The sequence below is a fragment of the Pseudomonas sp. FSL W5-0203 genome, assembly GCF_001896155.1.
Taxonomy (GTDB): domain Bacteria; phylum Pseudomonadota; class Gammaproteobacteria; order Pseudomonadales; family Pseudomonadaceae; genus Aquipseudomonas; species Aquipseudomonas paracarnis.
In genome coordinates, this window is the sequence record NZ_MPOR01000028.1 from 1 (window position 1) to 57,290 (window position 57,290).

The 57,290-nt window shown below is 60.1% G+C and carries 50 protein-coding genes (1 of these 50 running past the window's edge); 34 read left to right on the top strand and 16 right to left on the bottom strand.

The window, feature by feature from the left end; genetic code table 11:
* Positions 1-136: 136 nt before the first annotated feature.
* A complete protein-coding gene (locus BOP96_RS21250) occupies positions 137-793 on the bottom strand; it encodes a TetR/AcrR family transcriptional regulator (protein ID WP_073453961.1) in 657 nt (218 codons plus the stop codon).
* 93 nt (positions 794-886) lie between these two features.
* Between BOP96_RS21250 and BOP96_RS21255 the strand changes: the two genes are divergently transcribed.
* From BOP96_RS21255 to BOP96_RS21265, 3 genes are all read left to right on the top strand, one after another.
* Entirely contained in the window at positions 887-1,987 is a 1,101-nt protein-coding gene (locus tag BOP96_RS21255) for an efflux RND transporter periplasmic adaptor subunit (RefSeq protein ID WP_019817871.1), read from the top strand.
* Positions 1,988-1,992: 5 nt separating this feature from the next.
* On the top strand, positions 1,993-5,058 hold the full coding sequence (locus BOP96_RS21260; RefSeq protein WP_020300957.1) for an efflux RND transporter permease subunit: 3,066 nt from the start codon (positions 1,993-1,995) through the stop codon (positions 5,056-5,058).
* Positions 5,059-5,200: 142 nt separating this feature from the next.
* Positions 5,201-5,440 (top strand): type III secretion protein, encoded by a 240-nt coding sequence (locus BOP96_RS21265; protein WP_073453963.1) that lies wholly within the window; start codon positions 5,201-5,203, stop codon positions 5,438-5,440.
* Positions 5,441-5,533: 93 nt separating this feature from the next.
* Here the strand turns inward: BOP96_RS21265 and BOP96_RS21270 are convergent, their stop codons facing one another.
* Genes BOP96_RS21270 through plsB form a run of 3 tightly spaced genes read right to left on the bottom strand, consistent with a single transcriptional unit; the run spans position 5,534 to position 9,223 of the window.
* Complete coding sequence (locus BOP96_RS21270) at positions 5,534-6,223, bottom strand: DUF4197 domain-containing protein (RefSeq protein WP_003189124.1); 690 nt, start codon at positions 6,221-6,223, stop codon at positions 5,534-5,536.
* A 27-nt stretch (positions 6,224-6,250) separates the two neighbouring features.
* Positions 6,251-6,652 (bottom strand): YbaY family lipoprotein, encoded by a 402-nt coding sequence (locus BOP96_RS21275; protein WP_014717218.1) that lies wholly within the window; start codon positions 6,650-6,652, stop codon positions 6,251-6,253.
* A gap of 51 nt (positions 6,653-6,703) precedes the next feature.
* Complete coding sequence (plsB, locus tag BOP96_RS21280) at positions 6,704-9,223, bottom strand: glycerol-3-phosphate 1-O-acyltransferase PlsB (protein WP_073453964.1); 2,520 nt, start codon at positions 9,221-9,223, stop codon at positions 6,704-6,706.
* Positions 9,224-9,404: 181 nt separating this feature from the next.
* On the opposite strand from plsB, the gene BOP96_RS21285 reads away from it, so the two are divergent.
* The gene (locus BOP96_RS21285) at positions 9,405-9,614 is read left to right on the top strand and encodes a cold-shock protein (RefSeq protein ID WP_003189131.1); all 210 of its coding nucleotides are present in this window, start codon (positions 9,405-9,407) and stop codon (positions 9,612-9,614) included.
* A gap of 119 nt (positions 9,615-9,733) precedes the next feature.
* Here BOP96_RS21285 and BOP96_RS21290 read toward each other — a convergent pair whose 3' ends face one another.
* The 4 genes from BOP96_RS21290 to BOP96_RS21305 all read right to left on the bottom strand — a co-directional run bounded on the left by BOP96_RS21290 (position 9,734) and on the right by BOP96_RS21305 (position 14,974).
* Positions 9,734-10,111, bottom strand: a complete 378-nt coding sequence (locus BOP96_RS21290) for a hypothetical protein (RefSeq protein ID WP_073453966.1) — start codon at positions 10,109-10,111, stop codon at positions 9,734-9,736.
* 54 nt (positions 10,112-10,165) lie between these two features.
* On the bottom strand, positions 10,166-10,975 hold the full coding sequence (locus BOP96_RS21295; RefSeq protein ID WP_060767067.1) for a putative RNA methyltransferase: 810 nt from the start codon (positions 10,973-10,975) through the stop codon (positions 10,166-10,168).
* A complete protein-coding gene (dapE, locus tag BOP96_RS21300) occupies positions 10,975-12,126 on the bottom strand; it encodes a succinyl-diaminopimelate desuccinylase (protein WP_005785553.1) in 1,152 nt (383 codons plus the stop codon). The genes BOP96_RS21295 and dapE overlap by 1 nt, the downstream gene beginning before the upstream one ends.
* Before the next feature lie 256 nt (positions 12,127-12,382).
* Complete coding sequence (locus tag BOP96_RS21305) at positions 12,383-14,974, bottom strand: glycosyltransferase (protein ID WP_014717222.1); 2,592 nt, start codon at positions 14,972-14,974, stop codon at positions 12,383-12,385.
* Positions 14,975-15,191: 217 nt separating this feature from the next.
* Here BOP96_RS21305 and tcdA point away from each other — a divergent pair, with 217 nt between their 5' ends.
* A complete protein-coding gene (tcdA, locus tag BOP96_RS21310) occupies positions 15,192-16,001 on the top strand; it encodes a tRNA cyclic N6-threonylcarbamoyladenosine(37) synthase TcdA (protein WP_019817865.1) in 810 nt (269 codons plus the stop codon).
* 117 nt (positions 16,002-16,118) lie between these two features.
* Here tcdA and BOP96_RS21315 read toward each other — a convergent pair whose 3' ends face one another.
* The 4 genes from BOP96_RS21315 to BOP96_RS21330 all read right to left on the bottom strand — a co-directional run bounded on the left by BOP96_RS21315 (position 16,119) and on the right by BOP96_RS21330 (position 19,177).
* Positions 16,119-16,532 (bottom strand): SufE family protein, encoded by a 414-nt coding sequence (locus BOP96_RS21315; protein ID WP_058410371.1) that lies wholly within the window; start codon positions 16,530-16,532, stop codon positions 16,119-16,121.
* Complete coding sequence (locus tag BOP96_RS21320) at positions 16,529-17,734, bottom strand: aminotransferase class V-fold PLP-dependent enzyme (RefSeq protein WP_073453968.1); 1,206 nt, start codon at positions 17,732-17,734, stop codon at positions 16,529-16,531. The genes BOP96_RS21315 and BOP96_RS21320 overlap by 4 nt, the downstream gene beginning before the upstream one ends.
* Before the next feature lie 68 nt (positions 17,735-17,802).
* Positions 17,803-18,837 (bottom strand): 2,3,4,5-tetrahydropyridine-2,6-dicarboxylate N-succinyltransferase, encoded by a 1,035-nt coding sequence (dapD, locus tag BOP96_RS21325; RefSeq protein ID WP_014717226.1) that lies wholly within the window; start codon positions 18,835-18,837, stop codon positions 17,803-17,805.
* 31 nt (positions 18,838-18,868) lie between these two features.
* Positions 18,869-19,177, bottom strand: coding sequence for an arsenate reductase (locus tag BOP96_RS21330; protein WP_229999207.1), 309 nt, complete (start codon positions 19,175-19,177; stop codon positions 18,869-18,871).
* 279 nt (positions 19,178-19,456) lie between these two features.
* Here BOP96_RS21330 and BOP96_RS21335 point away from each other — a divergent pair, with 279 nt between their 5' ends.
* Positions 19,457-21,100 carry a Na+/H+ antiporter gene (locus BOP96_RS21335; RefSeq protein WP_014717228.1) on the top strand — a complete coding sequence of 548 codons (1,644 nt, stop codon included), beginning with the start codon at positions 19,457-19,459 and terminating at the stop codon, positions 21,098-21,100.
* An 11-nt stretch (positions 21,101-21,111) separates the two neighbouring features.
* Here the strand turns inward: BOP96_RS21335 and dapC are convergent, their stop codons facing one another.
* The 3 genes from dapC to map form a co-directional block, all read right to left on the bottom strand.
* Complete coding sequence (dapC, locus tag BOP96_RS21340) at positions 21,112-22,311, bottom strand: succinyldiaminopimelate transaminase (protein WP_019817861.1); 1,200 nt, start codon at positions 22,309-22,311, stop codon at positions 21,112-21,114.
* Positions 22,312-22,454: 143 nt separating this feature from the next.
* The gene (locus tag BOP96_RS21345) at positions 22,455-25,157 is read right to left on the bottom strand and encodes a [protein-PII] uridylyltransferase (RefSeq protein ID WP_073453970.1); all 2,703 of its coding nucleotides are present in this window, start codon (positions 25,155-25,157) and stop codon (positions 22,455-22,457) included.
* 64 nt (positions 25,158-25,221) lie between these two features.
* Positions 25,222-26,004 carry a type I methionyl aminopeptidase gene (gene map, locus BOP96_RS21350; protein ID WP_073453972.1) on the bottom strand — a complete coding sequence of 261 codons (783 nt, stop codon included), beginning with the start codon at positions 26,002-26,004 and terminating at the stop codon, positions 25,222-25,224.
* A 388-nt stretch (positions 26,005-26,392) separates the two neighbouring features.
* Here map and rpsB point away from each other — a divergent pair, with 388 nt between their 5' ends.
* From rpsB to ispD, 23 genes are all read left to right on the top strand, one after another.
* Positions 26,393-27,130, top strand: coding sequence for a 30S ribosomal protein S2 (gene rpsB, locus BOP96_RS21355; protein WP_003189158.1), 738 nt, complete (start codon positions 26,393-26,395; stop codon positions 27,128-27,130).
* A 191-nt stretch (positions 27,131-27,321) separates the two neighbouring features.
* A complete protein-coding gene (tsf, locus tag BOP96_RS21360) occupies positions 27,322-28,185 on the top strand; it encodes a translation elongation factor Ts (RefSeq protein WP_003189160.1) in 864 nt (287 codons plus the stop codon).
* A gap of 210 nt (positions 28,186-28,395) precedes the next feature.
* Complete coding sequence (gene pyrH / locus BOP96_RS21365; protein WP_003189161.1) at positions 28,396-29,139, top strand: UMP kinase; 744 nt, start codon at positions 28,396-28,398, stop codon at positions 29,137-29,139.
* A complete protein-coding gene (frr, locus tag BOP96_RS21370) occupies positions 29,136-29,693 on the top strand; it encodes a ribosome recycling factor (protein ID WP_003189163.1) in 558 nt (185 codons plus the stop codon). The genes pyrH and frr overlap by 4 nt, the downstream gene beginning before the upstream one ends.
* 17 nt (positions 29,694-29,710) lie before the next feature.
* The gene (gene uppS, locus BOP96_RS21375) at positions 29,711-30,466 is read left to right on the top strand and encodes a polyprenyl diphosphate synthase (RefSeq protein WP_003189167.1); all 756 of its coding nucleotides are present in this window, start codon (positions 29,711-29,713) and stop codon (positions 30,464-30,466) included.
* The gene (locus tag BOP96_RS21380; RefSeq protein WP_020300964.1) at positions 30,467-31,273 is read left to right on the top strand and encodes a phosphatidate cytidylyltransferase; all 807 of its coding nucleotides are present in this window, start codon (positions 30,467-30,469) and stop codon (positions 31,271-31,273) included.
* Entirely contained in the window at positions 31,270-32,460 is a 1,191-nt protein-coding gene (ispC, locus tag BOP96_RS21385) for a 1-deoxy-D-xylulose-5-phosphate reductoisomerase (RefSeq protein ID WP_019817859.1), read from the top strand. The genes BOP96_RS21380 and ispC overlap by 4 nt, the downstream gene beginning before the upstream one ends.
* 53 nt (positions 32,461-32,513) lie before the next feature.
* Entirely contained in the window at positions 32,514-33,866 is a 1,353-nt protein-coding gene (gene rseP, locus BOP96_RS21390) for a sigma E protease regulator RseP (protein ID WP_014717233.1), read from the top strand.
* A 74-nt stretch (positions 33,867-33,940) separates the two neighbouring features.
* Positions 33,941-36,328: an outer membrane protein assembly factor BamA gene (bamA, locus tag BOP96_RS21395; RefSeq protein ID WP_014717234.1), complete on the top strand. Its 2,388-nt coding sequence runs from the start codon at positions 33,941-33,943 to the stop codon at positions 36,326-36,328.
* 45 nt (positions 36,329-36,373) lie between these two features.
* The gene (locus BOP96_RS21400) at positions 36,374-36,877 is read left to right on the top strand and encodes an OmpH family outer membrane protein (RefSeq protein ID WP_003189173.1); all 504 of its coding nucleotides are present in this window, start codon (positions 36,374-36,376) and stop codon (positions 36,875-36,877) included.
* 3 nt (positions 36,878-36,880) lie between these two features.
* Positions 36,881-37,936: a UDP-3-O-(3-hydroxymyristoyl)glucosamine N-acyltransferase gene (gene lpxD, locus BOP96_RS21405; RefSeq protein ID WP_014717235.1), complete on the top strand. Its 1,056-nt coding sequence runs from the start codon at positions 36,881-36,883 to the stop codon at positions 37,934-37,936.
* Between the two features lie 111 nt (positions 37,937-38,047).
* Complete coding sequence (gene fabZ, locus BOP96_RS21410; RefSeq protein WP_003172281.1) at positions 38,048-38,488, top strand: 3-hydroxyacyl-ACP dehydratase FabZ; 441 nt, start codon at positions 38,048-38,050, stop codon at positions 38,486-38,488.
* On the top strand, positions 38,485-39,261 hold the full coding sequence (lpxA, locus tag BOP96_RS21415; protein WP_014717236.1) for an acyl-ACP--UDP-N-acetylglucosamine O-acyltransferase: 777 nt from the start codon (positions 38,485-38,487) through the stop codon (positions 39,259-39,261). The genes fabZ and lpxA overlap by 4 nt, the downstream gene beginning before the upstream one ends.
* Before the next feature lie 2 nt (positions 39,262-39,263).
* A complete protein-coding gene (gene lpxB / locus BOP96_RS21420; RefSeq protein WP_019817858.1) occupies positions 39,264-40,403 on the top strand; it encodes a lipid-A-disaccharide synthase in 1,140 nt (379 codons plus the stop codon).
* 2 nt (positions 40,404-40,405) lie between these two features.
* Positions 40,406-41,032 (top strand): ribonuclease HII, encoded by a 627-nt coding sequence (rnhB, locus tag BOP96_RS21425; protein WP_161793220.1) that lies wholly within the window; start codon positions 40,406-40,408, stop codon positions 41,030-41,032.
* Between the two features lie 76 nt (positions 41,033-41,108).
* Positions 41,109-44,630: a DNA polymerase III subunit alpha gene (dnaE, locus tag BOP96_RS21430; protein WP_003189180.1), complete on the top strand. Its 3,522-nt coding sequence runs from the start codon at positions 41,109-41,111 to the stop codon at positions 44,628-44,630.
* Positions 44,631-44,759: 129 nt separating this feature from the next.
* Positions 44,760-45,707, top strand: a complete 948-nt coding sequence (locus BOP96_RS21435) for an acetyl-CoA carboxylase carboxyltransferase subunit alpha (RefSeq protein WP_003189182.1) — start codon at positions 44,760-44,762, stop codon at positions 45,705-45,707.
* 174 nt (positions 45,708-45,881) lie between these two features.
* Positions 45,882-47,201 carry a tRNA lysidine(34) synthetase TilS gene (gene tilS, locus BOP96_RS21440; RefSeq protein WP_073453974.1) on the top strand — a complete coding sequence of 440 codons (1,320 nt, stop codon included), beginning with the start codon at positions 45,882-45,884 and terminating at the stop codon, positions 47,199-47,201.
* A gap of 273 nt (positions 47,202-47,474) precedes the next feature.
* Positions 47,475-49,106 carry a CTP synthase gene (locus BOP96_RS21445; RefSeq protein ID WP_003189189.1) on the top strand — a complete coding sequence of 544 codons (1,632 nt, stop codon included), beginning with the start codon at positions 47,475-47,477 and terminating at the stop codon, positions 49,104-49,106.
* Between the two features lie 5 nt (positions 49,107-49,111).
* On the top strand, positions 49,112-49,957 hold the full coding sequence (gene kdsA / locus BOP96_RS21450; protein WP_003189190.1) for a 3-deoxy-8-phosphooctulonate synthase: 846 nt from the start codon (positions 49,112-49,114) through the stop codon (positions 49,955-49,957).
* A gap of 157 nt (positions 49,958-50,114) precedes the next feature.
* A complete protein-coding gene (gene eno / locus BOP96_RS21455) occupies positions 50,115-51,404 on the top strand; it encodes a phosphopyruvate hydratase (protein ID WP_003189193.1) in 1,290 nt (429 codons plus the stop codon).
* Between the two features lie 171 nt (positions 51,405-51,575).
* Entirely contained in the window at positions 51,576-51,854 is a 279-nt protein-coding gene (gene ftsB, locus BOP96_RS21460; protein ID WP_003189195.1) for a cell division protein FtsB, read from the top strand.
* On the top strand, positions 51,851-52,558 hold the full coding sequence (ispD, locus tag BOP96_RS21465) for a 2-C-methyl-D-erythritol 4-phosphate cytidylyltransferase (protein WP_073453976.1): 708 nt from the start codon (positions 51,851-51,853) through the stop codon (positions 52,556-52,558). Before ftsB ends, ispD begins: the two co-directional genes overlap by 4 nt.
* A gap of 129 nt (positions 52,559-52,687) precedes the next feature.
* Here ispD and BOP96_RS21470 read toward each other — a convergent pair whose 3' ends face one another.
* Positions 52,688-53,584, bottom strand: coding sequence for a LysR substrate-binding domain-containing protein (locus BOP96_RS21470; protein ID WP_019817856.1), 897 nt, complete (start codon positions 53,582-53,584; stop codon positions 52,688-52,690).
* Positions 53,585-53,693: 109 nt separating this feature from the next.
* Here BOP96_RS21470 and BOP96_RS21475 point away from each other — a divergent pair, with 109 nt between their 5' ends.
* The 5 genes in view from BOP96_RS21475 to surE are tightly spaced (at most 54 nt apart) and all read left to right on the top strand, a layout consistent with a single transcriptional unit that may run on beyond the window.
* Positions 53,694-54,806: an S-(hydroxymethyl)glutathione dehydrogenase/class III alcohol dehydrogenase gene (locus tag BOP96_RS21475; protein WP_014717243.1), complete on the top strand. Its 1,113-nt coding sequence runs from the start codon at positions 53,694-53,696 to the stop codon at positions 54,804-54,806.
* 8 nt (positions 54,807-54,814) lie between these two features.
* Positions 54,815-55,660, top strand: a complete 846-nt coding sequence (fghA, locus tag BOP96_RS21480; RefSeq protein ID WP_058410376.1) for an S-formylglutathione hydrolase — start codon at positions 54,815-54,817, stop codon at positions 55,658-55,660.
* Positions 55,661-55,714: 54 nt separating this feature from the next.
* Positions 55,715-56,188, top strand: coding sequence for a 2-C-methyl-D-erythritol 2,4-cyclodiphosphate synthase (gene ispF, locus BOP96_RS21485; RefSeq protein ID WP_003189207.1), 474 nt, complete (start codon positions 55,715-55,717; stop codon positions 56,186-56,188).
* Positions 56,185-57,243: a tRNA pseudouridine(13) synthase TruD gene (gene truD, locus BOP96_RS21490; RefSeq protein ID WP_032903247.1), complete on the top strand. Its 1,059-nt coding sequence runs from the start codon at positions 56,185-56,187 to the stop codon at positions 57,241-57,243. Before ispF ends, truD begins: the two co-directional genes overlap by 4 nt.
* Positions 57,231-57,290: the 5' portion of a 5'/3'-nucleotidase SurE gene (gene surE / locus BOP96_RS21495; RefSeq protein ID WP_014717247.1), read on the top strand. It continues 690 nt past the right edge of the window; only the first 60 of its 750 coding nucleotides appear in the window; the start codon lies at positions 57,231-57,233; its stop codon lies off the right edge, out of view. Before truD ends, surE begins: the two co-directional genes overlap by 13 nt.

Here is a 57,290-nt window from a genome sequence, read left to right on the forward strand (position 1 = left end):
CGGTTTACCCCCCAAATCCCTGTCGAATTCCGGCCAGCGTGGTTTGACGGGGCGCTTAAGATCAAAATCAAAAGCAGATCAAGAGCAGATCAAGAGCGACTCGCTTCGCATCGTGGTTACCGTCGGTTGCTACCGCCTATGCGGTGCTGTAGAGCCCCGTGCTGCGATAGGCCCGCATAAACAACTGCACCACGTCCTGCACATGCTCTTCGGCCTCTTGCGCGCTCAATTGTCCGCCGCAGCCATACAACAAGCGAAAGTTCGCCGTGCCCTTGAGCAGGCAAAAGAAGTGTTCCGCGGCTTTGAACGGTGTGTCGATGCTCAAGGCACCGCTCTGGTGAATCTTGCCGAGCAAGCGCTCCATGCCTTGCAGCATGCGCATGGGGCCGGCGTTGAAGAAGATCTGGGAGAGTTTCACGTCCTGATTGCCGGTGGTCATCATCAGGCGATGCAGGTTTACCGACTCCTCGCTGTTGATCAGCCGATGAAAGCCGCGTGCGATGTTGAGCAACACCGTCTCGACGGGCATGCCTTCGGGAAGCTCGAAGTACATCACCGGCAATTGCTCTTCACATTTGGCCACTACCGCCGCGGTGAACAGCGTCTCCTTGTCGGTGAAGTGGCTGTAGACCGTGAGTTTCGATACGCCGGCCGCCAGGGCGACGGCGTCCATGCTGGTGTTTGCATAGCCCTTGTCCAGGAACAGCGATTTTGCCGATTCGAGGATTGCCTGGCGTTTTGCCATGTCCTTGGGGCGGCCGGGGCTTGCGGTGTTCAGAGGATTGTCGGACATTTTCACCTTTAATACTGGACTGGTGAGTTTGGTATTAATAACATACCGGCCAGTATAATTATTCCAAGCTCTATTTGCGAAAGGTCCTTCAGCATGCGCAGCGCTTTCCTGCCCCTTGCTTTGCCTGTCAGCCTGATCTTCCTGTTGGCCGCTTGCGGCCATGAAGAAGCGGCCCAGACCACCGTACGCCCGGCCATGGTGGTGCAACCGCAGCCTTCGGCGCAGGCAATGGACAGCTACCCCGGTGAGGTGCGTGCCCGTTATGAGCCGGACCTGGCCTTTCGCATCGGCGGCAAAGTCAGCAAGCGCCTGGTGGAGGAGGGCGAACGGGTCAAGGCCAACCAGCCGCTGGCCGAACTCGACCCCCAGGACGTGCGCCTGCAACTGGAGGCCACCCGCGCCCAAGTAGCCGCCGCAGAGGCCAATCTGAGCTTGGTGCGTGCGGAGCGGGATCGCTACAAGACCTTGATGGACCGTCAGATGGTCAGTCGGTCGCAGTACGACAATTCCGAAAACCTCTACCGAGCCGGTGAAGCACGCCTGAAGCAGATCAAGGCCGAGTTCGATGTGTCCAGCAATCAGGCGGGCTACGCCGTGCTGCGTGCGCCTCAGGATGGGGTAGTCGCCAAGCGTGCCGTCGAGGTGGGGCAAGTGGTTTCCGCTGGCCAGACGGTGTTCACCCTGGCCACCGATGGCGAGCGTGAAGTCTTGATCAGCCTGCCCGAGCAGGGCTTTGGCCGCTTCAAGATCGGCCAGCCGGTGTCGGTGGAGTTGTGGAGCCAGCCAGAGCAACGCTTCGCCGGGCGCATTCGTGAACTGTCGCCTGCCGCCGACCCCAAGTCTCGCACCTTCGCCGCGCGCGTAGCCTTCATCGGCGGCAAAGTGCCCGCCGAACTGGGCCAAAGCGCACGGGTTTTCATCCAGGTCGACGGTGTCATTCCCCTATCGGTACCGCTGTCTGCCCTGAGTGCCGAGAACGGTGCGTCCTACGTTTGGCGTGTAAAACCGGACAACACCCTTGAACGCACCCCTGTACGCATTGGTGCGTTTGGCGAAAACACCGTGCCGGTACTCGAAGGCTTGGCCGCCACCGATTGGGTGGTGGCCGCAGGCGTGCATGTGCTCCATGAGGGCCAACCCGTGCGCCCGGTGGATCGCTCCAACCGTGTAGTGAATCTGGCGGCCAAGGAGTAGTCCCCATGGGTTTCAATCTTTCCGAATGGGCGTTGCGTAATCGCCAGATCGTACTGTTCCTGATGATCCTGCTGGCCGTGGTTGGCACCTTGTCCTACACCAAGTTGGGACAAAGCGAAGACCCGCCCTTTACCTTCAAGGCCATGGTGATCAAGACCAACTGGCCTGGAGCCACGGCCCAGGAGGTCTCGCGCCAGGTCACTGAGCGAATCGAGAAAAAACTCATGGAGACCGGTGAGTATGAACGCATCGTGTCGTTCTCCCGTCCTGGTGAATCCCAGGTCACCTTTATTGCCCGTGATTCGATGCGTTCGGCGCAGATTCCTGAGTTGTGGTACCAGGTGCGCAAGAAAATCAGCGACATCCGCCACACCTTGCCGCCGGATATCCAGGGGCCGTTTTTCAACGACGAGTTCGGCACCACCTTCGGCAATATCTACGCCCTGACCGGCGACGGCTTTGACTATGCGGTGCTCAAGGACTACGCCGACCGCATCCAGATCCAGCTGCAACGCGTCCCGGATGTGGGCAAGGTCGAGCTGCTCGGCCTGCAGGACGAGAAGATCTGGATCGAGCTGTCCAACCTCAAGCTCGCCACCCTCGGCTTGCCTCTGGCTGCGGTACAACAGGCGTTGCAGGAGCAAAATGCGGTGTCCACCGCCGGCTTCTTTGAAACCCCCACCGAGCGCGTGCAACTGCGCGTTTCGGGCAACTTCAAGACAGTAGAGGAGATCCGCAACTTTCCGATACGCGTGGGGGATCGCACCTTCCGCATCGGTGACGTGGCTGACATCCATCGAGGCTTCAACGACCCACCGGCACCGCGCATGCGCTACATGGGCGCAGATGCCATCGGCCTGGCCGTGGCCATGCGCGACGGTGGCGACATCCTCGTACTGGGCAAGGCCCTTGAAGCGCAATTCGCACGCCTGCAAAAGAACCTTCCGGCAGGGATGGAGCTGCGCAAGGTGTCGGACCAGCCGGCAGCTGTGAAGACCAGCGTCGGAGAATTCGTCCAGGTATTGGCTGAAGCGCTGGCGATTGTTTTGCTGGTGAGCTTTTTCTCCCTCGGCGTGCGCACCGGCATGGTCGTCGCCCTGGCGATTCCGCTGGTACTGGCGATGACCTTTGCCGCCATGTATTACCTGGGCATCGGCCTGCACAAGATTTCCCTGGGCGCCTTGGTCTTGGCCCTGGGCTTGCTGGTGGATGACGCGATCATCGCCGTGGAAATGATGGCGATCAAAATGGAACAGGGCTACGACCGCCTCAAAGCCGCGAGTTTCGCCTGGACCAGCACCGCATTCCCCATGCTCACCGGCACCCTGATCACGGCCGCAGGCTTCTTGCCGATTGCCACCGCGCAATCGAGCACTGGCGAATACACCCGTTCGATCTTCCAGGTGGTGACCATTGCACTGCTGGCCTCCTGGGTGGCGGCCGTGGTGTTTGTGCCCTACCTGGGGGAAAAACTCCTGCCCGACCTGGCGAAGATTCATGCGGCCAAACACGGCACCGACGGCCCGGACCCTTACGGCACACCCTTCTATCAGCGTGTAAGGCGTCTGGTGGAGTGGTGCGTGCAGCGGCGTAAAACCGTGATCGTGCTGACCCTGCTGCTGTTTATCGGCTCGGTTGCACTGTTTCGCTTCGTGCCGCAACAGTTCTTCCCGGCTTCCGGTCGCTTGGAGTTGATGGTCGACCTGAAACTGGCCGAAGGCGCTTCCCTGAGCAACACCGCCGAACAGGTCAAGCGCCTGGAGGCGTTGCTCAAGGAGCATGCCGGCATCAATAACTATGTCGCCTACGCGGGCACCGGTTCGCCACGGTTTTACCTGCCACTGGACCAGCAATTGCCCGCTGCCAGCTTCGCCCAGTTTGTGGTGCTGGCTAACACCATCGAGGAGCGAGAAAGCCTGCGCACCTGGCTGATCGAAACCCTCAACGAGCAATTCCCCGCCCTGCGTTCGCGGGTCACGCGCCTGGAGAACGGCCCGCCCGTAGGCTACCCCGTGCAGTTTCGTGTGACTGGCGAGCACATCGAAGAAGTCCGTTCGCTGGCGCGCAAAGTGGCGGCCAAGGTTCGCGAAAATACCCATGTGGTGAATGTGCATCTGGACTGGGAAGAACCGAGCAAAATCGTATACCTGAATATCGACCAAGACCGTGCCCGTGCCCTGGGTGTGAGCACTGCCAACCTGTCGAAATTCCTGCAGAGTTCCCTGACCGGCGCCAGCGTCAGCCAGTATCGGGAGGACAACGAATTGATCGAGATCCTCCTGCGCGGCACGGTGCATGAGCGTAGCGAGCTGTCGCGCCTGCCAAGCCTGGCCGTGCCCACCGACAATGGTAAAAGCGTGGCGCTGTCGCAAATTGCCACCCTCGAATATGGATTCGAAGAAGGCATCATCTGGCGTCGCAACCGTCTGCCCACAGTGACCGTACGGGCCGATATCTATGGCAAGGAACAGCCGGCGACCCTCGTGCAGCAGATCTTGCCGACGCTCGCCGATGTGCGAGCCGAGCTGCCGGACGGCTATCTGTTGGAGGTGGGCGGTACGGTTGAAGACTCTGCGCGGGGGCAAAACTCGGTGAAGGCCGGCGTGCCGCTGTTTATCGTGGTGGTGCTGACCTTGCTGATGCTGCAACTGCGCAGCTTTTCGCGCACGGCCATGGTCTTTCTCACCGCACCGTTGGGGCTGATCGGCGTGACCTTGTTTCTGTTGGTGTTCCGCCAACCCTTCGGTTTCGTCGCCATGCTCGGCACCATCGCGCTGTCGGGCATGATCATGCGTAATTCGGTGATTCTGGTGGACCAGATAGAACAAGACATCAAGGCCGGCCTGGCACCCTGGCAGGCAATTATCGAAGCCACCGTCCGACGCTTTCGCCCGATTGTGCTGACGGCGCTGGCAGCGGTGCTGGCGATGATTCCGTTGTCGCGCAGTGTGTTCTTCGGGCCCATGGCTGTGGCGATCATGGGCGGGTTGATCGTGGCGACGGCGTTGACACTGTTGTTCTTGCCGGCGTTGTACGCGGCTTGGTTCAGGATCAGGAAGGACGTGGAGTAAATCTGTGACTGTTTTTGGGTGGGCCCAATGGGAACCTTTTTTTCAGGCTTGCCACAGATAGTTACCTGTTCGCAGGTACTTTATTCGGTGGTTTTTATCACGTGGATAACATTTCCAGAACGTTCATAGAGGCGAAATAGATATGCTCCTACAAGCAGTGGGAAACTTTTACTCGGTGATTGGTATGATACTGGGCGGCGGTCAGATGGGCGGCGCTTGCGCCAAACATTCACATAATGACTCCGTCAGTCGGCGTGAGCTTTCGGACGCGCTCAAATCGTTCAAATACGATCATCCCCAGCCCACCACTAATTTTACGATCAACAACAGCGTTTCCAGCGCGAACAGCAATGCGAATACCAACGCTCAAATCGGCCGTTGAATGCGCTGAGTTCTGATATTCAGCCGTTGCAAACACTCTGCACCCGCAGAGTGTTTGCCGCGTTACGTCCCAGTACAAGTCGCTGGCGAAAGCTTAAAGTGCCCCAAACACCTTCTTGGCCAAGCTGGTGGCTGCCGCCGCCGGGTTCTTGCGAATGGTTTCTTCCTGCTGCGCAATCATCTTGAACAAACCATCCAGCGCCTGCTCGGTCACGTAGTTTTCGACGTTGGCGCTCTTGGCATCCACGGCGCCAAAGGCTGCGGCCTTGCCGGCCAGAGCGTTGTACTGCTGAGCCACGCCGACTTTGTCGGTGGCGGCCTTGACGATGGGCAGGAACTTGGCGCGAATTTCTTCACGGCTGCTTTTGTTCAGGTACTGGGTGGCGGAGTCCTGGCCTCCACTGAGAATGCCCTTGGCGTCGGTCACGCTCATGTTCTTCACGGCGTTGACCAGAATTGGCTGGGCCTGGGTCACGGCGGTTTCTGCGGCCTTGTTCATGCTGGTTTCCAGTTGCGTGACCTGGTCACCCATACCAAACATTTTAAGCTTGTCCGCGACTTTGCCGAGTTTGCCCGGCAGGCCGATCTTCACGTCCGGGTTGTTGCTGAAACCACCGGGCGTCCCGAGTTGTTTCACAGCAATCTGTGCACCTTGGGTCAAGGCATCCTTGAGGCCGCCGCTGGCGTCACCCTGGGACAGGCTGCCCAGATCCAGGGCCATGGCGTTGGCGCCGAACAGCAAGCCAGCACACAGGGCGGTGAGGCGAAGAGATTTGCGGAGCATGGGCGCTTCCTTATGAAGTGGGAATGATCAATGTGCGGCCGCATCTACCCGCAGGCGCAGCGGTTGTGGGTCCTGGCCGTTGAGTTGCACGGTGTGCCGCTCGGTGGTGATAAACAGTAGCTTGCCGTCCAGCTCGATGCGAGCGCTGACCGAATAGGTGTGGCCCGGTTTGACCTGAGCCGGGTCATAGCTCAGGTGAAACGGCAGCGGCACCTGGCCTTTGACCGGGCCTTTCTGTTCGGCGAGGGTCACGGCCGGGGCGTCCATCAGGGACACGTCCTGCAGGCTGACACTCAAGGTGGCGGCCGGCGGCAGGGCGATGCGTTGCAGGTAGAACACTTCGCCGTCCAGACTGGCCTTCGGGGTTGGGGTCATCGAGTGGCAGGCTCCGAGCAGGGCGGTCAGGCCCAGAAGGATGAGTTTTTTCACGGTGCAACTCCTTTTCAACGGCGCCGGAATCCGCCCGACGCCTCGTTCAATTTAGCGGTTTTCTTCAGGAGGGGCGGCAACCGGTTCAGGCGCGGTCTCGGTTGCGCCGTCCACGCGGTGCAAGGCCACCTGGCGGATCGACAGGCGAATATCCGCCGGCAACACGCGTTTGGCCGCACCTTCTGCCAGTTCGCCGAGCAGGTCGTGATAGCCCAGCTTGCCGGCTTCATCGCGGCGCAGCACATCTTGCTCCAGCAACGTCTGGATGAAATGTCGGAAAAGGCTCTTGTCGAAGAATTCCGGAGCGTTGAGGCCGTGCAGGATTGACAGGCGCTGGGCCATGATCGTGCACAGGTCTTCCAGCTCTTCTGCGCTGATACTGTTCTGGCCGCTGTTGAGCAGCAACGAGATCGCCATGTAGAAGCGTTGCAGGGTCTGGGCGATGCTCTTGGACAGCAGCGTCAGCAGCACAAAGTGCCGCGAACTCGGCGCCGGGCGCAGGTACACGGCGTTTTCGAAACGTAGCAGGCCTTGTTCGACAAACGCGTCCAGCCATTGATCGACCACGTTGTCCAAGTCGTCCAAGGACCAACGAATAAACAGTTCCGATTGCAGGTACGGGTAAAGCGCGTGGGTGTAGCGCAGGATCTGTTCGCGGCTCATCCGCGAGCTGCTCTGGAAGAAGCTCGCCAGCAACGCCGGCAGGGCGAAGATGTGCAGCACGTTGTTGCGGTAGTAGGTCATCAGGACGGCATTCTGCTCATCCAGATAAACGATTTTGCCCAGGGCGTCACTCTGCTCGGACAACAGGTTCATGTCCTTGACGTGCTTGATCAGCGCCAGGCCATCGCCTTCCGGCAGGGTGGTGTGGGGCGAGTAGGGCACACGACGCAACAGCGCGAGGTACAGGTCCAGCTGGCGGGCCATGGCCTGTTCATCCAGGGCCAGGCGGGTGGTGGACAGCAGGGCCAGCGCCACCAGGTTCACCGGGTTCACCGCAGCGGCTTCGTTCAAATGACGCGCCACCTGTTCGCCGAGGCGATTGGTGGTTTCGTTGAGCCAGGCCGGCTTGTAGTTCGGCCCCAGTTCCTGGGCGCGCCAGTCCGGTTGCTCGGCGTCGAGGAACTCTGCCAGCTTGATCGGTTCGCCAAAGTTGACTGCCACTTGGCCGAAGCGTTGCTTGAGCGCGCCGACCACTTTGAAGATATCGAAGATCGACTCTTTCTTCTTGCTGGCGCCACGCAGTTCGCCCAGGTAAGTGCGGCCTTCGAGGACACGCTCATAACCGATATACACCGGCACGAACACGATAGGCATGCGCGAGGAGCGCAAGAAGCTGCGCAGGGTGATCGCCAACATCCCGGTTTTCGGTTGTAGCATGCGCCCGGTGCGCGAGCGGCCGCCTTCGACGAAGTACTCCACCGGGAAGCCCTTGGTAAACAGGGTGTGCAGGTATTCGTTGAACACCGAGGTGTACAACGGGTTGCCCTTGAAGGTGCGGCGCATGAAAAACGCACCGCCACGGCGCAGCAGGCTGCCGATCACCGGCATGTTGAGGTTGATGCCGGCGGCGATATGCGGTGGGGTCAGGCCGTTCTTGAACAGCAGGTAGGACAGCAGCAGGTAGTCGATATGGCTGCGGTGGCAAGGCACGTAGATTACCTCGTAGCCTTGGGCCACCTTTTGCACGCCTTCGATGTTATTGACCTTGATGCCGTCGTAGATCTTGTTCCAGAACCAGCTCAAGACCACTTCCAGGAAGCGGATCGCGGTGTAGGTGTAGTCCGAGGCAATTTCGTTGCCATAGCGCAGGGCCAGGGCCTTGGCTTTTTCCGGGGCGATCTTTTCGCGTTCGGCCTCATCCGCAATGGCTTGGCGCACCAGCGGCATATTGACCAGGCCCTTCACCAGATTACGGCGGTGGGACAGGTCGGGGCCGATCACCGCCGTCTTCAGGTTACGAAAGTGCACACGCAAGATGCGCTGGGCCATGCGCACGGTGCGTTCGTGGCCTTTATTGTGCTCGATCAATTCGCGCAGGTTGATAGGCGCGGAGAATTGCACACGGGTCTTGCGCCCCAGGATCAGGATGCTCAACAACCGACGTAGACGCCCGGTGACCGCCCAGCTGTCGGCGAATAAAAGCTTCCAGGGGCTGGACTCGCTTTCGGGGGATTGGCCCCAGAACACACTGACCGGAATGATTTGTACATTCTCTTCGGCGTGTTCGGTGAGGGTATTGACCAGCCGCGTCAGGGTGGGTGGTGCGCCACGCTTGTCCTGGCGCCCAAGCCAATCCGGATCCGGCGTGAGGTAGAAGAACGCCGCAGGCTCCATCAACGGCCCCACTGACACTGGCAGCACCGGGCGTGGCAGGCCGGCCTTGGTGCACTCGGCGTCGACCACTGCCAACTCGGTGAGGGAGGGTGATTGCAGGACGTAGAAAACCGGCCGGCTGCGGTCCAGGTTAAGGGTGAGGGACGACTGGTTGATCGTCTCTGAGCGAACCCAGAGGTACAACAGTCGGCGCAAGGTGCCAAACACCAGACGGCGGAACGGGGAGCGGGTCATAGGCGAACTGCTTCAAGTGGAAAAAACCGAGCAGGCGCTCGGGCGGGTAGTGTGCCGTATTCGCCGAAAATCGGCAAAAAAGCAGCGATGTAAAGTTGAGTTGATGGTTTTTGAGCCTGTCTTATACTCGGCAGTTCAATGCGAGCGACTCAACAATAAAAAAACCAGTGGGAGTGAACAGATGACAACGCGTGAAACCGGCAATGTGAAGTGGTTCAACGATGCAAAGGGCTACGGCTTTATCCAGCGTGAAGATGGCAAGGATGTGTTTGTGCACTACCGCGCCATTCGCGGTGAAGGCCACCGCTCGTTGGCCGAAGGCCAGCAGGTGGAATACGCCGTGGTGACCGGCGAGAAGGGCTTGCAGGCGGAGGATGTGGTCGGCCTGTAACAACGTTGTTTGATCGTTCCCACGCTCTGCGTGGGAACGCCTCTTGTGACGCTCCGCGTCACGCTTTGGGACGCAGAGCGTCCCAGGCTACTTTCCCACGCAGAGCGTGGGAACGATCTTCAGGCGGTTTTCCAAGTGATCTGTTCTTCACCGTCTACGCTGATGCGAATCCAGGTGTCGGCACTTTCCTCACCCTCTTCTTCAACCCAGGTGCCCGGCGCGCAGCGCACTTCGACGTTCAGCGCGGCAAACGCGGCGCGGGCGCAGGCGATGTCGTCGTCCCACGGGGTCTGGTCGCTTTCCAGGTACAGGCTGTTCCATTTGCCCACCGCCTTGGGCAGCCAGGTCACCGGCACGCTGCCGGCCTTGCACTTGTAGGTCTGGCCTTTCTGGACCCAGTCGGTGCACGGGCCCAGGGCGGCGCCCAGCCAGTCGGCGATGGCCTTGTGATCGACGTCGGCGTCCTTCAGGTAAATCTCAATATCGGGTTGGCGCATGGATGTTCCTCGTTGCGGGATTCGAAAATCCATTCGCGGGTGGGTGAACGTCAGTCATTGAAGCACGAAATAATCGTAACGCATCGACACCGTGACCTGCAGCGGCTCGGCCGCCTCGATCACCTCGTGGCGGCGCTCGGCACTGGCTCGCCAGCCGTGGGGCGTCATCGCCAGCAGGTTGGCGCGGTCCTGGGCTTCGGCCAGGCTCAGGGTGAATTCCAGTGTTTCACTGTGTGCCAGGTGCATGCCATCCGGCACCAGGGCCAGATGTTTATCGTCGGTATACTCGCGTACCTCGTCGTAAAGACGCTCGCGCAGTTCCATCAAGTGGCCGCTGGTCGGGCCGACCTTCATCAAACCGCCGCCGGGACTGAGCAGGCGCTTGGCCTCTTGCCAATCCAACGGGCTGAACACGCTGGCGAGGAACTGGCAGCTGGCATCGGCCAATGGCACGCGGGCCATGCTGGCGATCAACCAGGTCAGCGCCGGGTTGCGTTTGCACGCGCGCTTGACCGCTTCCTTGGAGATATCCAGGGCATAGCCATCGGCGTGGGGTAGGGCCTGGGCAATTTGCGCGGTGTAGTAACCCTCGCCACACCCAATGTCGACCCAGCGCTGCGGTGCACGCTCGGCGGCCAGTTCGGCCAGGCGCTTGGCCACCGGGGCGTAGTGCCCGGCGTTGAGGAAGTCGCGGCGCGCCTCGACCATGGCCAGGTTATCGCCTGGGTCGCGGCTGTTCTTGTGCTGCACCGGCAACAGGTTCAGGTAACCCTGGCGCGCGCGATCGAAACGGTGCCCGGCCGGGCACGCCACGCCATTGTCCACCGCATTGAGCGGTGCGCTGCAAATGGGGCAGGCAAGCATCAGGCGAGCAACTTGATCAGGGTCTGGTAGTAGATTTCGGTCAGCACATCGAGGTCGCTGGCCAGGATGCGTTCGTTGACCTGGTGGATCGTCGCGTTGACCGGGCCCAGCTCGACCACCTGGGTGCCCAGCGTGGCGATAAAGCGCCCATCGGAAGTACCGCCGCTGGTGGATGCCTTGGTCTCACGCCCGGTGATCGCCTTGATACTGGCAGATACCGCATCCAGCAGCGCACCCGGCTCGGTGAGGAACGGCAGGCCCGATAGCGCCCAGTCCACATGCCAGTCCAGGCCATGTTTATCCAGGATCGCCGCGACCCGCTGTTGCAGGCCCTCGACGGTGGACTCGGTAGAGAAGCGGAAGTTGAATACCGCCGTCAGGTCGCCGGGGATCACGTTGGTGGCGCCGGTACCCGAATTGAGGTTGGAAATCTGGAAACTGGTCGGCGGGAAGAAGGCGTTGCCGTCATCCCAATGCTCGGCAGCCAATTCAGCCAGGGCCGCCGCAGCCAGGTGGATCGGGTTCTTCGCCAGATGCGGGTAAGCCACATGGCCCTGTACACCGCGCACGGTCAAGGTGGCACCGAGGGAGCCACGACGGCCGTTCTTGACCACATCGCCCACCAGGGTCGTGCTTGACGGTTCGCCGACGATGCACCAGTCCAGGCGTTCCTTGCGCGCGGCCAGACGTTCGATCACCGCCTTGGTGCCATGGTGCGCCGGGCCTTCTTCGTCGCTGGTGATCAGGAAGGCGACCGAACCCTTGTGGTCCGGGTAGTCGGTGACGAAACGTTCCGCTGCCACCAGCATCGCCGCCAGGCTGCCTTTCATGTCAGCCGCGCCACGGCCACAGAGCATGCCGTTTTCATCGATCAACGCGTCGAACGGGTCGTTCTGCCAGGCCTGTACCGGACCGGTCGGCACCACGTCGGTGTGACCGGCAAAGCACAGCACCGGACCTTCATGCTTGCCATGGGTGGCCCAGAAATTGTCCACATCTTCGATGCGCATCGGTTCAAGCGCAAAACCGGCGTCGCCCAGGCGCTGCATCATCAGCTTCTGGCAATCGGCGTCGATCGGTGTGACCGACGGGCGACGGATCAGGTCGATGGCCAGTTGAAGGGTCGGCGAAAGGTCGGCATGGGCCGTCATGGGGGGAACTCCGGAAAGCGTGTGGTGGGGCGCAGGACGAATGTGGAAATACAGAGCCTGGAGCGACGCAACTCCAATGTGGGAGCTGGCTTGCCTGCGATAGCATCGCTGCGGTGTGCCTGTCAGACCGCGGCGTCTGTATCGCAGGCAAGCCAGCCCCCACATAGAATTGGGCCAGGCCAAGTCTCACAAAAGGGCCGTTATCTTATAGCAAAACGGCGGCCAAGGGCCGCCGTTTAGTGCATTGCGTCACTTTTTACGCCGCCGGTGCGGGCTCGGGCGCCGCCGAAGGTTTGGGCAGCGACGATAAGAACGCCATGATCAGCGCCGCCACATAGGGCAGCGACTGCACCAGCAACATCACGACCCAGAAGCGAATGTCGTTGCTCGGCAGGCCTTGCACCAGGTAGATCCCCAGCGCCGCGCCCCACAGCAGGAGCATGATGAACATTTCTTCGCGGGCTTCGGAAATGGCCACCCAGAAGCCGTGGTTATCGGCGTTTTTCGGCGTGCGAAAGAACGGAATGCTGGTGGTGAAGAAACCATACAGCACCGCCTTGGCGATGGTATGGGACAACGCCAAACCGGCCAGGGCCGCGCAGAACGCATCTTTCAAGTTCACGCCTACCGCACGACGGTAGAGGAAGATGATCTTGCCGACCTTGAACACGAACAACGCCAACGGCGGGATCGCGAAAATCAGCAATGGCGGGTCGACCCGAGTCGGCACGATGATCATCGCCGCAGACCACAACAGGGCGCCGACGGTAAAGAAGATGTTCATACCATCGGCCACCCACGGCAACCAGCCCGCTAGGAAGTGGTAGCGCTGACCGCGGGTCAGCTCGGTGTCCTTGCCACGTATCAGGCTGGCGGTGTGGCGCTTAATGATCTGGATCGCGCCATAGGCCCAGCGGAAACGCTGTTTCTTGAAGTCGATAAAGGTATCCGGCATCAAACCCTTGCCGTAGCTGTCGTGGTAGTACGCCGCCGACAAGCCTTTCTCGAACACACGCAGGCCCAGTTCGGCGTCTTCACAGATGCACCAGTCGGCCCAGCCCAGCTCTTCGAGCACCGAGCGGCGGGTCATGGTCATGGTGCCGTGCTGGATGATCGCGTCGCGGTCGTTACGGGTGACCATACCGATATGGAAGAAGCCCTTGTATTCGGCGTAGCAGAGCTTCTTGAAGGTGCTTTCGTTCTGGTCGCGGTAATCCTGGGGCGACTGCACCACGGCGATTTTCGGGTCGGCGAAGTGCGGCACCATGTGCTTGAGCCAGTTGGGCGATACGCAGTAGTCCGAGTCGATCACCGCGATCACTTCGGCATCCTTGGCGGTGTGCGGGATCAGGTAGTTCAGCGCGCCGCCCTTGAAACCGGCCAGGGGCGCGACGTGGAAGAACTTGAAGCGCGGGCCCAGGGTTTCGCAGTAATCGCGCACCGGCTCCCACACCGCCGGGTCCTTGGTGTTGTTGTCGATGATCAGGACTTCGTAGTCCGGATAGTCGAGGGCGGCCAGCGCGTCGAGGGTCTGTTTGACCATTTCCGGCGGCTCGTTGTAGCACGGCACATGGATCGACACTTTCGGGCGGTAGTCCGAATCGCCTTCCACGGGCAGGAATTCACGCCGACGCTTGTGGGTCCAGACTGCTTCCGCCAGCTCATGGGCTTCGGTCAGCAACACAATGAACACGCCCAGGGCGCCGAGTGCCAGCAACACACCGACCGTCACGCTGAACCAGGTGCTGTATTGCTGGCTGTAGTCGTAGCCGATCCAGACCAGCACCGACCCGCACAGGAACGCAATAAAGGTCAGGAAGGTGCGGCCACGCTGGCGCAGGGCCGAGCCATCGATCATCAACAGGGTCAGGGACAGCAGCGCAAGCACCACTGAACCGATGGCCAGTACCCGCCATTGCGGAATCGCCACCACCGGGCCGTCAAAATTGAATTTCTGCTGGCGCGCGGCGTTGAATACACCCCAATACGCACCCGCCGAACCTTCATCGCTGACCTTCCACGGCTGGTCGAAGGCCTCGATCACGAAGTAGTTGTAACCCTGGCGATTGAGCTTGTTGACCAGTGTACGCAGGTAAATCGCCTGGTCTGCCGGCGACGATTCATTGCCGCCGCGCATACGGCCGTTGCTCGGCCAGCCCACTTCCGACAGCAGCAGTGGCTTTTTCGGGAAGGCTTTCTTCAGGTCCTTGGCGCGGTCCAGGACGTACTGGCCGGCCTTGTCCATTGGGATGTATTCCCAGAATGGCAGGATGTGCGCGGCGATCAGGTCGACGTGCTTGGCCAGTTGCGGGTTCTTTTCCCAGATGTGCCATTGCTCGGAGGTGGTCACCGGGACTTTCACGGCGGCGCGCACGCGGTCGAGCAGCACGATCAGGGCTTCGGGGGTGATTTCTTCCCGGAACAACGCTTCGTTGCCCACCACTACGCGCACGACACTGCGCGAGGTGTTGGCGATCTCGATAGCGCGCTGGATCTCCCGCTCGTTACGCTCAAGGTCCGGGCTGATCCAGATCCCCAGGGTCACGCGCAGGCCAAACTCTTCGGCCAGCTTGGGAATATCGCCCAGGGGGCCGTCCACCGAGTAGGTACGGATGTTGTCCGTCAGCTTGCTCATGATCGCAAGGTCCTGACGCATCTGTTCGTCGGTAGGGTACTGGCCTTTCTGCGGGTACTGGCCTTGCTGGAACGGCGAGTAGGAAAAGCCGGAGATCTGATCGGGCCAGTTGGGAGCGGTGACCGGGCGGTTGATCAGCGCCCAGAAACCGGTGAACAGCGCGGCAATTGCCAGCACCACCACCAGGTTGAGTCCAAATTTACGCGATGCCATGGTTATGTCGGGTTCCAAAGGGTGCGGAACGAAAGAGGTGTCGGCCTGCGCCGAACGGCGCGCATCCTACACTGGCGCTTCCCTGAGCGTACAGCAGACAGAGAAAAGCCGGACGTTAGTCTGCGAAACTCCATCTAAGTTCTTCACTTGTAACTTGTAGCTTAAAACTTGCTGCTGCGTAGCCCTATAATGCGCGCCGGTTTTTGGGGTAATGATGATGAGTACAGAAGATCCGCGGTTTGCAGGCGTTGCCCGCTTGTACGGCCTTGAGGGCCTGGAACGCTTGAAAGCGGCCCATGTGGCGATTGTCGGCGTCGGCGGCGTGGGTTCCTGGGCGGCAGAAGCGATTGCCCGCTGCGGGGTGGGTGAGATTTCGCTGTTTGACCTGGACGATGTCTGCGTCAGCAACAGCAACCGCCAGTTGCATGCCCTGGACAGCACCGTGGGCAAGCCCAAGGTCGAAGTGATGGCTGAGCGCCTGCGCGGCATCAACCCCGATTGCACCGTGCACGCGGTGGCAGACTTCGTCACCCGCGATACCATGGCCGAGTACATCACGCCGACTATCGACTGTGTGATCGACTGCATCGACGCGGTCAACGCCAAGGCGGCGCTGATTGCCTGGTGCAAGCGCCGCAAGATCCAGATCATCACCACCGGCGGCGCCGGTGGGCAGATTGACCCCACGCTGATCCAGGTGTGTGACCTGAACCGCACCTTCAATGACCCGTTGGCCTCGAAAGTGCGCTCTACCTTGCGCCGCGATTATGGCTTTTCGCGTACCGTGACTCGTCATTACAGCGTGCCGTGCGTGTTTTCCACCGAGCAACTGCGCTACCCCAAGCCTGATGGCAGCATCTGCCTGCAGAAGAGTTTTGTCGGTGATGGCGTGAAGCTGGACTGCGCGGGCGGGTTTGGCGCGGTGATGATGGTCACAGCCACGTTCGGCATGGTGGCGGCCACCAAGGCGGTAGACAAGATCGTGGCGGGAGTGCGCAGGCCGTCGGAGCGCATCAAACCCAGCTAAATCTCATTGCCGAACAAAGATCCAAATTGTGGGAGCTGGCTTGCCTGCGATAGCGGTGTGTCAGCCACTGAAAATACTGACTGATTCGCCGCTATCGCAGGCAAGCCAGCTCCCACATTATTTCTGTGTACGCGTCAGGTCTCGCATGCGTTGCAGTACGGCATTCAAGCCATTGCTGCGCGACGGCGATAACTGGCGCGACAAGCCCAGTTGATTGAACCAGTCAGGCAGGTCAACCGCTTGCAGTTCATCAGCCGACAGCCCATTGACCCGCGCCAGCAGCAACGCCACCAATCCACGAATCATCCGCGCCTCGCTGCTCGCCGTAAACTGCCAATGGCCGTCCTGCAAGCGCCCCACCAGCCACACCAGGCTTTCGCAACCGTGCACCAGATTAGCGTCGACCTTTTCGTCATCAGCCAGGGCGGGCAAGCGTTCACCCCATTGCATCAGCACCCGGGCGCGCTGCTCCCAACTGCCAATGGCCTGGAAGGCTTGCAGTGCGGCGTGTGCCTCCAGCGGCAAGCTCATCGCAGCATGTCCAGCGCCTGGTCCAACGCTTCAAAAAAGCGCTCCAGGTCGTCGGAATCGTTGTAGAGCGCCAGTGAAACGCGGATGGCGCCTGACAGATTCATCGCCTTCAACAGCGGCATTGCGCAGTGGTGACCGGCACGCACAGCAATGCCTTGCTCGGTCAGCAGGTGGGCGAGGTCGGCGTTGTGCACGCCCTCCACCACAAAACTCACCAGCGCCACCTGCGGCGATCCCAGCACGCGTACGCCATTGCGTGCCTTAAGCCCACGCAGCAGGTAGTCATGCAGGGCGGCTTCGTGGGCGATCACCGCCGAGGGATCCAGTGAACTCAGGTAATCCAGGCTCGCGCCCAGGCCGATCACACTGGCAATCGGAGGAGTGCCGGCCTCGAAACCCAGCGGCGCGGGGCGAAAGCTGGCGCTGTGGTAGTCGGCCTGTTGCACCATCTCGCCGCCGAACTGCCAGTGGCGCAGGTGGTGCAGGGCCTCATTACGGCCATACAGCACACCCACGCCGTCCGGGCCGTAGAGTTTGTGGCTGGAAAATACGTAGAAGTCGCAGCCCAGGGCCTGCACGTCGTGACGGCCATGGACGATGCCTTGGGCGCCGTCCACCACCGTGAGGGCGCCGTGTGCCTGGGCCATCATCAGCAAGGCTGGCAGCGGCTGCCAGGCACCGAGCACGTTGGATAACTGGCTCACCGCCAGCAAGCGTGTGCGTGGGCCAATCAAGCTGGCCGCGGCGTCCAGGTCGATGACGCCGTCATCGTCCAGAGGCAAGACCACCAGTGTGAGTGCGCGGCGTTTGGCCAATTGCTGCCAGGGCAACAGGTTGGCGTGGTGTTCCAGGGCGCTGATGGCAATCTCATCGCCCGCATTGAATAAGTGCTCCAGGCCATAGGCCAGGAGGTTCAGCGCAGAGGTTGCGCCGTGGGTAAACACGACCTGCCCGCTGTCACCTGCGTTCAACCACTGCGCGACCTTGCTGCGGCTGTCTTCGAACGCCTGGGTCGCATGGGCTCCAGGCAAATGCTGAGCACGGTGCACATTGGCTGCGCCATTGGCGTAGTAATGACTGATGGCATCCAGCAGGGCTTGGGGTTTTTGCGTGGTGGCGGCGCTGTCCAGATAGGTCTGGTCTTGCCGTTGCAGGGTGGCGATGGCCGGGAAATCGGCGCGCCAGGGGGAGGGCACAAGCATGGTGATCAAGACTCGTATAAGCGAGCCGCCCCCGAAGGTGCGGCCCGCTAGTGGCATCGAGTGGCTGCTTAGTTGTGAGCGTGCAGCGCTTCGTTCAGTTCGATGGCCGATTTGTGGGTTTTGCACTCCACGGCACCGGTCTCGGAGTTACGACGGAACAGCAGGTCCGGCTGGCCAGCCAACTCACGCGCCTTGACCACCTTGACCAGTTGGTTCTGCTCGTCCAGCAGGGCAACCTTGGTGCCGGCGGTGATGTAGAGGCCCGACTCCACGGTGTTGCGGTCGCCCAATGGGATACCGGTACCGGCGTTGGCGCCGATCAGGCAGCCTTCGCCCACCTTGATCACGATATTGCCGCCGCCCGACAGGGTGCCCATGGTGGAGCAACCGCCGCCCAGGTCCGAGCCCTTGCCGACGAATACGCCCGCCGATACGCGGCCTTCGATCATGCCCGGGCCTTCGGTGCCCGCATTGAAGTTGACGAAGCCTTCGTGCATCACGGTGGTGCCTTCGCCTACGTACGCGCCCAGGCGGATACGTGCAGCGTCAGCGATACGCACGCCAGCCGGTACGACGTAGTCGGTCATTTTCGGGAACTTGTCCACCGAGAACACTTCCAGCAGGTCGCCACGCAGGCGCGCTTCCAGTTGGCGCTCGGCCAGTTCATTGATGTCGATAGCGCCCTGGCTGGTCCAGGCCACGTTCGGCAACTGCGGGAACACGCCGGCCAGGCTCAGGCCGTGGGGCTTGACTAGGCGATGGGACAGCAGGTGCAGCTTGAGGTAGGCCTCAGGCGTGGAGGTCAGCGCTGCGTCTTCGGCCAGCAAGGTCGCGACCAGCGGCGTGTGGCTTTCGGCCAGGCGGCTGAGCAGGGCGGCCTGGGTAGCATCGACGCCTTTGAGCGCGTCGGCCAGTTGCAGGGCCTGGCTCACGGTGAAGGTGATCGCCTGGTTGCCTTCGGTGTAACCGAGGATCGGTGCGATGGCGGCAACGATTTCAGCCGACGGGTTGAGCAAGGGCTGTGCGTAAAACACTTCCAGCCAAGCACCTTGGCGGTTCTGAGTGCCGACGCCGAAGCCCAGGCTGAACAGGGAATTGGACATGCTGTTACCTCTACAAAAATGGAAGGCTGGCCTACTTGAGGGCCGCCGAATAACTATCTGGCTTGAAGCCAATCAGGGTTCTGTCACCGAGATCGAGCACCGGGCGCTTGATCATCGAGGGTTGTGCGAGCATCAATTCAATGGCTTTCGACTGATCGAGATCGGCTTTGCGTTCGTCTTCGAGTTTGCGAAAGGTGGTGCCCGCACGGTTCAAAACCACCTGCCAACCGTGCTCGTTGCACCATTGGGTCAAGTGTTCGCGGTCGATACCGGCTGTTTTGTAGTCATGGAACTCATAGCTCACCCCGTGCTCATCGAGCCAGGTGCGCGCCTTTTTCATGGTGTCGCAGGCTTTGATGCCGAAAAGGTGCAAGGTTTTGCTTGAAGCACTCAAGGAATTGCCCCCCTTTGGACGTATGAAAATGAAAGATCGCCGATTATGCCACGACCAGCGGGTTTCGGCGCCGCTCGTCAACAGCGTGCGACTTTTGCGCAAAGTGCCAGTGCGCAGCATAGGCGAGTAACATAGCCAGGTAACATAGCCGGGTAATATGGCACTTCAACGGCCAGTTGTTGCCTGATGTGTCGTTGCAAGTCGATTGTCCGGGAAACCCGCGTTATGCAAACCGCCTACACCGTTCTTATCCTGCTGATGCTGGTCAGCCTTTCGCGCCTGGTCGGGCGCATCATCCCACTGCCGTTGCCCCTGGTGCAGATCGCCGCCGGCGCCTTGCTGGCCTGGCCCACGTTGGGGCTGCATGTGGCGCTGGACCCGGAGCTGTTCCTGTTTCTGTTCCTGCCACCGCTGCTGTTTTCCGATGGTTGGCGCATGCCCAAGCGCGAGTTGTGGCGCCTGCGTGGTCCGATCCTGACGTTGGCGGTGGGGCTGGTGCTGTTCACCGTGGTGGGCGCTGGTTACTTTATTCATTGGTTGCTGCCCTCGATCCCCTTGCCGGTGGCCTTTGCCCTGGCAGCGGTTTTATCCCCGACGGACGCCGTGGCAGTGTCGGCCATTTCCCAGAACCGTTTGCCCAAGCCGCTGATGCACATGCTCCAGGGCGAAGCCTTGATGAATGACGCGTCGGGCCTGGTGACCTTCAAATTTGCCCTGGCCGCGGCGTTGACCGGGGTCTTTTCCCTGGCGGATGCCAGCCTGACGTTTGTACTGGTGGCAGTGGGTGGGTTGGCGATCGGCGTGGCGCTGAGCTGGCTGGTCGGCCGCCTGCGCGCCTGGATGATCGCGCGCGGTTGGGATGACCCGGCGACCCATGTGGTGTTCATGTTGCTGCTGCCCTTTGCTGCGTACGTACTGGCTGAACGCCTGGGCGCGTCCGGCATTCTCTCGGCGGTGGCGGCGGGCATGATGCAAAGCTGGCTCGACCTGCTGCCGCGCCAGACCAGCACGCGTTTGCTCAACCGCAGCGTCTGGTCGCTGCTGGAGTTTGCCTTCAATGGCCTGATTTTCCTGCTGCTCGGCCTGCAATTGCCGGACATCATCAAGGCTGTGGTCAGTCATGAAACCACACTGTGGCCCACCTTGATGTATCGCTGCCTGGATGTGGTAGCGATCTTCCTGGTGCTGGTGGTATTGCGCTTTATCTGGGTGCAGAGCATCTGGCGGCTGTCGGGGTTGCTGCGCAGGCTGCGTGGCAAAAGCGCGCTGACCCTGGTGCCGACGGCCCGCTCCTGCTGGTTACTGACCGTCGGCGGTGTTCGCGGAGCGGTGACCCTGGCGGGCGTCATGTCGGTGCCCTTGTTGCTGGCGCCGGGCCAGGATTTCCCTGAGCGTGACCTGCTGATCTTTATCGCTGCCGGGGTGATCCTGCTGTCGCTGGTCGCTGCCTGCATCGCGCTGCCGTTACTGCTGCGTGGCGTCGAAAAAGGCCCGGATGAAAAACGCCACAACGAAGTGCGCGAGGCCTGGAAAAAGACCGCCGTGGCTGCAATCCATGCACTGGAGGCCCAGGAACCCGCTGAAGCCGAAACACCGGACGCCGCTCAAGCGGCACTGGCCACCGAGCTCAAGGCGCGGCTGATGGCGGAGTATCGTCATCAGCTGGACGTGTTTAATGATTCGGCTGAAGCCCAGGCGCTGGCGCTGCAGATGGACCAATTGGAGCGCAAGCTGCGGCTCAAGGCCCTACGCGCGCAACGGTTGGAGTTGTACAGCTTGAGCCGTCATCACCAGATTGGTGATGACGTGTTGAGGGAGGTGTTGGCGGAGTTGGATATGAGCGAGGCGAATTTGGGTCACATGAAGTGACCGGTAGGCCCTTAACGGCGACGCTGGATAAAGTCGCGAATCCGCTCAGCCGCTTCCACGCATTCGGCTAACGGCGCAACCAATGCCAGGCGCACACGCCCCGCGCCAGGGTTAAAGCCGTCCACTTCGCGCGACAGGTAAGACCCCGGCACCACCGTCACATGTTCTTCCACGAACAAATCGCGGCAGAAAGTGGCGTCGTCACCCTCTACATTCGGCCACAGGTAAAAGCCGCCGTCCGGGCTTTGCACGTCCAGCACCGGCTCGAGGATCGCCAGCACCGCGTCGAACTTCTCGCGGTACAGGTCACGGTTGGCCAGTACGTGGGCTTCGTCCTGCCAGGCCGCAATGCTTGCAAGCTGGGTTTGCACGGGCATCGCGCAGCCGTGGTAGGTGCGGTACAGCAAAAAGGCTTTGAGGATCTCGGCGTCGCCGGCCACGAAGCCTGAGCGCAGGCCTGGCAGGTTGGAGCGCTTGGACAGGCTGTGGAACACCACGCAACGCTTGAAGTCCTGGCGCCCCAGCTCGACGCAGGCGCTGAGCAGGCCCGGCGGTGGGGTTTGCTCGTTAAAGTACAACTCGCTGTAGCACTCGTCGGCGGCGATGACGAAGTCATATTCGTCGGCCAGGGCGATGAGTTTTTTCAGGGTGTCGACCGGGATCAGCGCGCCGGTCGGGTTGCCTGGGGAGCACAGGAACAGGATCTGGCAACGTTTCCAGATGTCGGGGGAGACGGCGTCGAAGTCCGGGTTGAAGCCATTGCTGTCCAGGCACGGCAGGTAATGCGGCTTGGCCCCGGCCAGGAACGCGGCGCCTTCGTAGATCTGGTAGAACGGGTTGGGGCTCACCACCAGTGCGTCGTCGCCACGGTTGACCACGGTCTGGGTGAAGGCAAACAGCGCCTCGCGCGTACCGTTGACCGGCAGGATGTTGCGTGCCGGGTCCAGCCAGCCCTTGGGCACGTTGAAGCGACGTTCGCACCAGGCGCCGATGGCTTCGCGCAGGGCCGGAATACCCAAGGTGGTGGGGTACACCGCCATTTGATCGAGGTTATTGCTCAAGGCCTCGGCAACGAAGGCCGGTGAGGTGTGCTTGGGCTCGCCGATGGATAGCGCAATCGGGCGCTTGTCCGGGTTCGGCGTCACGCTGCCGAGCAGAGCGCGCAGTTTCTCGAAGGGGTAGGGCTGCAACTGGTTAAGGGCGTTGTTCATATAAGCCTCTGTCACGGTGAGCGCGGATCCTGTGGGAGCTGGCTTGCCTGCGATGGCCTCACTGCGGTCGACCTGACGCACCGAGGTGTCTGCATCGCAGGCAAGCCAGCTCCCACATGACTCCTGTTCACAAAGTTAAGAATTCAAATGGTCAGGCGCGTTAGCTCGACGCCGGGTTCCTGGCTCACGCTCAATTGCTCCACGATCGCCGCTTGCAAACGCAGGCACAGCTGCGGGTCGGACAGCGGCTGGTTATCGGCATCGGTGATAAAGAACACGTCTTCCACACGCTCGCCCAGGGTCGCAATCTTGGCGTTCTGCAACGACAGGTCGAACTCCAGGAAAATCCCGCCGATGCGTGCCAGCAGGCCCGGGCGATCCGGTGCGCTGAGCTCCAGCACCGTCACCGGTCGCTGTGCGTCGTTGGAGATGGTCACCTGGGGCGCAAAGGCAAAGTGCTTGAGCTGGCGCGGCACCCGGCGCTGGATGATGGTGGGGTAGTCGTCGGGGTTGCGCAGGGCTTCGGTAAGACCTTCGCGGATCTTTTTCACCCGCGCCGGGTTATCGCCAATTGAGTCGCCGTCGGTGTCGAGCACGATGTAGGTGTCGAGGGTGAACTGGCTGCTGGAGGTGATGACCCGGGCGTCGTGGATGTTCAGGTTGAGCTGGTCCATGGCCGCCACGGTCACGGCAAAGAAGTCGTGCTGGTCGGGGGCGTAGATGAAGATCTGCGTGCCGCCTTCGAATTCGCGCTGGGTGGTTTCCTTGATCAGGACCAACGGGCCGCCATCGGCGGGTTGCTGCAGGATCGCGTCGCTGTGCCAGGCCACGTCGCCGGCGGTGTGGCGCAGGAAGTAATCGTCACCCAGTTGCGACCAGAGTTGCTCGACGTCGTCCGGGTCGTTACCGCCGCGCACCAGGATATCCAGGGCTGCACTTTGGGTGCGGCGGATCTGTTCTTCGCGGTCCACCGGGTTCTCCAGGCCACGGCGCAGGGCGCGCTTGGTCTCGGTGTATAGCTGGCGCAACAGGCTGGCGCGCCAGGAGTTCCACAGCGTCGGGTTGGTGGCGTTGATGTCGGAGACGGTCAGCACATACAGGTAATCCAGGCGGGTTTCATCGCCGACGATGCCGGCAAAGTCGTGGATCACCTGCGGGTCGGACAAGTCCTTGCGCTGGGCCGTGGTCGACATCACCAGGTGGTTCTGCACCAGCCAGACAATCAGGCGGCTGTCCCACACCGGCAACTGGTGGCGCTGGCAGAAGGCTTCGGCATCGACCGCGCCGATCTCCGAGTGGTCGCCATGCCTGCCCTTGCCGATGTCGTGGTACAAGCCGGCCAGGTAAATCAACTCGGGCTTGGGCAGCTTGGCCATCAGCTTACTGGCCAGCGGGAATTTCTCTGACACCTGGGTGTACTGCAACTTACGCAGATGCTTGATCAGGTTCAGGGTGTGGGCATCGACGGTATAGATATGGAACAGGTCGTGTTGCATCTGCCCGACGATAAAGCCGAACTCCGGCAGGTAGCGCCCGAGAATGCCGTAGCGGTTCATGCGCCGCAGGTTGCGATGGATGCCGATGCGGCACTTGAACAGCTCGATAAACAGGCTGGTGTTGCGGATATCGTTGCGAAAGTCGTCGTCGATCAGGTGACGGTTTTCCCGCAGCAAGCGGATGGTGTCAGCGCGCACGCCTTTGATCTCCGGCTGCTGGGCCATCAACACAAAGATTTCCAGCATGGCGAACGGTGTGCGGCGGAACACGTTGTCGTTACGCGCTTCGATATAGCCGTCATGCAGTTGGAAACGCGCGTTGATCGGCTGCGGCGGCGCTTCATCTTCGGGAGCCAGGATCACTTCTTCGAAGTGCTGGATGATCAAGTCGCTGAGCTGAGCAATGCTCATGACCACCCGGTAGTACTGCTGCATGAAGCTTTCAATGCTGGTCTTCGCATCTTCGCCTTCAAAGCCCAGAAGGGTAGCGATAGAGCGCTGGTGGTCGAAGAGCAGGCGGTCTTCGGAACGACCAGCCAGCATGTGCAGGGCGTAGCGCACCTTCCACAGGAATTCCTGGGACGAGGCCAGCAGAGTGTTTTCGCTCTCCACCAGAAAGCCTTCGCCAGCCAGGGCGCGCAGGTTCAGCGTGCCGTATTGGCGGCGCGCTACCCACAAAATCGTCTGGATATCCCGCAGCCCGCCCGGTGAGCCTTTGACGTTGGGTTCCAGGTTGTATTCGGTGTCGTTGTACTTGTGGTGCCGGGCTTTTTGTTCGGCGCGCTTGGCCAGGAAAAAGTCTTTGCTTGGCCACATGTGTGCGGTGCTGGTGACTTCGAGCATGCGCTGGCGCAGGCGCTCGGGGCCGCAGATGGTGCGGCTTTCCATCAGGTTGGTGACCACCGTCAAGTCGGCACGGGCCTCTTCGGCGCATTCGTCAACCGAGCGTACGCTCTGGCCGACTTCCAGGCCGATGTCCCACAGCAACGTCAGAAAGCGCTCGATGGAATCGCGAAAGGTCTCGTGATCGGCCTTGTCCAGCAGGATCAGCAGGTCAATGTCGGAGTAGGGGTGCAGTTCGCCGCGACCGTAGCCGCCGACCGCCACCAGGGCGATATCGGCGTCGAAACTCCAATTGAACTGCTCCCAGGCCTTTTGCAGGATGTTATCGACGAACCAGGCGCGGTCTTCGATCAGGCGGCGAATATCCCGGCCACTGCGAAAGCGCGCATCGAGCACCTCGCGGGCTTGGCGGATGGCCTTCTTGAAGGCGGAGATGGGGCTTGCCTTCAATGCCAGCTCGGCCTGGAACTGGCCACGGTCGAAGAGTTCGGGATCCACCTGGGGCATCGATCGGCTTTCCTTTCTATCTATCAGTCAGTCACAACACGCTGTGGGAAAACCTGGGCAGCCTTCAGGCCGAAACGCGTGGGATGGTGTCGTCGGCGCGCAGGGTGAAGATTTCATAACCGGTGTCGGTGACCAGCAGGGTGTGTTCCCACTGGGCCGAGAGCTTGCGGTCCTTGGTGATGGCGGTCCAACCGTCGCCCAACACCTTGGTGTCGGCCTTGCCCTGGTTGATCATCGGTTCGATGGTGAAGGTCATGCCGGCCTTGAGTTCCATGCCGGTGCCCGCACGGCCGTAGTGCAGAATCTGCGGCTCTTCGTGGAACACTTTGCCGATACCATGGCCGCAGAATTCGCGCACCACCGAGAAGCCGTTCTTTTCCGCGTGCTTCTGGATCACTTCGCCAATGTCACCCAAGCGGCAGCCGGGTTTGACGATCTCGATGGCCTTGTACATGCATTCCTGGGTGACCTGGGACAGGCGCTCGGCCCACACCGGCACGTTACCGACGTGGAACATGCGGCTGGTATCGCCGTGGTAACCATCCTTGATCACCGTGATGTCGATGTTCAGGGTGTCGCCGTCTTTCAGTGGTTTGTCGCCCGGAATGCCGTGGCAGACCACGTGGTTGATCGAGGTGCAGATCGACTTGGGGAAACCTTTGTAATTCAGCGGGGCAGGGATGGCTTTTTGCACGTCGACTATATAGTCGTGGCAGATACGGTCCAGCGCTTCGGTGGTGACGCCGGGCTTGACGTGTTCGGCGATCATTTCCAGCACGTCGGCAGCCAGTTTGCCGGCAACGCGCATGCCTGCGATGTCTTCGGCGGTTTTCAAGGTAACGGTCATACAGGCTCTCTCTAGCGCGACGCGCTGAAATCAATACGGTTCACGGGGGGCGCGACAAAGGGTTACAACATTCGCGCAATTCCCAAAAAACGCGATTCTAACAGACGATGCTGGCAAATCATGCGCGTCTGGTGATCGCTTCTCTCTATGAGGTAGAGGCATGTTGGCTGTATTCAAGGGCTTACGCAAAGGCGGCGACCGGCAAATGTGATTGCGGGTTTCGTTTTTGCCGATGCTGTGGTATAAAATGCGCCGCTTTCCGGGGATACCCCGCAAAGCTTAAATCCACACACGTGTCGACACGATGACCTGGGTGCCGGAGGCCTTGATGCCGCTGGTTGGTCATTGGGATACGTGGAGGCCAAACCCGACTTATTAAGGAACTATCATGTCCCAAGTCAACATGCGCGATATGCTGAAGGCCGGTGTGCACTTCGGTCACCAGACCCGTTACTGGAACCCGAAAATGGGTAAGTACATTTTCGGCGCGCGTAACAAGATTCACATTATCAACCTTGAAAAAACCCTGCCAATGTTCAACGAAGCGCTGACTTTCGTAGAGCGTCTGGCCCAGGGCAAAAACAAGATCCTGTTCGTCGGCACCAAGCGTTCCGCTGGCAAGATCGTTGCTGAAGAAGCAGCACGTTGCGGTTCTCCGTACGTCGATCACCGCTGGTTGGGCGGCATGCTGACCAACTTCAAAACCATCCGTGCTTCCATCAAGCGTCTGCGTGACCTTGAAGTACAAGCCGAAGACGGTACTTTCGCCAAGCTGACCAAGAAAGAAGCGCTGATGCGCTCCCGTGATCTGGAAAAGCTCGATCGTTCCCTGGGTGGTATCAAGGACATGGGCGGTCTGCCTGACGCACTGTTCGTGATCGACGTTGATCACGAGCGCATCGCGATCACCGAAGCCAACAAGCTGGGCATCCCGGTTATCGGCGTAGTCGATACCAACAGCAGCCCGGAAGGCGTTGACTACATCATCCCAGGCAACGATGACGCAATCCGCGCTATCCAGCTGTACATGGGTTCGATGGCTGACGCTGTAATCCGTGGCCGCAACCACGTTGCTGGCGGTACCGAGCAGTTCGTTGAAGAAGCTCCGGTAGCTGCCGCTGAGTAACTGACGCCCTGGCGTTGACTCAGTAAGCAAAAAGGGGGCTTGGCCCCCTTTTTGCCACCTCGAAAACCATTTGTCGGCAGCGCAGCTACATTATTTGTAACGTGCAGCGGCCTACAACGGAGATTCGGGAAGAATTGATCGCCCGTTTGATCGGGTGGAATGGTTGAAAACCTATCCAAGAGGATTTTGAAATGGCAGAGATTACTGCAGCGTTGGTTAAAGAACTGCGTGAGCGTACTGGCGAAGGCATGATGGATTGCAAAAAGGCCTTGACCAAGGCCGGCGGCGACATCGAAAAAGCCATTGATGACATGCGTGCTTCCGGCGCCATCAAGGCTGCCAAGAAAGCAGGCAACGTGGCTGCTGAAGGCGCTATCGCTCTGAAAGAAGACGGCAAGTCCGCCGTTCTGCTGGAAGTGAACTCCCAGACCGACTTCCTGGCTCTGCAGGACGACTTCAAGGCATTCGTGGCTGCCAGCGTTGAAAAAGCGTTCGCCGAGAAAATGACTGACGCCGCTCCGCTGATCGAAGCTCAAGAAGCTGATCGCCTGGTACTGGTCGGCAAGGTTGGCGAAAACGTCAACATCCGTCGCCTGGTTCGCGTTGAGGGTGATGTGGTTGGTGGTTACCTGCACGGTAACAAGATCGGTGTTGCAGTTGTTCTGAAAGGCGGCGACGTTGAGCTGGCTAAAGACATCGCAATGCACGTTGCTGCAAGCAACCCTGAGTTCCTGCTGCCTTCGGAAGTGTCTGCCGACGCAATCGAACGTGAAAAAGCTGTGTTCCTGAGCCTCAACGCCGACAAGATCGCCGGCAAGCCAGAGAACATCGTTGAAAACATGATCAAAGGCCGTATCAGCAAGTTCCTGGCTGAAGCAAGCCTGGTTGAGCAGGCGTTCGTCAAGAACCCTGAAATCAAGGTTGGCGAACTGGCCAAGAAGGCCGGTGCTGAAATCGTTTCCTTCACTTACTTCAAAGTAGGCGAAGGCATCGAGAAGCCGGTCGACAACTTCGCTGAAGAAGTTGCTGCCCAGCTGGCTGCCGCCAAGCAATAAGACAGTTCCAAACTGTCGCCGAAAGAGGCTGCCCGCTCACGCGCGCAGCCTCTTTTCAAATGGGAAGGCCAATTTTATTTGGTTTCCTCTCGGAACTGGCTTACAAAGCCGTGTTCCGATGGCGCTGTGACAGCGTCCAGCTAGAGTGAACGCAAGCCGTAAACGGCTCGCCAAGAATTTTTTAAAAATACGCCGCAGGAGAGATTCGCAATGGCTCAGCAGGGCAGTGGTTATCAGGCTCGCTATAAACGCATTCTACTCAAGCTCAGCGGCGAGGCCCTGATGGGCTCGGAAGAGTTCGGGATCGACCCCAAGGTGCTTGACCGCATGGCGCTGGAAGTCGGCCAATTGGTCGGTATCGGTGTGCAGGTCGGCCTGGTGATTGGTGGTGGCAACCTGTTCCGCGGTGCGGCACTCAGTGCTGCCGGTATGGACCGGGTTACCGGCGACCACATGGGCATGCTGGCCACTGTGATGAACGCCCTGGCCATGCGCGACGCCCTGGAGCGCGCCAATATCTCGGCCATCGTGATGTCGGCTATTTCCATGGTTGGCGTGACAGATCATTATGATCGCCGCAAAGCCATGCGCCACCTGAACTCCAAGGAAGTGGTGATCTTTGCCGCTGGCACAGGTAACCCGTTCTTCACCACCGACTCGGCCGCATGCCTGCGTGCTATCGAAATCGATGCCGACGTGGTGTTGAAGGCGACCAAGGTGGATGGCGTTTACACTGCAGACCCATTCAAAGACCCGCATGCCGAGAAGTTCGATCATCTGACCTACGATGAAGTACTGGATCGCAAGCTGGGTGTCATGGACCTGACCGCTATCTGCCTGTGCCGCGACCACAAGATGCCGCTGCGCGTATTTAACATGAACAAGCCCGGCGCCCTGCTGAATATCGTACACGGCGGCGCAGAAGGGACTCTGATCGAGGAAGGCCAACAATGATCAACGAAATCAAGAAAGACGCCCAGGCGCGTATGCAGAAATCCCTGGAATCCTTGAGCCATGCCTTTGGCCAGATCCGTACTGGCAAGGCGCACCCAAGCATCCTGGGCAGCGTGATGGTGCCTTACTACGGTTCCGACACCCCGCTGAGCGGTGTAGCCAACGTGACCGTGAAGGATTCGCGCACCCTGCAAGTTGTGGCCTTCGAGCGCAACATGCTCGCGGCTGTCGACAAGGCTATCCAGAGTGCCGGCCTGAACCTCAACCCGACCAACCTGGGCGAGTTGCTACTGATCTCCATGCCAGCCCTGACCGAAGAAACCCGAAAGGGCTTCACCAAGCAGGCGCGCAGTGCTGCTGAAGATGCGCGCGTTGCCGTGCGTAACATCCGCCGCGATGCGCTGGGCGACCTGAAGAAACTGGTCAAGGATAAGGAAATCAGCGAAGACGAAGAGCGCCGTGCCGTCGCTGATATCGACAAGCTGACCAAGGACGCCGAAGCCCAGATTACCAAGGCGACCGAAGAAAAAGAAAAGGACCTGATGGCCGTATAAGGGGTCAGGACGCCTTCATGGAAAAGACCAAGCAGACTGTGCCCTCCGTGGTGCCGCGCCATGTCGCGATCATCATGGATGGGAATAATCGCTGGGCGAAAAAACGCTTTATGCCGGGTGTTGCCGGGCATAAAGCGGGTGTTGACGCGGTAAGGGCGGTGATTGAAGTGTGCGCCGAGGCCAAGGTCGAAGTGCTGACCTTGTTCGCGTTCTCCAGTGAGAACTGGCAGCGGCCCGCCGATGAGGTCAGCGCCTTGATGGACCTGTTCTTCAAGGCCTTGCGTCGTGAGGCCAAGCGCCTCAATGACAACAACATCAGTCTGCGCATCATTGGTGATCGTTCGCGGTTCCATCCGGAGCTGCAAACGGCCATGCGCGAAGCCGAGGCCATCACTGCCGGCAGTAACCGTTTTGTACTGCAGATCGCAGCCAACTACGGTGGCCAGTGGGATATCGCCCAGGCTGCACAGCGGCTGGCCCGCGAAGTGCAGGCCGGCCATCTGCGCCCGGACGACATCACGCCCGAACTGTTGCAAACCTGCCTGGTGACCGGCGACCTACCGTTGCCGGACTTGTGCATTCGTACCGGTGGCGAGCATCGCATCAGCAATTTCCTGCTGTGGCAGCTGGCCTACACCGAGCTGTACTTCTCCGACCTGTTCTGGCCGGACTTCAAACACGATGCCATGCGTAATGCACTGGCCGATTTCGCTTCCCGTCAGCGTCGTTTCGGTAAAACGAGCGAGCAGATCGAAGCTGGGGCCCGGGTTTAAATGCTTAAACAACGAATCATCACGGCGCTGATCCTGCTGCCGATTGCCTTGTGCGGTTTTTTCCTGCTCGACGGTTCCGGCTTTGCGCTGTTCATCGGCTTGGTCGTGACCCTTGGGGCGTGGGAATGGGCGCGCCTGGCAGGTTTCGTCAACCAGTTGCCGCGTGTGGCCTACGCCGCCGTGGTCGCGCTGTTGTTGTTCTTCATGTACATCCTGCCGGACATCGCGCCCTGGGTGCTGGGAGCAGCAGTGTTGTGGTGGGCGTTGGCGACGTTCCTGGTACTCACCTATCCACGCACCAGTGGCCAATGGTCCAGCGTGGCCTGCAAGCTGGTGATCGGCCTGGCGATCCTGTTGCCGGCCTGGCAAGGGCTGGTGGAAATCAAGCGTTACCCGCTGGGCAACGAATTGATCCTGGCTGTAATGGTGTTGGTATGGGGTGCTGATATTGGTGCCTACTTCTCGGGTAGAGCCTTTGGCAAACGCAAGCTGGCCCCGGCCGTCAGCCCCGGCAAGAGCTGGGAAGGCGTATACGGCGGCCTGGCCTTGACGCTGCTGATCACCCTGGTGGTCGGTGTGGTGCGTGAATGGTCGGTAAAAGAAGTGCTTCTGGCCTTGCTGGGGACGGCTATTGTCGTCTTCATCTCGGTGGTGGGCGACCTTACCGAGAGCATGTTCAAACGCCAGGCGGGCATCAAGGACAGCAGTAACCTGCTGCCAGGCCATGGCGGTGTGCTTGACCGTATCGACAGCCTCACCGCTGCGCTGCCTATTTTTGCCGTGCTGTTGTGGATGATCGCTTCGTGAGCCGCCTGCAGCAGGTTACGGTGCTGGGCGCGACCGGCTCGGTCGGGCTCAGTACCCTTGACGTCATAGCGCGTCACCCCGATCGCTATCAAGTTTTCGCCCTGACCGGCTTCACGCGTTTGCGCGAGTTGCTGGCCTTGTGCGTGCGTCACTCGCCGCGCTTTGCCGTGGTGCCTGAGGCGGCTGCGGCTCGTAATCTGCAGGAGGATCTGCGGGCTGCCGGGCTGGCTACTCAGGTATTGGTCGGCGAGGCAGGGTTGTGCCAGGTCTCGGCCGATGCGGACGTGGATACCGTCGTGGCGGCGATTGTCGGTGCAGCCGGTTTGCGCCCGACCTTGGCGGCAGTCGATGCTGGCAAGAAAATCCTGCTGGCCAACAAAGAAGCGTTGGTCATGTCCGGCGCACTCTTTATGCAAGCGGTGCGTAAGAGCGGCGCGGTGCTGCTGCCTCTGGACAGCGAGCACAACGCCATCTTCCAGTGCATGCCCGGTGATTTTGCCCGCGGCTTGAGCCAGGTCGGCGTGCGCCGGATTTTGCTGACGGCATCGGGTGGCCCATTCCGCCAGACTCCGTCGGCCGAGCTGGACCATGTGTCTCCCGATCAGGCATGCGCTCACCCGAACTGGTCCATGGGGCGCAAAATCTCCGTGGATTCGGCGAGCATGATGAACAAGGGCCTGGAGTTGATCGAGGCATGCTGGCTGTTCGATGCGCGGCCTGACCAGGTTGAGGTGGTCATTCATCCACAAAGTGTGATCCATTCCCTGGTCGATTATGTGGATGGCTCGGTGTTGGCGCAGTTGGGTAACCCGGACATGCGCACACCGATCGCCAACGCCTTGGCGTGGCCTGAGCGGATTGATTCCGGCGTAGCACCGTTGGACCTGTTTGCAATTGCGCGCCTGGACTTCGAAGCTCCGGACGAGCAGCGTTTCCCTTGTTTGCGCCTGGCGCGGCAAGCGGCCGAGGCGGGTAACAGTGCCCCGGCGATGCTTAACGCGGCCAACGAAGTGGCCGTGGCGGCGTTTCTTGAACGGCGCATCCGCTTTCCGCAGATCGCGAGTATCATCGAGGACGTCCTGGCGCGTGAGCCGGTAGTGGCAGTGAATGACCTGGAGGCGGTGTTCGAGGCTGACACCAAGGCCCGAGCCCTGGCTGGGCAATGGTTGGATCGCAATGCGGGTTAGGCCGTGGGCAGGTTTGAGTCTTCAGGCATTGGATTGAAATGCGGAGAAATTAGATGAGTGCGCTCTACATGATTGTCGGCACCCTGGTTGCTCTGGGTGTGTTGGTGACCTTCCACGAATTCGGCCACTTCTGGGTGGCGCGTCGTTGCGGCGTCAAGGTATTGCGCTTTTCCGTCGGTTTCGGCATGCCGTTGTTGCGCTGGCATGATCGCCGCGGCACTGAGTTTGTCATTGCTGCTATCCCGTTGGGCGGCTACGTCAAGATGCTCGATGAGCGGGAAGGCGAAGTGCCTGCAGACCAATTGGACCAATCCTTCAATCGCAAGACCGTTCGTCAGCGTATCGCGATTGTCGCGGCGGGGCCGATTGCCAACTTCCTGTTGGCGATGGTGTTCTTCTGGGTTTTGGCCATGCTGGGCAGCCAGCAGGTGCGCCCGGTCATTGGCGCGGTCGAAGCCGACAGCATCGCGGCCAAGGCGGGCCTGACGGCAGGGCAGGAAATTGTATCGATTGATGGCGAACCCACCACAGGGTGGGGCGCGGTCAATTTGCAGTTGGTGCGTCGCCTGGGTGAAAGCGGCACCGTCAATGTGGTGGTGCGTGATCAGGACTCCAGCGCCGAAACCCCGCGGGCATTGGCGCTGGACCATTGGCTCAAGGGCGCCGATGAGCCCGATCCGATCAAATCCCTGGGGATCCGCCCTTGGCGTCCGGCCTTGCCGCCGGTGCTGGCCGAACTCGATCCAAAGGGGCCGGCCCAGGCTGCTGGCCTGAAAACCGGTGATCGCCTGTTGGCCCTTGATGGTCAGGCGCTGGGTGACTGGCAGCAGGTGGTCGACCTGGTGCGTGTGCGCCCTGATACCAAAATTGTGCTGAAGGTTGAGCGCGAGGGTGCTCAAATCGACGTCCCCGTGACCTTGTCGGTGCGAGGGGAAGCCAAGGCGGCCGGCGGATACCTGGGTGCCGGGGTCAAAGGTGTCGAATGGCCGCCATCGATGGTGCGAGAGGTCAGTTTCGGGCCTTTGGCCGCGATTGGCGAGGGTGCGAAACGCACCTGGACCATGAGCGTGCTGACCCTCGAATCCCTCAAGAAAATGTTGTTCGGTGAGCTCTCGGTAAAAAACTTGAGTGGACCGATAACCATTGCTAAAGTGGCGGGCGCTTCTGCCCAGTCGGGTGTCGCGGATTTCCTGAATTTCCTGGCTTATCTGAGTATTAGCCTTGGGGTTCTGAATTTGCTGCCCATTCCAGTATTGGATGGGGGGCATCTGCTGTTTTATCTGGTCGAGTGGGTGCGTGGTCGCCCCTTGTCGGATCGGGTGCAGGGTTGGGGGATACAGATTGGTATCAGTTTGGTGGTCGGGGTGATGTTGTTAGCCCTGGTCAACGATCTGGGACGTCTGTAACGCTTCGCTGAATTGCGAATCTGCCGCATTTTGCGGCAGTTTGTTTATTGCCAGTTGGAATAAGAAAGGACTTCATGAAACGTCTGCTGCTAACTGCGGTTCTCACCGTATTGATGATCGCCGAAGTTCACGCCGAGTCCTTCACCATCTCCGATATTCGCGTCAACGGCCTCCAGCGGGTTTCCGCGGGTAGCGTCTTTGGTGCCTTGCCGTTGAACGTCGGGGAACAGGCGGATGATCGTCGCCTGGTGGAATCCACTCGTGCGCTGTTCAAAACGGGGTTCTTTCAAGATATTCAACTGGGTCGCGAAGGTAACGTCCTGGTCATCACGGTCGTCGAGCGACCTTCCGTCGCGAGTATCGCGATCGAAGGTAACAAGGCCATCTCCACTGAAGACCTGATGAAGGGCCTGAAGCAATCGGGCCTGGCCGAGGGCGAGATCTTCCAGCGCGCAACCCTTGAGGGCGTGCGTAACGAGTTGCAACGCCAGTACGTTGCCCAGGGCCGCTACTCCGCGACCGTGGAAACCGAAGTGATCCCCCAGCCTCGTAACCGTGTGGGCCTGAAGGTCAACATCAACGAAGGCACCGTGGCCGCCATCCAGCACATCAACGTCGTGGGCAACACCAAGTTCCCTGATGAAGACCTGGTCGACCTGTTCGAACTCAAGACCACCAACTGGTTGTCGTTCTTCAAGAACGATGACAAGTACGCCCGTGAAAAACTCTCCGGTGACCTGGAACGCCTGCGCTCCTACTACCTGGACCGTGGCTACATCAACATGGACATCGCTTCGACCCAGGTGTCCATCACCCCGGACAAGAAGCATGTCTACATTACCGTCAACGTCAACGAAGGTGAGAAGTACAAGGTTCGTGACGTCAAGCTCAGCGGTGACCTGAAAGTGCCTGAAGACCAGGTCAAGTCCCTGTTGCTGGTGCAGAAGGACCAGGTGTTCTCGCGCAAGCTGATGACCACTACCTCTGAGCTGATCACCCGCCGCCTGGGTAACGAAGGCTATACCTTCGCCAACGTCAACGGCGTGCCGACCCCGAATGATGAAGACCACACCGTGGACATCACCTTCGTCGTCGATCCGGGCAAGCGTGCCTACGTCAACCGCATCAACTTCCGAGGCAACACCAAGTCTGCGGACGAAGTGCTGCGTCGTGAAATGCGTCAGATGGAAGGTGGCTGGGCTTCGACCTACCTGATCGACCAATCCAAGACCCGTCTTGAGCGCCTGGGCTTCTTCAAGGAAGTCAACGTCGAAACCCCGGCCGTACCGGGTGTGGATGACCAGGTTGACGTGAACTACGCCGTTGAAGAACAAGCCTCGGGTTCGATCACTGCCAGTGTCGGTTTCGCCCAGAGCGCCGGTTTGATCCTGGGTGGTTCCATCACGCAGAACAACTTCCTGGGTACCGGTAACCGTGTGTCCATCGGCCTGACCCGCAGCGAATACCAGAGCCGATACAACTTCGGCTACACCGACCCCTACTGGACCGCAGACGGTGTGAGCCTGGGCTACAACGCCTTCTACCGCACCACCGACTACAAAGACCTCGATGTTGACGTTGCAAGCTATGCGATCGACAGCCTGGGTGCTGGTGTCAACGTGGGTTACCCGATCAGCGAAACCTCGCGCCTGACCTTTGGCCTTACCGCCCAGCAGGATGAGATCAAGACCGGTGTGTACACCGTGGACGAAATCTTCGACTTCACCCGTCGTGAAGGCGACAAGTTCCTGAACTTCAAGGCGTCTGCCGGTTGGTCCGAGTCGACCCTGAACAAAGGCGTACTGGCAACCCGCGGCCACTCCCAGAGCCTGACTGCGGAAGTCACCACGCCGGGCAGCGACCTGTCGTTCTTCAAGCTCGACTACCGTGGCCAGTTGTTCCAGCCGTTGAGCGATAACTACACCATGCGCCTGCACACAGAGCTGGGCTATGGCGACGGTTATGGTTCGACCGATGGCTTGCCGTTCTATGAAAACTACTATGCAGGTGGTTTCAATTCGGTACGTGGTTTCAAGGACAGCACCTTGGGTCCGCGTGGTACGCCAAGCCGCGGTGTTGACCGGACTGGTAACCAGGGCACTGTCGCTGACTCGGACAACGACCCGCTGCCATTCGGTGGTAACGTGTTGATCCAGGGTGGTGCGGAGATTCTGTTCCCGCTGCCGTTCGTCAAGGACCAGCGTTCCCTGCGTACTTCGGTCTTCTGGGACGTGGGTAACGTGTTCGACTCCAAGTGCGAACAGATCAAGAACCCAAGTGGCTTGAAGTCCAACACTCAGTGCAACGACGTAAGCCTCAGCAACTTGGCGAGCTCCGTGGGCGTGGGTGTGACCTGGGTGACTGCGCTGGGCCCGTTGAGCTTTGCTCTGGCCATGCCGATCAAGAAACCGGATAACGCTGAAACCCAGATTTTCCAATTCTCCCTCGGCCAGACGTTCTAAGCGTCTGACCTAAGATAACGACAACGGATTCTGTAGGAGTACATCGTGCGTAAGTTGACTCAATTGGTCTTGCTGGCCACTGTGCTGGTCACCACCCCGGCCTTCGCCGAAATGAAAATCGCGGTCCTGAACTATCAGATGGCCCTGCTGGAATCCGATGCGGCCAAGCGATATGCCGTGGATGCCGAGAAGAAATTCGGTCCGCAACTGACCAAACTCAAGACGCTGGAAAGCAGCGCCAAGGGTATCCAGGACCGCCTGGTAGCCGGTGGCGACAAAATGCAGCAAGGCGAGCGCGAGCGTCTGGAGCTTGAATTCAAGCAAAAGGCCCGTGACTACCAGTTCCAATCCAAGGAGCTGAACGAAGCCAAGGCTGTGGCCGACCGCGAAATGCTCAAGCAGCTCAAGCCTAAATTGGACAGCGCTGTGGAAGAAGTCATCAAGAAGGGTGCCTTTGACCTGGTGTTCGAGCGTGGCGCCGTGATCGACGTCAAGCCTCAATACGACATCACCCGCCAGGTGATCGAGCGCATGAACCAGCTGAAGTAAACCATGACAGCGACTATCAAGCTCGGCGAGTTGGCCGAGTTCCTGGGGGCCACCTTACGTGGCTCCAAGGAGAAAGAAATCACTGGGCTAGCCACCTTGCAGGAGGCTGGCCCAGCTCAGTTGAGCTTCCTCGCAAATCCTCAATACCGTAAATACCTGGTCGACTGCCAGGCCGCAGCCGTGTTGCTGAAGGCCGCTGACGCCGAAGGGTTTACCGGGGATGCGCTGGTGGTGGCCGACCCGTACCTGTCGTACGCCAAGGCGTCGCACCTGTTCGATCCCAAGCCGAAGGCGGCTGGCGGTATTCACCCGTCTGCCGTGATCGCCGAGGATGCCCAGGTTGACCCTGCCGCCAGCATCGGTGCGTTTGCCGTGATCGAGAGCGGGGCGCGTATTGGTGCTGGTGTCACCGTGGGTGCCCACTGCTTTATCGGTGCACGCTGTGAAATTGGTGCCGATGGTTGGCTAGCCCCCCGCGTGACGCTCTACCACGATGTGCGTATTGGTCAACGTGTGGTCATACAGTCCGGTGCTGTTATCGGCGGCGAAGGCTTTGGCTTTGCCAACTCCAAAGGTGTCTGGCACAAGATTGCCCAGGTCGGTGGCGTATTGATCGGCGATGATGTGGAGATCGGCGTGAACACCGCCGTGGATCGCGGGGCCCTGGCCGATACTGTGATCGGTAACGGTGTAAAGCTCGATAACCAGATCCAGATCGCCCACAACGTACAGATTGGCGATCACACCGCCATGGCCGCCTGCGTAGGTATTTCCGGCAGCACCAAGATCGGCAAGCATTGCATGCTCGCCGGTGGCGTAGGGCTGGTGGGGCATATCGACATTTGCGACAACGTCTTCATCACCGGCATGACCATGGTGACCCACTCGATCACAGAGCCAGGGGCCTATTCATCCGGTACCGCGATGCAACCTGCGGCCGAATGGCGCAAGAGTGCCGCGCGTTTGAGGAAGATCGACGACATGGCACGACGTATCAAACAGCTTGAAAAGCGTGTCGGGGACGTGACCCCTGGCGGTAATGCTTCATCAGAAGGCTGATACCATTTCCATATCAAGTGTGCGCGGCCGCTAGACGGCCTCCTTGATTTGCTAGCGGGGCGTGCGCCTAGTGCGCCCGCCCCCAATCTTTATTACAGGCTTCCCCCCGAAATGATGGACATCAACGAGATTCGCGAATACCTGCCTCACCGTTACCCGTTCCTGCTGGTGGACCGCGTAGTGGACCTCAACGTCGAGGAAAAGCGCATTCGTGCCTACAAGAATGTCAGCATCAACGAACCATTCTTCAATGGTCACTTTCCTGCGCATCCAATCATGCCAGGTGTGTTGATCATCGAAGCCATGGCCCAGGCTGCCGGTATCCTTGGTTTCAAAATGCTCGACCTCAAGCCTGCCGACGGCACGCTTTACTATTTCGTGGGTTCCGACAAACTGCGTTTTCGCAACCCGGTCACCCCGGGTGACCAGTTGATCCTGGAAGCCAAGTTCATCAGTTGCAAACGCCAGATCTGGAAGTTTGAATGCCAGGCCTCGGTAGATGGCAAGCCGGTGTGCTCTGCCGAGATCATCTGTGCGGAACGCAAACTATGAGTTTGATTGACCCTCGCGCAATCATCGATCCGTCGGCCGTACTGGCCGCCGACGTTGAGGTCGGCCCTTGGTCGATCGTCGGCGCAGGTGTGGAAATCGGCGAGGGGACTGTCATCGGGCCGCACGTGATCCTCAAGGGTCCCACCCGAATTGGCAAACACAATCGTATCTACCAGTTTTCCTCGGTAGGCGAAGACACCCCGGACATGAAGTACAAGGGTGAAGAAACACGCCTGGTCATCGGTGACCACAACATCATTCGTGAAGGCGTCACCATTCACCGCGGCACCGTGCAGGATCGCGCCGAAACCACCTTGGGTGATCACAATCTGGTCATGGCCTATGCGCACATCGGCCATGACAGCGTGATCGGCAACCATTGTATTCTGGTCAACAACACTGCGTTGGCAGGCCATGTGCACGTTGATGACTGGGCGATCCTCTCCGGTTTTACCCTGGTGCATCAATACTGCCACATCGGCGCCCACAGCTTTTCCGGCATGGGCACCGCCATCGGCAAGGATGTCCCGGCGTTCGTGACGGTGTTCGGCAACCCTGCCGAAGCCCGTAGCATGAACTTCGAGGGCATGCGTCGTCGCGGTTTCAGCGAAGACGCCATCCACGCCCTGCGCCGTGCCTACAAGACGGTTTACCGCCAAGGGTTGACCGTGGAACAGGCCTTGGCCGAGTTGGCCGAGCCTGCCACGCAGTTCTCGGAAGTCGCGGTGTTCCGTGACTCCATCCAGACCTCGACTCGCGGCATCACTCGCTGATCATGGCCACTCTGCGTATTGCGCTCGTGGCCGGTGAAGCTTCCGGCGATATCCTGGGTGCCGGCTTGATGCGGGCGCTCAAGGCCCAGCATCCGGCGGTGGAATTTATCGGGGTCGGTGGCCCGTTGATGCAGGCCGAAGGCCTCACCTCCTACTTCCCCATGGAGCGCCTGTCGGTCATGGGGCTGGTGGAAGTCTTGGGGCGCCTGCGTGAGCTGCTGGCTCGCCGCAAGCTGTTGATCAAGACACTGATCGAAGAAAAGCCTGACGTCTTTATCGGCATCGATGCGCCGGATTTCACGCTCAATATCGAACTCAAGTTGCGCCAGGCCGGGATCAAGACCGTGCACTACGTCAGCCCATCCGTGTGGGCGTGGCGCCAGAAGCGTGTGTTGAAAATCCGCGAAGGCTGCGACCTGATGCTGACCTTGCTGCCATTCGAAGCCCGGTTCTACGAAGAGAAGGGCGTGCCGGTGCGGTTTGTCGGCCACACCCTGGCTGACGCCATTCCCTTGCAAGCTGATCGTGCGGCTGCGCGTGCCGAGCTGGGCTTGCGCGATGGCCCCTTGGTTGCGTTGATGCCAGGGAGCCGTGGCGGCGAGGTAGGACGTTTGGGAGCGCTGTTTTTTGATGCCGCCGAACGTCTCCAGGCGCAAAAGCCGGGGATCCGCTTTGTACTGCCCTGTGCCAGCCCACAACGCCGTGCCCAGATCGAAACCCTGCTGGAAGGTCGCAGCCTGCCGTTGACGCTGCTCGATGGCCAGTCCCACCTGGCCCTGGCAGCCTGCGATGCGGTGTTGATCGCCTCGGGCACCGCCACGCTTGAGGCCTTGCTGTACAAGCGGCCGATGGTCGTGGCCTATCGCCTGGCGCCACTGACCTTCTGGATTCTCAAGCGCATGGTCAAGAGCCCTTACATTTCCTTGCCCAACCTGTTGGCCCAGCGCCTGCTGGTGCCGGAGTTGTTGCAGGACGATGCAACGCCCGACGCGCTTGCGCAAACCCTACTACCCTTGATCGACGGCGGCGAAGAGCAGACCCGTGGTTTCGACGATATTCACCGCACGTTACGCCGTGACGCCTCGAACCAGGCGGCCGACGCCGTGTTGACCTTGATCGGCCATAAACAGGAAGCCTTATGACCATGCAAATGGGCCTGGATTTCAGCCTCGTTGCCCAGGCCCACGAACTGGTGGCGGGTGTTGACGAAGTCGGGCGCGGTCCGCTCTGTGGCGCAGTGGTTACGGCGGCGGTGATCCTTGATCCGAACCGCCCGATCCTGGGGCTCAACGATTCGAAGAAGCTCACCGAAGCCCGTCGCGAAAAACTCTATGACGAAATCTGTGAAAAAGCCCTGAGCTGGCATATCGCCCGGGCTGAAGTCGAAGAAATCGACGAGCTGAATATCCTGCACGCCACCATGCTGGCGATGCAGCGTGCTGTGGAAGGGCTGCACATCACCCCGAAAATGGCGATGATCGACGGTAACCGCTGCCCTAAACTGACAATGCCGTCCGAAGCGGTGGTCAAGGGCGATAGCAAGGTTCCGGCCATTGCGGCTGCCTCGATCCTGGCCAAGGTCAGCCGCGACCGTGAAATGGCCGCGTTCGAATTGATCTATCCCGGCTACGGCATTGGTGGCCATAAAGGCTACCCGACCCCCGTTCATCTGGAAGCTCTGGCTCGGCTCGGCCCCACCCCGATCCATCGCCGCTCGTTTGCCCCGGTGCGCCAGGCTTATGAGGCCCGTGAAAGTCTGATCGAGGTTTAGCAGCAAGGCTGATGTTTTTACCCAGGCCCGGTACAATCCGGGCCTTGTTGTTTTCATGTATCAAGACAGGATCACTATGCCGGCTTCATTCGTTCATCTACGCCTGCACACTGAGTACTCCCTGGTCGACGGCCTGGTACGGATCAAACCGCTGGTCAAAACCCTGGTGGGCATGAACATGCCTGCGGTCGCGGTTACCGACCAGAACAACATGTGTTCCCTGGTCAAGTTCTACAAGAACGCCATGGGCGCCGGCATCAAGCCGATCTGCGGCGCCGACCTCTGGCTGTCCAACAAAGACCCGGATAACCCCCTGAGCCGCATCAGCCTGCTGGCGATGAACGGCGTGGGTTATCGCAACCTCACCGAACTGATCTCCCGTGGCTTTATCGATGGCCAGCGTAACGGCTCGATCATCATCGAGCGCGAGTGGGTGGCCGAAGCCAGCGAAGGCCTGATCATGCTCTCGGCGGCCAAAGAGGGCGAAATCGGTATCGCGCTGCTGGGCGGCAACCCTCAGGAAGCCGAAGTGCTGGCGCGTGAGTGGATGCAGGTGTTCCCAGGCCGGTTCTACCTGGAAGTCCAGCGCACCAACCGTCCCAACGATGAAGAGCATCTGCACGCTGCCGTCGCCCTGGCCGATAAGCTGGGTGCGCCGCTGGTGGCGACCAACGATGTGCGCTTTATCAAGAAAGAAGACTTCGAAGCCCACGAAACCCGCGTGTGCATCGGTGAAGGCCGGGCCCTGGATGACCCGCGCCGCTCGAAGAACTACAGCGAAGAGCAGTACCTCAAAAGCGCCGAGGAAATGGCGGAGCTGTTCAGCGACTTGCCCGAGGCCCTGGAAAACTCCGTCGAGATCGCCAAGCGCTGCAACATCGAAGTAAAGCTGGGCAAGCACTTTTTGCCCAACTTCCCGATTCCCGATGGCATGACCATCGACGAATACTTTCGCAAAGTGTCGTTCGATGGCCTGGAGGAACGCCTCAGCGTCCTGCTGCCCAAGGACACCACCGAGGACTACGAAGCCAAGCGCCAGGTGTATGTCGATCGGTTGAATTTCGAGCTGGATATCATCATCCAGATGGGGTTCCCCGGCTACTTCCTGATCGTAATGGACTTTATCCAGTGGGCGAAAAACAACGGCGTGCCGGTAGGTCCGGGCCGGGGGTCAGGTGCTGGCTCGCTGGTGGCCTACGTACAGAAGATCACCGACCTTGACCCGCTTGAATATGACCTGCTGTTCGAACGGTTCCTGAACCCGGAACGGGTATCCATGCCCGACTTCGACGTCGACTTCTGCATGGATGGTCGTGACCGCGTCATTGAATACGTGGCCGAGAAATACGGCCGCAACGCAGTAAGTCAGATCATCACCTTCGGTTCCATGGCCGCCAAAGCGGTAATTCGCGACGTGGCGCGGGTGCAGGGCAAGTCCTACGGTTTGGCCGACCGCCTGTCGAAGATGATCCCGTTCGAAGTCGGCATGACCCTGGAAAAAGCCTACGAGCAGGAAGAAATCCTGCGCGACTTCATCAAGGTCGATGAAGAAGCCGCCGAAATCTGGGACATGGCGCGCAAGCTCGAAGGCGTGGTGCGTAACGTCGGTAAACACGCTGGTGGCGTGGTTATTGCGCCGACCAAGCTCACCGACTTTTCGCCGATCTATTGCGATGAAGAAGGCGACGGCCTGGTCACCCAGTTCGACAAGGACGACGTGGAGGCCGCCGGCCTGGTGAAGTTCGACTTCCTCGGCCTGCGGACCCTGACGATCATCGACTGGGCACTCAAGACCATCAACCGCGACCGTGCCAAGGTCGGCGAAGAACCGCTGGATATCGCGTTTATCCCGCTGGACGACAAACCGACCTATAGCCTGCTGCAAAAAGCCGAAACCACGGCGGTGTTCCAGCTTGAATCCCGGGGCATGAAGGAGCTGATCAAAAAGCTCAAGCCCGACTGCCTGGAAGACTTGATCGCACTGGTGGCCCTGTTCCGTCCGGGCCCGCTGCAATCGGGCATGGTGGATGACTTCATCAACCGTAAACACGGCCGCGCCGAGCTGGCTTACCCGCACTCCGACTACCAGTACGAGGGCCTCAAGCCCGTACTGGCGCCGACCTACGGCATCATCCTGTACCAGGAACAGGTGATGCAGATCGCCCAGGTGATGGCCGGCTACACCCTCGGCGGTGCGGACATGCTGCGTCGCGCCATGGGTAAGAAAAAGCCCGAGGAAATGGCCAAGCAGCGCGGCGGTTTCATTGAAGGTTGCGCCACCAACAACATCGATGCCGACCTGGCCGGTAACATCTTCGACCTGGTAGAAAAATTCGCCGGTTATGGCTTCAACAAATCCCACTCCGCCGCCTATGGCCTGGTGTCGTACCAGACCGCCTGGTTGAAAGCCCACTACCCGGCACCGTTCATGGCGGCGGTACTCTCGGCGGATATGCACAACACCGACAAGGTCGTGACCTTGATCGAGGAAGTGCGCACCATGAAGCTGCGCCTCGACGCGCCGGACGTGAACGCTTCGGAGTTCAAGTTCACGGTGAACGACGAAGGCCGCATCATCTATGGCCTCGGCGCGATCAAAGGCGTGGGCGAAGGTCCGGTGGAGGCCATTACCGAAGCGCGTCAGGACGGGCCGTTCAAGGACCTGTTCGATTTCTGCGCGCGGGTGGATCTCAAGCGCATCAACAAACGTACCCTCGATGGCCTGATCCGCAGCGGCGCACTCGACCGTCTTGGCCCGTATTTTCATGATGAGCCCAAGGCTTACCAGGCCAATATCGATCGTAACCGGGCGGTGCTGCTGACCGCCATGGAAGAGGCGATCAAGGCCGCCGAGCAGACCGCTCGTACCCATGACAGCGGCCACGCCGACCTGTTTGGCGGGCTGTTCGTCGAAGAGGATGCGGATGTCTACGCGAATCACCGCAAGGCCAAGGAGCTGACTCTGAAGGAACGCCTCAAGGGTGAAAAAGACACCTTGGGCCTGTACCTCACCGGTCACCCGATTGACGAGTACGAAGGCGAAATCCGCCGTTTTGCCCGTCAGCGCATCATCGACCTCAAACCGGCGCGGGATACCCAGACCGTCGCCGGTATGATCATCGCCCTGCGGGTGATGAAAAATAAGAAGGGTGACAAGATGGGCTTCATCACCCTCGATGACCGCTCGGGCCGCATCGAAGCGTCATTGTTTGCCGACGCGTTTCACTCCGCCCAATCGCTGTTGCAGACCGACGCCATGGTGGTGGTGGAAGGGGAGGTCAGCAATGATGACTTCTCCGGTGGCCTGCGCCTGCGCATCAAGCGCGTGATGAGCATGGAAGACGCCCGCACCAACCTGGCCGAAAGCCTGCGCCTGAAGGTCAAAACCGAAGCGCTTAAAGGCGATCAGCTACGCTGGTTGGGTGACCTGCTAAAACGCCATCGTGGCGCATGCCCGGTGACCATGGAATACACCGGCAGCGATGCCAAGGCCATGTTGCAGTTTGGTGAGACGTGGCGAATTGATCCCGCTGATGGCTTGATTCAAGCTTTGCGTGACCAGTTCGGGCGAGACAACGTCTTCCTCCAATACCGTTGACGGTCAGATAGATCTGATCTCGACTAAACATTTAATCTCGACCTAAACGCGCCTCTCCCTTAAGGTAGGGCGCGAATAGACAACCGGCTGGCCAGGCACCCCTTGGCCGTCGACCCAAGACGGACGCTTATGAACCCGAATTTTCTTGATTTCGAACAGCCGATCGCTGACCTGCAAGCCAAGATCGAAGAGCTGCGCCTGGTCGGCAATGACAATTCGCTGAACATCGGTGATGAAATCGCTCGCCTGCAAGACAAGAGCAGCACGCTCACCGAAGACATCTTCGGCAAGCTGACCAGCTGGCAGATCGCGCGCCTGGCTCGCCACCCGCGCCGTCCCTACACCCTGGACTACATCGAACACATCTTCACCGAGTTCGACGAGTTGCACGGCGACCGTCATTTCTCCGACGACGCAGCCATTGTGGGTGGTATCGCTCGCCTGGACGACCAACCGGTGATGGTGATCGGTCATCAGAAAGGCCGTGAAGTGCGCGAGAAAGTACGCCGCAACTTCGGCATGCCGCGCCCGGAAGGCTATCGCAAGGCGTGCCGCCTGATGGAAATGGCCGAGCGCTTCAAGATGCCTATCCTGACCTTCATCGACACGCCGGGTGCCTACCCGGGTATCGACGCCGAAGAGCGCAACCAGAGCGAAGCGATTGCCTGGAACCTGCGCGTCATGGCGCGCCTGAAAACCCCGATCATCGCCACTGTGATTGGTGAAGGTGGTTCCGGCGGTGCCCTGGCCATTGGTGTCTGCGACCAACTGAACATGTTGCAGTACTCGACCTACGCGGTGATCTCGCCGGAAGGTTGTGCCTCGATCCTGTGGAAAACCGCCGAAAAGGCGCCGGACGCTGCCGAAGCCATGGGCATCACCGCCGATCGCCTCAAAGGCCTGGGTATCGTGGACAAGGTCATCGCCGAGCCACTGGGCGGCGCTCACCGTGATCCGGCTGCCGCTGCTGCGACCATCCGTGCCGAGTTGGGGTCGCAACTGGCGATGCTCAAGAAGCTGGATAACGAAGCGCTGCTGGCTCGTCGTTATGAGCGCCTGATGAGCTACGGCCTCTAAGCCGACGCTGTACTCAATGTGGTAGCCGGCTTGTGTGGGAGCTGGCTTGCCTGCGATAGCATCACCTTGGTATCACTGATACACCGAGGTGCCTGCATCGCGGGCAAGCCCGGCTCCCACATTTGCTTTGTGTATGCTGACGAACGTATTCAAGCTTTGCGGCGGTGACGTGTGATGAAACCAACCCTGCCGGCCACACTCCTGCACACCCTGGCCCCCTGGCGCAACGCCCCGGCCTGGCATATCGCGTTCTCCGGCGGTCTCGACTCCACCGTCCTGCTGCACCTCCTGGTCTCACTGGCCAACATCGAAAATCTGCCTCCTGTCAGCGCCGTCCATGTCCACCATGGCCTGCAAGCTGCTGCCGAGGCGTGGCCTGCTCATTGCCAATCGGTCTGCGACAGCCTGGGCGTACCCTTGCGCGTCATGCGTGTGCAGGTGAGGCCCGGCGCGAGCCTTGAACGTGCGGCGCGCGATGCGCGCTACCAAGCGTTCATGCAAATCATGGGGGCAGGGGAGGTGCTTTTCACTGGCCAGCATCGCGACGATCAAGCCGAAACCCTGCTGTTTCGCCTGCTGCGTGGCGCCGGTGTGCGAGGGTTGGCGGCTATGCCTGAGCATCGCCCGTTGGCCCAAGGCCGCTTGGTGCGGCCGTTGCTGGCGTGCTCCCGTAGCGAGCTGGAAGCCTACGCCCATCAGCATCAGTTGCAGTGGATCGAAGACCCGTCCAACGTTGATTCCCGGTTTTCCCGCAATTACTTGCGTCACCGTGTACTCCCTGCCGTGACGGAGCGCTGGCCCCAGGCCATCACCCACCTGGCTCGCACGGCTGAACACATGGCTGAGGCTCAGGGGCTGCTCGACGAATTGGCGCTGATGGACCTGCAGCGCGCCGATCAGCCTTCTGCGTTTCCCTGGTTGCCTCTGCAGTCCCTGGCGCTTGAACCATTGCGTGAATTGTCCGATGCCCGCCAGCGTAACGCCCTGCGGCATTGGCTCATGCCACTGACCCGTTTACCCGACAGCGATCACTGGGCCGGTTGGCATGCCCTGCGCGATGCCAAGCGTGACGCACAGCCTCTGTGGCGCCTGGCCGACGGCCAAATGCAGCGTAGCGGTGAACGCATCTGGTGGTTGCCCTCCACATGGTCGGAGTTTTCCGACGCATCGGAGAGCTGGCCCGATCCGCAAAATCCACTAGAGTTATCGGGTAATGGCCAACTGAGATTTATCGGCAAGGCCCCCGAAGGCCCGCTGCAGGTGCGTTATCGCCAGGGTGGCGAAATCATCGACGTACCGGGCCGAGGCCGGCGCGATCTCAAGCGTCTGCTGAATGAAAGCGGCATGCCGGGCTTCGTCCGTGGCAGATTGCCGCTGGTCTATCGGGGCGAGCAATTGCTGGCTGTGCCAAGCGTTGCGGGGGCATGGGCCCGGTCGATGGGTGAGGTGCAATTGGATTGGTTGCCACAGACCTGCGATCAAGGTTTGAGCTGATAGCGCCTTTCCGGTAGACTACGCTCCCTTCTTGATACAACTTCTGTGGATTCGCCTGAATCGCAGTCGTTGCCGGTTACCAAGCAGTCTTTGCTGGGCGATTCCAAAAAATGTGTAGCGATCAACGTACCGGTGTTTCATTGCTGGTCTGTCACAACGCGGCGGTTTTTTTGAAAGGTGCACTGTGATTAATGCAGGTGATCGGGGGCTTCGGCCTTCCTTCGCTTTCCCCGGCGGCTCGGACCGCTTTAACGCAGACTTCTAGGGTTTTTCATGACGCGCTACATATTCGTCACGGGCGGTGTTGTTTCTTCATTGGGGAAAGGCATTGCCTCCGCTTCATTGGCGGCCATCCTGGAGGCGCGGGGACTTAAGGTCACCATGCTCAAGCTGGACCCGTACATCAACGTCGACCCGGGCACCATGAGCCCGTTCCAGCACGGTGAAGTGTTCGTCACCCACGACGGCGCCGAGACCGACCTGGACCTGGGCCACTACGAGCGGTTCATCCGCACGACCATGACCCAGAACAACAACTTCACCACCGGCCGTGTCTACGAGCACGTGTTGCGCAAAGAGCGCCGTGGTGACTACCTGGGTGCAACCATCCAGGTGATCCCGCACATCACCGACGAAATCAAGCGCCGCATCATCAAGGGTGCAGGCGATGCCGACGTGGCCATGGTCGAGATCGGTGGCACCGTGGGTGACATCGAGTCCCAACCGTTCCTCGAGGCCATCCGCCAGTTGCGTTTCGAAGTCGGCGCCAAGCGCGCGATGCTGATGCACCTGACATTGGTGCCGTACATCGCCACTGCCGGCGAAACCAAAACCAAGCCTACCCAGCACTCGGTCAAGGAACTGCGTTCCATCGGCCTGCAGCCGGATGTGCTGGTATGCCGCTCCGATCACCCGATCGATATTTCCTCGCGCCGCAAGATTGCGCAGTTCACCAACGTTGAAGAACGTGCGGTGATTGCCCTGGAAGACGCCGACACCATCTACAAGATCCCGGGCATCCTGCATTCGCAAGGCCTGGATGATTTTGTGGTCGAGCGTTTCGGCTTGCAGTGCGGCGGTGCAGACCTGTCCGAGTGGGAAGCGGTTGTCGACGCCAAGCTCAACCCAGAGCATGAAGTCACCATCGCCATGGTCGGCAAATACATGGAACTGCTGGACGCGTACAAGTCGCTGATCGAAGCCATGAGCCACGCCGGTATCAGCAACCGTACCAAGGTCAACCTGCGCTACATCGACTCCGAAGACATCGAGAACCAGGGCACCGCGCTGCTCGAAGGTGTTGACGCTATCCTCGTTCCCGGCGGTTTCGGCCTGCGTGGTGTGGAAGGCAAGATCACTGCCGTGCAGTACGCCCGTGAAAACAAGGTGCCGTACCTGGGTATCTGCCTGGGCATGCAAGTGGCCGTTATCGAGTTCGCTCGTAACGTGCTGGGCTGGAAAGACGCCAACTCCACCGAGTTCGATCACAGCAGCGGCCATCCGGTCGTGGGTCTGATCACCGAGTGGGAAGACGCCACTGGCGCCGTTGAAACCCGTACCGAAACGTCCGACCTGGGCGGCACCATGCGCCTGGGTGCACAGGATTGCCTGCTGGAAGCTGGCTCGCTGGTACACGACTGCTACGGCAAGGACGTGATCGTCGAGCGTCACCGCCACCGCTATGAAGTGAACAACAACCTGCTGCCGCAGATCAAAGAAGCTGGCTTGAAAATCTCCGGCCGCTCCGGTGATGGCAAGCTGGTTGAAGTGGTCGAGGCACCGGATCATCCGTGGTTCGTGGCGTGTCAGTTCCACCCGGAGTTCACCTCGACGCCGCGCGACGGTCACCCGTTGTTCAGTGGTTTCGTCAAAGCAGCACTGACGCAACATCAGAAGAAGGCGTAAACCTGATGGCCCAGAAGATCATTCGCGTAGGCGACATCGAGATTGCCAACGACAAGCCCATGGTGCTGTTCGGCGGCATGAACGTGCTGGAAAGCCGTGACATGGCGATGCAGGTGTGTGAGGAGTACGTGCGGGTCACCCAGAAACTGGGTATCCCTTACGTCTTCAAGGCCAGCTTCGACAAGGCCAACCGTTCGTCCGTGACCTCCTATCGCGGCCCGGGCCTTGAAGAAGGCATGCGGATCTTCCAGGACATCAAGCAAGCCTTCGGCGTGCCGATCATCACCGACGTCCACGAGCCTGAGCAGGCTGCCGTGGTCGCCGAGGTGTGCGACATCATCCAGTTGCCGGCCTTCCTGTCGCGCCAGACCGACCTCGTGGTCGCCATGGCCAAGACCGGCGCTGTGATCAACATCAAGAAAGCCCAATTCCTCGCTCCTCAGGAGATGAAACACATCCTGAGCAAATGCGTGGAAGCGGGTAACGACCAGTTGATCCTCTGCGAGCGGGGTTCGAGCTTCGGCTACAACAACCTCGTGGTGGACATGCTCGGTTTCGGCATCATGAAACAGTTCGAATACCCCGTGTTCTTCGACGTGACCCATGCGCTGCAAATGCCCGGTGGTCGTTCGGACTCCGCTGGCGGGCGACGTGCCCAGGTGACGGACCTGGCCAAGGCGGGCATGAGCCAGTCCCTGGCGGGCCTGTTCCTTGAAGCTCACCCGGACCCGGACAACGCCAAATGTGATGGCCCATGCGCCCTGCGCCTGGACAAGCTGGAGCCATTCCTGGCCCAACTCAAGCAGTTGGACGAGCTGGTCAAGAGTTTTCCGACGGTAGAGACCGCGTAACTGGCATTTCTCCGGTAGAATTTCCCACGCTTTACGCTCAGGCCCCCGGGCCTGAGCCTTGTCGTCTGCAAGCCTGCCCCGTTGTTCCACCCTTGCGGTCGGTCAAAAGATTTCCTTCAGCTGCGTCGTTTTCGTCAACTTTGGAGTGTTTACAACAATGGCAAAAATCGTCGACATCAAAGGTCGTGAAGTTCTCGACTCCCGTGGCAACCCCACCGTCGAAGCCGACGTGCTTCTCGATAACGGCATCATCGGCAGCGCCTGCGCGCCGTCCGGTGCTTCCACCGGTTCGCGCGAAGCGCTGGAACTGCGTGATGGCGACAAGAGCCGTTACCTGGGCAAGGGTGTACTCAAGGCTGTAGCCAACATCAACGGTCCGATTCGTGACCTGTTGCTGGGCAAGGACCCGCTGGACCAGAAAGCCCTGGACCACGCGATGATCAAGCTCGACGGCACTGAAAACAAAGGCAGCCTCGGCGCCAACGCCATTCTCGCGGTGTCCCTGGCAGCTGCCAAGGCGGCTGCGCAGGACCAGGACCTGCCGTTGTACGCACACATTGCCAATCTGAATGGCACCCCGGGCGTCTACTCGATGCCGGTGCCGATGATGAACATCATCAACGGTGGCGAGCACGCAGATAACAACGTCGACATCCAGGAATTCATGGTACAGCCGGTTGGCGCCAAGTCCTTCTCCGAAGGCCTGCGCATGGGTACCGAGATTTTCCATCACCTCAAGGCTGTACTGAAGGCTCGTGGCCTGAGCACTGCCGTGGGTGACGAAGGTGGTTTCGCGCCGAACCTGGCCTCCAACGAAGACGCACTGAAAGTCATCTCCGAAGCCGTGGCCAACGCTGGCTACAAGCTGGGCACCGACGTGACCCTGGCCCTGGACTGCGCCGCCAGCGAATTCTATGAAGACGGCAAGTACAACCTGTCCGGCGAAGGCCAGGTGTTCAACTCCGAAGGCTTCGCTGAATACCTCAAAGGCCTGACCCAGCGCTACCCGATCATCTCGATCGAAGACGGCCTGGACGAGTCCGACTGGGATGGCTGGAAAATCCTCACCGACAAGATCGGCGAAAAAATCCAGCTGGTGGGTGACGACCTGTTCGTGACCAACACCAAGATCCTGAAAGAAGGCATCGACAAGAAGATCGCCAACTCGATCCTGATCAAGTTCAACCAGATCGGCACCCTGACCGAAACCCTGGAAGCCATCCAGATGGCCAAGGCCGCGGGCTACACCGCCGTGATCTCCCATCGCTCCGGCGAAACCGAAGATTCCACCATTGCCGACCTGGCCGTGGGTACTTCGGCGGGCCAGATCAAGACCGGTTCCCTGTGCCGTTCCGATCGCGTGTCCAAGTACAACCAATTGCTGCGCATCGAAGAGCAGTTGGCAGGTAAAGCCAAGTACAACGGTCGCGGCGAGTTTCGCGGCTAAGCAGTAAATGGTAAAAAGTCGGCGGATTGCGTCAGAAATCTCACGTCAGTGTGAATTTCGGCGCTAATCTGCTGACTGACAAGCGCAAGCCTGGTTTTTCCAGGCTTTGTGCTATCAGTTGCTGCAAAAGGTTTGCATGACTGTCTTTTTTCACTGGATACCCGGATTTCGATGCGCAGTCCCAATTGGTTGTTCCTCGTCTTACTCTTGTTGCTGGCTGGCCTGCAGTACCGCCTATGGGTCGGTAATGGCAGCTTTGCGCAGGTGGAAGAGCTGACCCAGCAAATTGCCGACCAGCGTGCCGAAAACGAACGCCTGCTGGAGCGCAACCGTGTCCTGGACGCTGAAGTGCTTGAGCTGAAAAAAGGCACGGAGACCGTTGAAGAGCGGGCTCGTCATGAACTGGGCATGGTCAAGGAGGGCGAGACCCTCTACCAGTTGGCCCAATGAGCCACGATTTACCGGCCTTCTGGGCCGTGATTCCTGCCGCGGGCGTCGGTGCCCGTATGGCCGCAGACCGTCCCAAGCAGTACCTGCAACTGGGCGGGCGCACTATTCTCGAACACAGCCTCGGCTGTTTTCTCGACCACCCACGCCTCAAGGGCCTGGTGGTCAGTCTTGCAATTGAAGATCCTTATTGGCCCACCTTGGCATGCGCCACTGACCCGCGTATCCAGCGTGCCGACGGGGGCTCGGAACGTTCCGGCTCGGTGCTCAATGCGCTGCTGCAACTCAACGCCCTGGGCGCCAGTGATGACGACTGGGTGTTGGTGCACGACGCTGCGCGGCCTAACCTGAGCCGTGATGACCTCGACAAATTGTTGGCGGAACTGGCTGACGATCCGGTAGGTGGCCTGCTGGCGGTGCCGGCGCGCGACACCCTCAAGCGTGTCGACAAGCATGGCCGTGTGGTGGATACCGTTGATCGCAGCCTGATCTGGCAGGCTTACACGCCGCAGATGTTCCGCCTGGGCGCCTTGCATCGCGCCTTGGCCGACAGCCTGGTGGCCGATGCGGTGATCACCGATGAAGCGTCGGCCATGGAATGGTCCGGGCAGGCGCCGCGCCTGATCGAAGGGCGTTCGGACAATATCAAGGTGACTCGGCCGGAAGACCTGGAGTGGTTGAAGTTGCGCTGGGCTAACCGGCGGTAACCTGTCAGACCGGGTCTGCTTCATCGCAGGCAAGCCAGCTCCCACATTTGATCGCTGCCACATCAAACAACACGTCCCACTGTGGGAGCCGGGCTTGCCCGCGATGAGGCCGGTGCAGACCACCTCAATTCAATGCTTGTACTCCGGCCTCTGCGCCAACCCCACCTTCAAAAAGTCCACCAGCTTCCTCACCTTCGGCGACAAATGCCGCTGTTGCGGATACAACGCCCACACCGCAGTATTTGGCGGTTGATGAGCCTCCAGCAACGACACCAACGCCCCGCTGTGCAGATGCTCCAGCACGTAGTAATCCGGCAACTGGCACAAGCCCATGCCTTGTAACGCCGCATCCAGCACCGCTTGCCCGCTGTTGCAGCGCCAATTGCCTTGCACGCGCTGGGAAAATTCCCGCCCATCCTGGGCCATTTGCCAGATATCCGAGCTGCCAATCAGACAGTTATGCCGGCTCAACTCCGACAAGCTGTGTGGCCGACCGTACCGTTCGAGGTAGGAGGGGGAGGCGCACAGGTACATACGCCGAGGTGCCAGGCGGCTGGCAACCATGCGCGAGTCTTGCAGGCGTCCCAGGCGGATGGCCAGGTCGAGGCCTTCATGCACCAGGTCCAGCGAGCGGTTGGTCAACTCGATGTCCACGCGCAGTTGCGGATAGTGCGCCATGAATCGTGTCACCAGCGGCACGATAAAGCGTTCGCCATAGGCCACGGCGCAGGTCATGCGCAACATGCCCTTGGGTTCGCTGGTCAGGTCGCCCACCGCCCGCAACGCTTCCTCGCGACCGTCCTGCAGGCGTTGGCAGTGCTGCAGGAAGGTCTGACCGGCTTCGGTCAAAGTCACCTTGCGCGTACTGCGGTACAGCAATCGGGTTTGCAGGCGTTCTTCAAGGCGCGCCACTTGCCGGCTGACATGGGATGAAGACACCCCCAACCGTTCGGCCGCCGCCGTGAACTGGCTGCATTCGGCCACCGCGACAAACTCGTCAATGCCTTCCCAGCGGTTCTCCAGCATGGTGATTGTCCCTGTACAGCAATAATGTTTTGCTTTAGTCCGAATTATTCATCAATAGGTGATGATTTACACTCACCGTCTCAGTTTTTAACCCGATGGAGAAACCCGGATGATCAAGTCCCGTGCCGCCGTAGCCTTCGAGGCCAAGAAGCCCCTTGAGATTGTTGAAGTGGATGTCGCCATGCCCAAGGCTGGCGAGGTGCTGCTGCGGGTGGTCGCGTCCGGCGTGTGCCACACCGACGCCTACACCTTGTCGGGGGCTGACCCGGAAGGCATCTTCCCGTCGATCCTCGGCCATGAAGGCGGCGCAGTGGTGGAAGCCATCGGCGAGGGCGTAACTTCGGTGGCTGTGGGCGATCACGTGATCCCGCTGTATACCCCGGAATGCGGCAAGTGCAAGTTCTGTCTGAGTGGCAAGACCAACCTGTGCCAGGCCATTCGCGCCACGCAGGGCAAGGGCTTGATGCCGGATGGCACCACGCGTTTCTCCTACAAGGGCCAGCCGATTTTCCACTACATGGGCACCTCGACGTTCTCCGAGTACACCGTGCTGCCGGAAATCTCCGTGGCCAAGATTCCTAAAGAAGCGCCGCTGGAAAAAGTCTGCCTGCTCGGTTGTGGTGTCACCACCGGCATCGGTGCGGTGATCAACACCGCCAAGGTCAAGCCGGGCGACACCGTGGCCGTCTTCGGCCTGGGCGGTATTGGCCTGTCGGCGATTATCGGTGCAGTCAAGGCCAAGGCCGGTCGCATCATTGCTATTGATATCAACCCGGCCAAGTTCGAAATCGCCAAGCAACTGGGTGCCACCGATTGCATCAACCCGAAAGACTACGACCGCCCAATCCAGGACGTGATTGTCGACCTGACTGACGGCGGCGTGGACTTCTCCTTCGAGTGCATCGGCAATGTGCAACTGATGCGTGCGGCCCTTGAGTGCTGCCACAAAGGCTGGGGCGAGTCAGTGATCATCGGCGTGGCCGGTGCTGGCCAGGAAATTGCCACTCGCCCATTCCAGCTGGTCACCGGTCGCGTCTGGCGTGGTTCGGCGTTTGGTGGCGTGCGCGGTCGTACCGAATTGCCAAGCTACGTGGAAATGGCTCAGTCCGGTGAAATTCCGCTGGATACCTTCATCACCCACACCATGGGCCTGGAAGATATCAACAAAGCGTTTGACCTGATGCATGAAGGCAAGAGCATTCGTACCGTCATTCACTTCTGAGGTCGGCCATGAGTCTGGAAAACCTGTCATGCCAGAAGAGCTTCGGCGGCTGGCATAAACGCTACAAGCATCATTCCGATGTGCTCGGTTGCGACATGACCTTTGCCGTCTACCTGCCTCCGCAAGCGGAGCAGGGCGGCAAGCTGCCGGTGTTGTATTGGCTGTCCGGTTTGACCTGTACTGACGAAAACTTCATGCAAAAGGCCGGCGCCCAGCGCATGGCCGCCGAGTTGGGCTTGATTATCGTCGCGCCGGACACCAGCCCCCGTGGCCCCGGCGTGCCGGGCGACCCGGACAATGCCTGGGACTTCGGCCTCGGCGCCGGCTTCTACCTCAATGCCACCCAGGAACCCTGGGCCAAGCACTATCGGATGCATGACTACGTGGTGCAGGAATTGCCGGCACTGGTGGAGGCGCATTTCCCTGCGTCGGATAAGCGCGGCATCAGCGGCCACTCCATGGGCGGTCACGGTGCGCTGGTCTGTGCGCTGCGCAACCCTGGACGTTACCTGTCGGTGTCGGCATTTTCGCCGATCAACAATCCGATGGACTGTCCGTGGGGCCAGAAGGCCTTTTCCCGTTATTTGGGTGAAGAGCGCTCGAAGTGGCGTGAATGGGATGCCTGCGTGCTGATCAGCGAAGCCTCGGAAAAGTTGCCGCTGTTAGTGGACCAGGGCGATCGCGACGATTTCCTCGCCGTTCAGCTCAAGCCCGAAGCCCTGCTGCAAGCAGCCAAGGCAGCCAACCATCCGCTGGAACTGCGCCTGCAGCCTGGCTACGACCACAGCTACTTCTTCATCGCCAGCTTCATCGAAGACCATTTGCGGCATCATGGTCGTGCTTTGCTCGGTTAATCTGAGGCAAAAGTAGGTAGAATCACGCCCTGAATTAAATCGGGGCGTTTTTTTATGCGTATTGGCCACGGCTACGATGTGCACCGTTTCGCTGAAGGCGATTTCATCACCCTGGGCGGCGTGCGTATTGCACACCACCATGGGTTGCTGGCTCATTCTGACGGCGACGTGGTCTTGCACGCCTTGAGCGATGCCTTGCTCGGCGCGGCTGCATTGGGCGATATCGGCAAGCACTTCCCGGACACCGATCCCACCTTCAAGGGCGCGGACAGCCGTGTGTTGCTGCGCCATGTGGTCGGCCTGATCCATGCCAAGGGCTGGAAGGTTGGCAACGTCGATAACACCATCGTCGCCCAGGCGCCGAAAATGGCCCCCCATATCGAAGCGATGCGCACAGCGATCGCCGCAGACCTGCAAATTGAATTGGATCAAGTCAACGTGAAAGCCACCACCACCGAAAAGCTCGGGTTTACCGGTCGTGAAGAGGGCATCGCGGTGCACTCCGTCGCCTTGTTGCTGCGCGCATGAACGACCTGCAACTGCTGGGCCCGAGGGCCTATGGCGAGGCCCTGGGCAGCGCGGTACTCAAGGCCACAGCCGAAGACTTCCAGGTTGATGAGGTGCTGGACATCCCGCTGACCGGCGACGGCGAGCACCTGTGGCTGTGGGTGGAAAAGCGCGGCTTGAACACTGAGGAAGCGGCACGGCGTATCGCCAAGGCTGCTGGGGTGCCATTGCGCACCGTCAGCTATGCCGGGCTCAAGGACCGTCAGGCCCTGACCCGCCAGTGGTTCAGCGTGCAATTGCCCGGCAAGGCCGACCCGGACATGAGCGGCGCAGAAAACGACACCCTCAAGATCCTGAAAACCGCCCGTCACAAACGCAAGTTGCAGCGTGGGGCTCATTCGGCCAACGGCTTCACCTTGCGCCTGACCCAACTGGTCGGCGACACCGCTGCCATCGACGCACGTCTGCAGTTGATTGCCCGGCACGGCATCCCCAATTATTTCGGCTCCCAGCGTTTTGGCCACAACGGCGGCAACGTGGTGGATGCTCGCGAGTGGGCCGCCCGCAAGGCCCTGCCCGAGCAGCGCAACGTGCGCTCGCGCTTGCTGTCCACCGCTCGCAGTTACCTGTTCAACCAAGTGTTGGCGGCTCGTGTCGCCGACGGTTCATGGCAGCGAGCCCAAGTTGGCGATCTGCTGGCGTTTACCGACAGTCGCAGTTTTTTTCCGGCCGGGGAAGCTGAGTGCAGTGACCCGCGCCTGGCGATTCTGGACCTGCATCCCACCGGCCCGCAGTGGGGCGAGGGCGATTCACCGGCGAAAGGTCTTACATACGAGCTGGAACAATCTGTCGCCGCTGGCGAAGCTGACCTACGTGATTGGCTGGTGAAGGCGGGAATGAGCCAGGAACGTCGCATTCTGCGACTGCCCATTGGCGGGTTGACGTGGCATTATCCCGGGCCTGACATTCTGCAATTGGAATTCGTCCTGCCGGCCGGATGCTTCGCCACTGTCTTGGTGCGCGAGCTTGTTGATCTGGTGCCGGTGGGGCAGACGGACAGCCCATGCGTATTCTGATATCAAACGATGACGGTGCCACCGCACCCGGTCTTGCCGCGCTCCAT

What these genes read in the sequence shown, in the direction of transcription:
- BOP96_RS21250 (WP_073453961.1), bottom strand. Translation starts at nt 793, where the DNA reads ATGTCCGACAATCCTCTGAACACCGCAAGCCCCGGCCGCCCCAAGGAC.
- BOP96_RS21255 (WP_019817871.1), top strand. Translation starts at nt 887, where the DNA reads ATGCGCAGCGCTTTCCTGCCCCTTGCTTTGCCTGTCAGCCTGATCTTC.
- BOP96_RS21260 (WP_020300957.1), top strand. Translation starts at nt 1,993, where the DNA reads ATGGGTTTCAATCTTTCCGAATGGGCGTTGCGTAATCGCCAGATCGTA.
- BOP96_RS21265 (WP_073453963.1), top strand. Translation starts at nt 5,201, where the DNA reads ATGCTCCTACAAGCAGTGGGAAACTTTTACTCGGTGATTGGTATGATA.
- BOP96_RS21270 (WP_003189124.1), bottom strand. Translation starts at nt 6,223, where the DNA reads ATGCTCCGCAAATCTCTTCGCCTCACCGCCCTGTGTGCTGGCTTGCTG.
- plsB (WP_073453964.1), bottom strand. Translation starts at nt 9,223, where the DNA reads ATGACCCGCTCCCCGTTCCGCCGTCTGGTGTTTGGCACCTTGCGCCGA.
- BOP96_RS21285 (WP_003189131.1), top strand. Translation starts at nt 9,405, where the DNA reads ATGACAACGCGTGAAACCGGCAATGTGAAGTGGTTCAACGATGCAAAG.
- BOP96_RS21290 (WP_073453966.1), bottom strand. Translation starts at nt 10,111, where the DNA reads ATGCGCCAACCCGATATTGAGATTTACCTGAAGGACGCCGACGTCGAT.
- BOP96_RS21295 (WP_060767067.1), bottom strand. Translation starts at nt 10,975, where the DNA reads ATGCTTGCCTGCCCCATTTGCAGCGCACCGCTCAATGCGGTGGACAAT.
- dapE (WP_005785553.1), bottom strand. Translation starts at nt 12,126, where the DNA reads ATGACGGCCCATGCCGACCTTTCGCCGACCCTTCAACTGGCCATCGAC.
- BOP96_RS21305 (WP_014717222.1), bottom strand. Translation starts at nt 14,974, where the DNA reads ATGGCATCGCGTAAATTTGGACTCAACCTGGTGGTGGTGCTGGCAATT.
- tcdA (WP_019817865.1), top strand. Translation starts at nt 15,192, where the DNA reads ATGAGTACAGAAGATCCGCGGTTTGCAGGCGTTGCCCGCTTGTACGGC.
- BOP96_RS21315 (WP_058410371.1), bottom strand. Translation starts at nt 16,532, where the DNA reads ATGAGCTTGCCGCTGGAGGCACACGCCGCACTGCAAGCCTTCCAGGCC.
- BOP96_RS21320 (WP_073453968.1), bottom strand. Translation starts at nt 17,734, where the DNA reads ATGCTTGTGCCCTCCCCCTGGCGCGCCGATTTCCCGGCCATCGCCACC.
- dapD (WP_014717226.1), bottom strand. Translation starts at nt 18,837, where the DNA reads ATGTCCAATTCCCTGTTCAGCCTGGGCTTCGGCGTCGGCACTCAGAAC.
- BOP96_RS21330 (WP_229999207.1), bottom strand. Translation starts at nt 19,177, where the DNA reads ATGAAAAAGGCGCGCACCTGGCTCGATGAGCACGGGGTGAGCTATGAG.
- BOP96_RS21335 (WP_014717228.1), top strand. Translation starts at nt 19,457, where the DNA reads ATGCAAACCGCCTACACCGTTCTTATCCTGCTGATGCTGGTCAGCCTT.
- dapC (WP_019817861.1), bottom strand. Translation starts at nt 22,311, where the DNA reads ATGAACAACGCCCTTAACCAGTTGCAGCCCTACCCCTTCGAGAAACTG.
- BOP96_RS21345 (WP_073453970.1), bottom strand. Translation starts at nt 25,157, where the DNA reads ATGCCCCAGGTGGATCCCGAACTCTTCGACCGTGGCCAGTTCCAGGCC.
- map (WP_073453972.1), bottom strand. Translation starts at nt 26,004, where the DNA reads ATGACCGTTACCTTGAAAACCGCCGAAGACATCGCAGGCATGCGCGTT.
- rpsB (WP_003189158.1), top strand. Translation starts at nt 26,393, where the DNA reads ATGTCCCAAGTCAACATGCGCGATATGCTGAAGGCCGGTGTGCACTTC.
- tsf (WP_003189160.1), top strand. Translation starts at nt 27,322, where the DNA reads ATGGCAGAGATTACTGCAGCGTTGGTTAAAGAACTGCGTGAGCGTACT.
- pyrH (WP_003189161.1), top strand. Translation starts at nt 28,396, where the DNA reads ATGGCTCAGCAGGGCAGTGGTTATCAGGCTCGCTATAAACGCATTCTA.
- frr (WP_003189163.1), top strand. Translation starts at nt 29,136, where the DNA reads ATGATCAACGAAATCAAGAAAGACGCCCAGGCGCGTATGCAGAAATCC.
- uppS (WP_003189167.1), top strand. Translation starts at nt 29,711, where the DNA reads ATGGAAAAGACCAAGCAGACTGTGCCCTCCGTGGTGCCGCGCCATGTC.
- BOP96_RS21380 (WP_020300964.1), top strand. Translation starts at nt 30,467, where the DNA reads ATGCTTAAACAACGAATCATCACGGCGCTGATCCTGCTGCCGATTGCC.
- rseP (WP_014717233.1), top strand. Translation starts at nt 32,514, where the DNA reads ATGAGTGCGCTCTACATGATTGTCGGCACCCTGGTTGCTCTGGGTGTG.
- bamA (WP_014717234.1), top strand. Translation starts at nt 33,941, where the DNA reads ATGAAACGTCTGCTGCTAACTGCGGTTCTCACCGTATTGATGATCGCC.
- lpxD (WP_014717235.1), top strand. Translation starts at nt 36,881, where the DNA reads ATGACAGCGACTATCAAGCTCGGCGAGTTGGCCGAGTTCCTGGGGGCC.
- fabZ (WP_003172281.1), top strand. Translation starts at nt 38,048, where the DNA reads ATGATGGACATCAACGAGATTCGCGAATACCTGCCTCACCGTTACCCG.
- lpxA (WP_014717236.1), top strand. Translation starts at nt 38,485, where the DNA reads ATGAGTTTGATTGACCCTCGCGCAATCATCGATCCGTCGGCCGTACTG.
- lpxB (WP_019817858.1), top strand. Translation starts at nt 39,264, where the DNA reads ATGGCCACTCTGCGTATTGCGCTCGTGGCCGGTGAAGCTTCCGGCGAT.
- rnhB (WP_161793220.1), top strand. Translation starts at nt 40,406, where the DNA reads ATGCAAATGGGCCTGGATTTCAGCCTCGTTGCCCAGGCCCACGAACTG.
- dnaE (WP_003189180.1), top strand. Translation starts at nt 41,109, where the DNA reads ATGCCGGCTTCATTCGTTCATCTACGCCTGCACACTGAGTACTCCCTG.
- BOP96_RS21435 (WP_003189182.1), top strand. Translation starts at nt 44,760, where the DNA reads ATGAACCCGAATTTTCTTGATTTCGAACAGCCGATCGCTGACCTGCAA.
- tilS (WP_073453974.1), top strand. Translation starts at nt 45,882, where the DNA reads ATGAAACCAACCCTGCCGGCCACACTCCTGCACACCCTGGCCCCCTGG.
- BOP96_RS21445 (WP_003189189.1), top strand. Translation starts at nt 47,475, where the DNA reads ATGACGCGCTACATATTCGTCACGGGCGGTGTTGTTTCTTCATTGGGG.
- kdsA (WP_003189190.1), top strand. Translation starts at nt 49,112, where the DNA reads ATGGCCCAGAAGATCATTCGCGTAGGCGACATCGAGATTGCCAACGAC.
- eno (WP_003189193.1), top strand. Translation starts at nt 50,115, where the DNA reads ATGGCAAAAATCGTCGACATCAAAGGTCGTGAAGTTCTCGACTCCCGT.
- ftsB (WP_003189195.1), top strand. Translation starts at nt 51,576, where the DNA reads ATGCGCAGTCCCAATTGGTTGTTCCTCGTCTTACTCTTGTTGCTGGCT.
- ispD (WP_073453976.1), top strand. Translation starts at nt 51,851, where the DNA reads ATGAGCCACGATTTACCGGCCTTCTGGGCCGTGATTCCTGCCGCGGGC.
- BOP96_RS21470 (WP_019817856.1), bottom strand. Translation starts at nt 53,584, where the DNA reads ATGCTGGAGAACCGCTGGGAAGGCATTGACGAGTTTGTCGCGGTGGCC.
- BOP96_RS21475 (WP_014717243.1), top strand. Translation starts at nt 53,694, where the DNA reads ATGATCAAGTCCCGTGCCGCCGTAGCCTTCGAGGCCAAGAAGCCCCTT.
- fghA (WP_058410376.1), top strand. Translation starts at nt 54,815, where the DNA reads ATGAGTCTGGAAAACCTGTCATGCCAGAAGAGCTTCGGCGGCTGGCAT.
- ispF (WP_003189207.1), top strand. Translation starts at nt 55,715, where the DNA reads ATGCGTATTGGCCACGGCTACGATGTGCACCGTTTCGCTGAAGGCGAT.
- truD (WP_032903247.1), top strand. Translation starts at nt 56,185, where the DNA reads ATGAACGACCTGCAACTGCTGGGCCCGAGGGCCTATGGCGAGGCCCTG.